Source organism: Eubacteriales bacterium mix99, from assembly GCA_038396605.1.
GTDB lineage: Bacteria > Bacillota > Clostridia > Caldicoprobacterales > DTU083 > UBA4874.
In genome coordinates this window covers 1903160-1960830 of record CP121690.1, presented here as the reverse complement: position 1 = coordinate 1960830, position 57671 = coordinate 1903160, and the positions used below count along the sequence as shown (strand labels likewise).

The window sequence follows — 57671 nt, the reverse complement described above, 5'->3', positions numbered from 1 at the left end:
GCCAATAGATATTATAATTATTATAAGACTAAAAAATATTATATAACAAATATTCTTATATAACTCATCATATATTGCCAAACATATCTCAGTTATTGTCATATTGGATTGTCGCATAGCCAGTTCATATGATACTTATCTTCTGAAAAAATGATTTCTTTTATTAAAGATCCTTCTCTTCCTTTTTCCCCCACCCTTCAGTAGGACACTCAGGACTTTCCCGGCTGATGATTATCGCCCGGCCAGAGAATAAACCATCCGAAAATGCCCGGATGATCGTCCGTCCTTCTGCCCCGATCAGTTGAACGGCTATGCTTGCCTGCCCGTGCAGCAGGTGTGTCTCATGGGAACGATAAGTTTCCAATGACATCAAATCCCCATTATCCACCCCGATAATCCCGCCGTTTCCTTCCACCTGGAACCGAACACCGGCGTTTTCCTGGAAAATTGGATTTCCCTCCCGATCAATAGCCCGTACTGTCATCTGCACCACACAGGGCTTATCTGCGCAGACTTCTTTTTCCGCCTCGTCGAACGTCAGTGCAACAGCAGGCCCCGGTGTTTTCAACTGATGCCGGCATACCTGTTTGCCATGATTCAGGCCAACTGCTGTCACCGCTCCAGGCGTATATGGAAGGTAGCCGGTAATAAGCCGGTTCGGGAATTGCGCCGGTCGCTTGACATAAAACCTTCTGTCGTCCAGATACAGCTCAACTTCTTCACAGTTGCTTGCTATTGCAAAGGGAATCACTGCGCGTGAAAATTGCGGGAACTCCCAATGGGAATAATAGTGTGGAAAGTCCCAGTGTTCCTTTACCCCCTCGTCCGGGACGGAATAATCCAGGACCGCAAAACGAACCATGGGCTTTTCTGTCCAGTAACTTTGATAGAGATAGGATATGAATCTCCTTTCCATATTGGTCCGGAAAAGAGAACCCGACCATCCCCTGGATGGATAGCCCATCGATTCTCCCAGATAATCAATTCCCGTCCAGATCATACCGCCAATCACATATCCGTACTTCTCCACATCCAACCATGGCACTTCTTCCGTATAATTCTGCATCTGATTCAGGCTGCTCTTGAAATAGGGGTATATTTCTGTTCCCAGAATCACCTTGTCCGGCACCGCCTCGTGAATCTTCGGATAGAACGGCTCCTGGTAATTGCAAGCAATGACATCCACATATTCTGAGATCTTTCGAATACGGTCAATTTTTTCATCTGCATCCCATATTTCAGTTTCGTCCGTTTCGTCCACGAATTTCTGAATGTCCCTGATTTCGGACATATTGATATTTGATTCCTTTTTATAATGCGGATTTAAGGCCACAGTGACGGGCCTGGTCGTGTCATACTCCCGAACCTTCCCACACAGTTTCCCCAAAATCTTCAGCATGGATGCCTGTCCTTGCCGTTCTACTTCGTTTCCCACGCCCCAGATAAAAATGCAGGGGTGGTTGCGGTCCCTTTTCACCATGCAGGTAAGGTCTTTTTCCCACTCAGTCGCAAAATATCGGCCATAAGCGCCTCCGGTCCATTTATCGAAACATTCCTCGTACACATAAAATCCCATCTCATCACATAAATCCAAAAATTCCGGCGTATAGATATGATGTGCTGCCCGGATGGCGTTGCAACCGATTTCTTTCAGCTTCAGAAGTTTTTCCCTCCATACTTCCCTGGGCACAGCCGTACCCAGGCAGCCCGCATCCTGGTGAATACACAAGCCCCTTAGCTTCACCGTTTCACCGTTAACAAGCATCCCTTCCCGGGGATCCATTACAATCTGACGGATTCCAATATTTTCGGTGATTTCGTCTATTACTTGCCTTCCGTGATACAATGAAAGCACCACCTTATACAGGTTCGGAGAAGCGGCACTCCAAAGCTTTACATTCGGTATGGCTATTTGAATTTCCCCGGATCCGGATTCCCCGGAATACTCTGTTTCCCCATCCAGGACCCTTGCGCGAATCCGTTCCTTTTTCCCCGTTTGAATCGTCAGGAGTGCATTTTTGCCTTTCACAGAGCTCTTAATAAAAATATCTCCAGCATTCAAATGGTCCTCCGGCACCTCCAGGAGAGAAACCGTGCGATAAATTCCGGCGCCACTGTACCAACGATCTACCGGGCTCGCAGTGTTGTCTACTTTGATGAGAATGTGATTTACTCCTTTCTGTAACAGAGAGGTAATATCAAAGTGAAAGCTGCTGTAACCGTAACGGTTTTGTCCGGCAAGCCGGCCATTGATCCAGACCGTACTGTTCTCAAAGATACCGGCAAAGCAAAGCAGATATATCTTCCCTTCCCTGGGTTTAATTTTGAGTTTTCGGCGATACCATCCGACCCCCCATCGGTCGAAGAAGCCTTGCTGCGGCCCCTGATCCATCCATCGGTTAAATGGTCTCCCAACTGCCCAGTCATGGGGAAGCGTGACCGGATGAAAATCCCGGTTCTCTTTTCGATCAAAAGCAAATTCCCAGCCATCCATCAATTCCCGTATCAATCGTCTCATAAGGACTCCTTTTTAGGTATAAAATCTTTGAAAATGCTGCATCAGTCCGTGTCTGCCGCAGACCGGTTGCATGTATTATCCTATCAACATTGCCAATATAATGCAAGATGTAATGTGGGAATATGCCGAAATTTATAGCGCTGACTTTCTCATTTTATAATATTCTAATAAAAAGCCCGGTTCATAAAAGATGGATAATGAATGGTAATGTTGCCGGACAACGCCGAAATGCGCAAAAAAAGTCCCCGGTATTTCCGGGGACCCGATTCAGGTCACAATTTTATCTGACTTCTGATTTTACCTGCTGAACCTCAGAATCATTTGCCTGAGCCGCAGGCACATAATATCCTTTGGAACTGGCCAGCTGATAAAGCTCATATTGCGAAGTTTCGCAATTATCGCGAATCTGCTGCAGAGTGGATCGAAGATTTGTATTCGAACACTCTGAGATGGCACTGGAGTAAAAGGTCAGTTCGCTTTTCACCCCGGATAAGGCATCATTGACCATTGCTTTTTCCTCTAACATTCATTTCCCTCCTAGTTTAAGAATGACAGCAACTGCTGTTTGGTGCTCTGCGCACTCTGTGCGGATTTTTCAAAATAATCCCGCACCTGCGAATCGGTCGCCTGCTGTGCATAGGTCTGCATTTTGTTGTACGAGGTTTCCTGTGCGCCGATTAAGTGTCGGAGATTTTGGAGCTCCATTTGATTCAGCTGAGACATTAGAATTCTCCTTTCCTTCTTCTTTAAAGTTATTATCTGTTCTATTTCCGGAAATATGCGTCAAGCTATGGGATTGATGCAGCCATTTCATCCACGGCCTTTACATTTTATATAAAAACCACCGGCATGTTGCAATTTCATATTTCAGCTCAAAAACCTTTTCCTGTCCTGCCACAACACTTTGGCATAGAAAAATCAGCATTCGGTTGCCGGCCAGCTTCTCCTCTTTTCGTTCCATCACCCGAATGGAGCCAACCTTGATCACCGAGGCATCGTCTTGTCTCATCAAAAATCGGATCGGCGTAATCCGCCCGTTTTCATCCGTCCAGAATATCATTTTCAATCTTTTCATCCGGATCTTCATAAAAACAGCACCGTCCTTACAGAATACTTGTCATGACCGGAAAGCCTGCATCTCCGCCTGTTCCGCCGGTCAGGGGAGTGAGCCCGCTTTGAACAAAGTTCCCCCGTACAATGGAGAAAGGCCCATACTTCGCCCTTATGGCATCCACCGTCCGGTCCACCTTTTTCTTTTCATCCCAGTCCTTTTCCAATGCAGACAACTGGATATAGCCTGCCGACGACAAATCATTTACCCATACCCCCAGGCCGCGGATGGGCTCACCTTTCCACGCTGCATCAAACAGCCTCCTGCAATATTCATAAATTGCGTCCGTGCAGTCTATGGAGGATTGTATTTTTACCTGATGGCTGTAAGTAACCAGATCGCCGGACTTCCGAATGGATACCCCGATGACCCGGCCGCACAGATTTGCCAGCCGCAGGCGCATGCCGACTGTTTCCGCCAGGGACAGCAGAACAGCATGTGCCGTTTCCTGATCCTCCACGTCGAAATGAACCGTGCAGGAATTGCCGATACTTTTTGCCGGCGGCCCCGAGGTCATGATATCCGAATGCTCCACACCATGGGCATATTCCCACAGCAGCTGCCCATGATCCCTGCTGTAACTCTTAAACAGATAGCCCAGCAGCTTGACATCCGTCCCCGCAAGATCTCCAATGGTATGGATTTCATACCGATGCAGCTTTGCAGCAGCAGCCCTGCCGACACCATATAAATCCTCCACCGGCAGCGGCCACATCTTTTTTTCCACCTCAGGCGGAAACAATGTGGAAACCGCATCCGGTTTTCTGAGCTCCGAGCCCATTTTTGCCAGCAGTTTATTGGTACTGACCCCAACGCTTACCGTAAAGCCAAGCTCCTGCCGGATACGTTCCCGGATCCGATGGGCAAAACGGACGCTTTCCTCTTTTGCCAACGTCCCGGGAACCTCCATAAAGCACTCATCAATGCTGAACACCTGAACCTTGTCGCTGTAATCCTTCAGCAGCTGAACCAAAGCTCTGTGACAGCACATATAAAGAGGATAATCCGGAGGAATCAGCACAATGCCTGGACATTTCCGTTTTGCCTCCCAGCTCGCCTCCCCGGTCTTCACCCCGTATGCCTTTGCAGGGAGACTCTTGGCCAATATGATCCCATGGCGGGTAGCCTGCGATCCGGCCACTGCAGACGGAATCTCCCTTACATCCACAGCGGTCCCGTGCTGAAGCCTGTGAACCGCTTCAAAGCTCAGGTATGCAGAATTCACATCAACATGCAGTATGATTCTTTCTTTTCCATTCAATCCAAAAACCACCCAATCATCTTGTTATGGAACATATGTTCGTATCTCTATTATATGACCGGACAGACGGATTATGCAACTTGTATGTTTTGGATAATTTCAAAAAGAAAATCAGAACGGTTCGACTTTCTGGTTTGCCAAAAAAACAGCAGCGCTCTGTTGTTTTTAAAACAACAGAGCGCTGCTGTTATCGTAAGTGCAGGAAAGTATTATTTACTTCACCGGACCGTATTTGACGACAGCCTGTGCGGCAGCCAGTCTGGCAATCGGCACACGGAAGGGAGAGCAGGAAACATACTGCAGACCGATCCGATAGCAGAACTCAATGGAACTGGGATCTCCGCCGTGCTCTCCGCAGATGCCCAGCTTAATATCGGGGCGGGTCTTCTTTCCAAGCTCCACCGCAATCTTCATCAGCTTGCCGACGCCCACCTGATCCAGCCTGGCAGTCGGATCCGATTCAAAGATCTTGGCATCGTAATACTTGTCCAGAATCTTGCCGGCATCATCCCGGCTCAGGCCATAGGTCATCTGGGTCAGATCATTGGTCCCGAAGGAGAAGAACTCTGCTTCCTCGGCGATCTGATCTGCTGTCAGGGCGGCCCTCGGAATCTCGATCATGGTACCGACCATATATTTCATGTCCATGCCGGATTTTTTGATTACCTGATCCGCGGCTCCCGTAATAATCTTCTTGACGTATTTCAGCTCCTTGATATCACAGATCAGAGGAATCATGATCTCCGGTACAATATCATAGCCTTTTTCCTTTTTGACCTCCAGAGCAGCTTCGATAATGGCGGTTGTCTGCATCTCGGCAATCTCCGGATAGGTAACTGCCAGACGGCATCCACGGTGACCAAGCATGGGATTGATCTCCTTCAGGCTGAGCACAACGGACTTCAGCTCTTCAAAGGTGAGGTCCAGTTTACCGGCCAACTCCCGAATCTCCCCGTCTTCATGAGGCAGGAATTCGTGAAGCGGCGGATCCAGAAGACGGATGACAACCGGCTTCCCTTCCATTGCCTCAAAAATCCCCTTGAAGTCGTCTTTCTGCATCGGCTGAATCCCTGCAAGGGCTTTCCTTCTGTCGGCTTCATTGGTCGCGACAATCATCCTGCGGAATGCGGTAATCCGATCCGGATCAAAGAACATATGCTCGGTACGGCAAAGCCCGTTGCCCTCTGCGCCGAACTTTACGGCCTGGCGTGCATCCTTGGGGGAATCCGCATTGGACATGACCTTCATGGTCCGGATGTCATCGGCCCAATCCATCAGGGTTCCGAAATCGCCGGCCATGGAAGCTGCCTCTGTGGCAATGCTGCCGCTGTATACATAACCGGTACTGCCGTCCAGGGAAATCTCGTCCCCTTCATGATACGTTTTGCCTTTGGCAGTAAAGGTTTTGGCCTTTTCATCCACAACGATCTCCGAACATCCGGCTACACAGCAGGTACCCATTCCACGGGCCACCACTGCTGCGTGGGATGTCATACCGCCCCGGGCCGTCAGAATTCCTTCTGAGGAATACATTCCTTCAATGTCTTCCGGTGAAGTCTCCTCCCGTACCAGGATGACCTTTTCCCCGTTTTCCTCAGCTTTTGTAGCGGCTTCGGCAGTAAAGTACACGGCACCGGCAGCCGCACCGGGGGATGCAGGCAGACCCTTTGCAATGGGCTGTGCTTCTTTCAGTGCCTTTGCCTGGAACGTCGGATGCAGCAGGGCATCCAATTGCTTCGGCTCCACCTTCAGAATGGCTTCCTCCCTGGTCAGCAGGCCTTCGGAAACCAGATCCACGGCGACTTTTACCGCAGCGGTTGCCGTGCGCTTTCCGTTCCGTGTCTGAAGCATATAGAGTTTCCCTTTTTCAATGGTAAACTCCATATCCTGCATATCCTTATAATGCTGTTCCAGGGTCTCCGCAATGCTGACAAATTGCTTGTATACCTTCGGATTGGTCTGCTCCAGATGGGAAATCGGCTGAGGGGTGCGAATGCCGGCGACGACATCCTCTCCCTGGGCATTCATCAGATATTCCCCGTACAGCCGTTTTTCCCCGGTGGCCGGATCACGGGTAAACGCCACGCCTGTCCCGGAATCCTCACCCATATTTCCGAATACCATGGCCTGTACGTTGACGGCGGTACCCCAGTCGCTGGGGATATCGTTCATCCTTCTGTAAACATTCGCTCTGGGATTGTCCCAGGAACGGAAAACAGCCTTGACGGCTTCCAGCAGCTGCACCTTGGGATCCTGCGGGAATTCTTCCTCCTTTTCCTGCTTATAGAGCTCCTTAAACCGGCGGACCACTTCTTTCAGATTTTCTGCCGTCAGTTCCGTATCCATTGTTACATTGTTTTCTTCTTTTACTGCATCCAGTATGGCATCAAACTTTGTCTTGTCGATTTCCATAACAACATCAGAAAACATCTGAATAAATCTGCGGTAGCTGTCATAGGCAAATCTTTCGTTGTTGGTCAGTTTGGCCACACCCTGGACTGCAACGTCATTCAGGCCCAGATTCAGAATGGTATCCATCATTCCGGGCATGGAAGCCCGGGCACCGGAGCGAACGGATACCAGGAAGGGATTCTCAAGATTCCCGAATTTTTTGCCGATAACGTTCTCGGTGGTTTCCAGTGCCTCATAAATCTGATCCATGATATCCTGTGCAATGGTTTTGTTATCCTGATAATAACGGGTACATGCCTCCGTCGTAACGGTGAATCCCTGAGGAACCGGAAGACCAAGATTTGTCATTTCTGCCAGATTGGCTCCTTTTCCTCCCAATAGATTTCTCATGCCCGCGTTGCCCTCTTTAAAGAGGTAAACATACTTGTTGGACATAGACTTTCCTCCTTAGCTTTTCTGTTTCTTCCATATATGTAAGCCAAAAGCTTCCATACAACACAACAGGTTCTGTCTCAGGAACAGGAAACAGGGCTCTCTGTCCCGGATCTGTCCCAGTCGACCAATTTCTTTTATATCATACATATCATACAGAATTTTCGACAAATGGTCAAGACATCAAATGAAAAAGGATTTCAAAAAGTCCCTTGATTTGATTTTCTTTTCCAGCTTTTGTTCGATATAGGCGGGAAGAATCCGGTTCATCTGCTCTTTTTCCCCGGGCAAAACGAAAATACGGAAACATTCGTCAATGTCCGCGTCCAGAATCTTCTGCATCATCCGGGATGTTTCCCGGGAAATCGGAATCCCGGAAGAGTCCGACCCCCTGCAGTTTTCACAAACCAGCCCGCCCTGCTCCGGCCGGAAAGAAAAAGCAGAACCAACGGGACGATTCCCACAGATCACACAGGTGCCCAGAACCGGACGATACCCGATCAAATCCATCAGTTTCAGTTCATAGATCAGCATTCTTCCTGCCAGATCCTTTTCTCCAAATGCGAAATAGCTCAGGCCCGCCAGAAGCAGCCGAAAAAGAGGAAAATTACTTTCCCCTGTGGTTGCTACCTCTTCTGTTAAATTGGCGATATATGTCGCACAGGAAAATCTCTCCATATCACTTCGGATATCAAAGAAAGAGTTCCGGACCTCTGCCTGACTCATAATGTAAATATCCCGGTAAGACTGCAGAATCAGATCACCGTAGCAGAATAACTGAGAACAGGACAGAAACTTGCTTTTCGGCTTTCTGCAACCACGGGCCAGAACAAGGATCCTGCCAAGCTCCGGAGACAGAACCGTCAACAGACGATCCGCCTCATTTCGATCGGCAGTTCGAAGTACCACTCCCTGTGTGTGAACAAACTTCATCCCATACCCTTCCTTACAGCAAATATATTGGCAGCCACAGGCTGCATAATTCAAAAATAATTTGTTACAGCGGATCTTTTATCTGTAACCTCAACCCCATCACCGTATTCCCGCCCGCAACTTCCGGCGCATTTTTCTCCGGTACAGCATCTGCTTCTTCCTCTGTTTCGCCCGATACGCTTTCTTTCTCCAATGCCTTGTAAAACAAATAGACATTGATCCTGCCGGTTTCCCTGAACATATTCCACAATAACTGCAACAATCAAAATGCCTCCTTTTTTTGTGGATCAATTTACTCCTGTTCATAGATTGCCCGGCTCAAAAATACACTATTCCATGTAAATTCATCCGATTTTGAATTTATTTCCATATATATGCATCATTTATGCGGGCTGTAACCAAGGCTTTTCAACGTATTCGAATCATTGCGCCAGTCATTCTTTACTTTTACAAACAGCTTCAGAAAAACCTTTTCGCCCATAAGCGATTCCATATCCTTCCTTGCCATGCTCCCGATCGATTTCAGCATCTGACCGCCTTTGCCGATGACAATTCCCTTATGGGAAGACTTTTCGCAGAGAATGGAAGCATAAACTTCCACCAGGCCCTTGTCTTCCCTTTCCTGTATTTTTTCCATTTCCACGCCAATGCCATGGGGAACCTCCTGCTGCAGCAGCTGCAATGCCTTTTCCCGTATAATTTCAGCCAGAATGGCCCGTTCGGGCTGATCCGTCACCATATCATCCGGATAATACTTCGGACCTTCCGGCAAAAAGGAAACCAGCTTTTGCTCCAGCGAATCCATATTGAAACCCTGCTTCGCAGAAACCTCAACGATTTCCGCAAAAGGACAAACCTCCGCCAAATCCTTTATCCGGGCTCTCGTCTTCTCCGGATTGGCAATATCCATTTTATTGGCAGCCAAAATGACAGGAACACGCAGTTCCTTCAGGCGTCCGGCAATCCGCCGGTCTCCTGCACCGATGCCGTCTGCTGCGTCCACAACGAACAGGATCGCTTCCATATCGGAAAGGGAATCCCGGGCAGCCTGCGCCATATACTCGCCCAGTTTGTTTTTGGGACGGTGAATGCCCGGCGTATCAACAAATATAATCTGATAGTCTTCCCGCGTCAGAATACATTGAATCCGGTTTCGAGTGGTCTGGGGCTTATCGGAAACAATGGCGATTTTCTCCCCAATGAGGGTATTCATCAGGGTAGATTTTCCCACATTAGGCCTGCCGATCAGGGCAAGAAAGCCGGAACGAAACTCCGACAAATGATCACTTCCTTCTTTTATAATATCCATGAAAATCAGGCGTTAAACTCTGTAAATGCATGAGGCAGAAGATCTTCCGTCCGGTAAATCCGATACTTTCCTGCCCTGTTTCCTGCAACAACTATGGGAACCCGGAATTCTGCAAGGACCTGCCTGCAGATCCCGCAGGGAAAAATCGGTTTATCCATGTCGGAAACCACTGCAATCGCCGAAAACTTCCTCTTTCCCTCCGAAACTGCGTGAAAAACCGCACTGCGCTCCGCACAGCAGGTGGCACCATAGCTCACATTTTCCACATTGGCCCCTGTGTGGATTTCCCCGTCTTCACACAGAAGCGCAGCTCCGACATGAAGTCCGGAATATGGCACATAGGCATGACTCCGGGCCTCCAGAGCCTTGTTGATCAGAAGCTGATAATCCGGATTATCCGGCATAATGGATCCCTCCTGTTCCAATCTGATTCAAATACCTGCATGAACGCGCATGCCTCAGACGGATATTCAAACTGCCATCTGAAAGATCAACACCGTCAGGAAGAAGCCCAGCAATGCTCCCACAATAATCTCCCACAGGGTGTGCACTCCTGCCTCCAGACGGCTGTGCATCACCATCACGGTAAGGGCAGCAGCCAGAAAGGGGATGGCCGCACCTTTACTCAGAAAAATAATGGATGTCAGAAGGGACATCGCCAGTGCACTGTGTCCGCTGGGCATGCCGCCCCGGAGAAACGTGCCCTTCCTGCTCCATGCCTTCCCGGCAATTACGGCAATGGTAACAACGATCAGACTGATGATGGTAATATGTATCGGCATATGTTTTACTTTATTGGTCACAGTAAACGTAATATTCCGCAGATCATCATAGAATATAATGCATCCGACCACCGCAGACAGGACAGATGCCACAAGGACCGCTCCGGCTGACACATCCTTTGCAATGGCCGCCAGGGGGTGATAGCTGCTGTGCGCCAGATCCACAGCGGTTTCGATTGCCGTGTTGATCATCTCCGCCATGATGACCGCACCAATGCACAGAAGCAGTACGACGGTCTCCAGGGCCGAAACCTTCGTGAGAATGGCCAGCAGGAGAACCAGAGCTGCAACGACAAAGTGAATCCTCATATTCCGCTGGGTCCTGAGACAATGCAGGAGCCCCCGGATGGCATAATTGAAACTGTCTGTTAATTTCCTGGATTTCATGGTATGGTCCTTCTCTCCTGAAACAATCAGGGTTCTTTCGACTTCCGCTCCCTGGAAAGATCCAATGCCTGAAGAATGGTTTCCTGCAGACGGTTCATGATCTGCTCCATCTCTTTTCCTTTCTCATGGTCATAGCCCAGAAGATGGAGAAGCCCGTGAACCATAAGAAAAGCAAGCTCCCGCTCTATGCCGTGTCCATATTCATCTGCCTGTTCCATCGCTCTTTCCACGGACAGGGCGATGTCCCCGAGAACCGCTTCTCCGGTACCCGGATCCCGGTTCTCCTCCAGGGTTTCCCGATCCGGGAATTCGCCGGAAGGAGACAATTCAATCTGCGGAAAGGAAAGGACATCCGTAGCCGCATCCTTTCCCCGGTACTCCCGGTTCAATTGCCGGATTTGTGCATTGTCCACCAGCACCAGGCTGACTTCCGCCTGAATATCCAGCTTCAGACTTCTCAGAGTCTGCCGCAGAATCCGCTCGAAAAAATCCTGCAGGTCTGCCGTCAGAAATTCCTGTCGGTTGTCTATCCATAACGTCATATCAATGGTTCTCTCTTTCTTCCTTCAAATCTATTTCCGGGTATTTTACCCGGTCGTGGAAAATACCGGTGATGACGCGGGCAAAAGTAATTGCGATGACGTTCATGTCCTTTATGGTCAGGTCACAGTTCTCAAACTGCCCATCATCCAGTTTCTCCCGCATAAGGGTGCGAATCCGCTCCTCCACCTTGTCCGGTGTATGCTCCGTCATGGCCCGCACCGCTGCCTCCGTTGTATCCGCCAGCATGACAATAGCTGTTTCCCTGCTGGTGGGCCTGGGGCCGGGATATCGGAAATCATCCAGCCGGATCTCCGCATCCCCGTTGCTGTTATTCTTTGCCTTATGGTAAAAATATATCACCGGAGTGGTGCCATGATGCTGCAGAATAAAGTCAAACAGCACCGGAGGAACATTATATTCCTTCGCCAGTTTGATGCCATCCGTTACATGGGAGGTGATAATCCGGGTGCTCAGCATGGGATCCAGCCGGTCATGCGGATTATCCTCATATAGTTGATTTTCCCTGAAATAATAGGGGCGTTCCAGCTTACCGATATCATGATAATAGGAGCCGACCCTTGCCAGCAGGCCATTGGCGCCAATGGCATCCGCAGCCCTTTCCGCCAGATTGGCCACAATAACGCTGTGATGGTAGGTGCCCGGGGTCTCCACCAGCAAACGCTTCAATATGGGCTGATTGGGATTGCTGAGTTCCACCAGCTTCATGGGAGTCACAATGCCAAACAGATTCTCCCAGACCGGCAGGGTCCCCGTGGCAAGCACTGCTGCGATCAAACCTCCCAGAGCTCCCCACAGGGAGCTGATAAACAGGCCTGTCCCTCCCCCGGCTGTCAAAAGTCCCGAGGAACCTGCGGCCAGCATATTGCCGGCTGCTATTCCGAGACCAGCCCATACCAGGGAGTTTCTCTGCTGAATGGACCGGAGCAGGCAGATCCCCACCATGCCGCCGAATGCCGTCAGGATAACCGGAGCCAGCTGCATTCCATACATCAGGCCAACCAGCAACGCCGTAATCATGTTGAACACGATCCCGATGCGGGCATTTAGCAGCACCGTAAGCAGCATCCCCGCCATCGCGGCAGGAATCAGATAAAAATTCAGACGGGAAGTAAAATACGTCACCCCCAGGACCAGGCAAAGAATCGTACTGATCATCAGCAGGATCAAAGGCTTTTGAAGCAGTTCCTTCTCAAAATAAATCACATAGAATGCAGACAGAACCAGACAGGAAAAAACAGACAGGGCAATGCCGGCAAAAAGCGGAACATCCACTTTATCGTCCTTCAGCAGTCCCAGTTCCGCCAGCATGGTGATTTGATCCTTCGTGACAGGCTGACCGGCCTGGGCAATAAACTGGCCCCTTTTATAAACCACTTCCTCCACGTTATCTGCCGCCTTCTGCTTTTCCTCCTGCGTTTTCTCCGGATCATAAAGAAGATTTGCCTTCAATTGGGAAATGCCGATGGTAATGCCAAGGGATTTCAATTCATCGGGAATCTCCATTTCCTGAACCGCCTCCCGCAGATCGACTTTAAACCCCGACAGCTGTTCCTGTTTGATGCCGGTTCTCAACATATCCCTCACGGTATTGGTCAGCTCCTGCCTCAATCGGTCCAGATTCTTCGGATCCGCCTTGATAATCATCAGGATATCATCTTTTGCCAGCTGGGCGGGAAACATCTTCTGCACTTCCTGAAAAAACGCCTCATCATAAAGCTGGCTGTCATCCGGTTTCTCCGGTAAAGGAGTTGGCTGCGGCCCAGCCGGCGTCTGCTGGGACTGCAGGTCCTGCCTTTGAGCCTCTTCCCAGGCTTTTATGCTGTTCTCCCTCAGCTCATCCCACTTTTTCGTTCTGCCGGCAGCAGCTTCCCTGGTGGAATCCATACCATGAAACATAGCATCGATTCCGGAAACCACATCCTTTGTAATCATCTGATCCAAAGTATAGATATCATTGACCCGTTCCCTGGCATACTCCCTTCTTTCCCGGGTGGCCTTTTCATCTGCAATATCCCTGGGAGCAGCAATGGGTTCGCCTGGAATATCCCCGGCTTTCAGCTCGTATCGCTCCGGGGTCAGGCAAGCCAGAATGAGCAGAAAAATCAGAAAAAAGGTCAACAGAGCAATCAAAAAATCCCAGAAATAGGGATGGGAAAGAAAATGGAATGTCCCTGCCGGACGCAACGGCTTGTCCCTGCGAAGAGCAGTCGGACTCATTTCTTATTCTCCTCTCCGGTTTGCTTTTTTGTTCTTCCCCCCATTTGCGTTTTCTTTTCATAACGCCCATAGGCTTCGATAATCCGCATCACCAGCTCATGCCGAACAACATCCTTGTGAGTCAGGTAAACAAACTCCAGCCCCTTGATCCCCTGCAGAATATGGGAGGCTTCCACCAGCCCGGATTTCTTCCCTGATGGCAGATCCATCTGCGTAATATCTCCGGTAACGATAGCCCTGGAGCCCTGTCCGAGCCGCGTCAAAAACATCTTCATCTGCTCAGAGGTCGTATTCTGCGCTTCATCCAGAATGATAAAGGAATCATCCAGAGTACGTCCCCTCATATAAGCCAGGGGAGCGATTTCGATGACGCCCCGCTCCATCAGCTTGTTATAGGTCTCCGTTCCCAGCAGGTCATACAGGGCATCGTAAAGCGGCCGCAGATAGGGATCAACCTTGTTCTGCAGATCGCCGGGAAGAAAGCCCAGCTTCTCGCCCGCCTCCACTGCCGGACGGGTCAGCACAATCCGGCGGACTTCCTTGTTCCGGAAAGCGGTAACGGCCATAGCCATGGCCAGATAGGTTTTCCCCGTACCGGCCGGCCCAATCCCGAAAACAATATCATTTTGGGAAATGGCCTGCACATACCGCTTCTGCCCCAGAGTTTTGCATCGGACCTGCTGTCCCCTGTTGTTGACGCAGATCACATCGGTCATCAGCTCATGGATCACATCTTCCTTGCCGGAACGGGCCAGCTGTATGGCATAATCGATCCTGGAAATATTCAGGGTCTCATGATTTTGGATCATATCCAGGAGTTCCTGTATAACGCGGACCGCCAGCTTCACCCGCTCCTCCTCCCCGGTAATCTCGAGCCGGGTTGCCCTGGCGGTGATTTTTACACCAACCTCCTCCTCAATGAATTTTATATTCTGATCAAAATTCCCGAAAAGAGCCATCAGTGCCTCTATGCTGCCAATGTCCATTACCTGCTCATGCAACGAGCTCTTCAAACGCGAAATCCTCCTATTGTATCTCAATTGTCCGCTGCTGCCCGATATCTTCCAGTGCTTCAATATAAACCAGGGCAGTCAGTTTCTCTCCTTCTATCATATCGTATTTGAACTTTTTGTCAATCACTTTCGCTCCCTGCGGTATTTTCTCCCGGATTTTTTCCTCAATAAGCTCTTTCACCTTCTCCTTTGCCAGTTCCCTGTCCTGCTCCCAATGAATCTTTTTTACCTCATAATAGGTCTCGGTAATCAGGATCCCATCTTCCCGGACCTCCACATCATAATCCTCAAAGGGAATTTCCTCCTTGCGATAAGGAACCTTAAACCTGTTCCACCCAATATATTTCATTTGCGCGCTGCGGCCCGTTCTCTGCCGGTATGGCTGCTTCAACGACAGTTCCGCCGTATCCTCATACCAGGTCCTGGCCTTGATCTGACCCATGGAATGAACATACCGTAAACCAATCGAATCCGGATGGTCTATGATGCCGGTTACCAGAAGCTGACCTCTGCGGACGGTCTGCCCTTCCTCCACCACTGCCTGACCGTCCAGAACAATCATATTCTGAATAATGCCGTCCCTGGAAGCAATGATATCCGACGGCGTTTCCTTGTCCACAAAATCCGGCGGCTGCGTCGATTCCCTTACCCGCAGGATGGCCCGGCTTCCCTTGATCTCCAGACTGGCCCAGGATAACTCCGGAATGGTAACGATCAGGGAATTTTCAACGGACATGGTATTAATATTCCTTTTATACACACCCGGGCGGATTCCAAGGGAGTCCAGCTCTTTCCGAACCGTCCGGGGATCCACCTTCTTTGTTCCTTGCACATCGACAGTCCAGATAAAGCAGGAAAAGCCATATAATATGGCCAGGAAAGCAATCATACCAACCGCCAGCATTTTTCTGTGCCGATATCGATGCATGACAAAGGGAAGCCCGCGCTTTTCCTCAATCCGTATCCTGCATCGTGTTTTATGGGATATGGAATGAAGCTGGTGAAAATCACGCATGCCGATATTGGCTGTCAGGGAAGTATAGCTCTCCCGATTGATTCCCCAAAGGCGGATTCCTTTACTGACCGTCAGGTTAATGAACTTTTCCAGGGATAACCCGTCCACCCGGATCTTCACGTAACCAACCAGATAATTCCACAGTATATAAAAGATCATTCCGTTTTCTCTCCTAAATAAATTCGATTGCCTTCATTCCGCCGGTGATCATGATATCGTCCGTGGCAATATTCTTCAGCTTCATATCCTTTCCCTGAACCCGTATCACCCCAATGGAGGAATTGACCCGTATCCTTTCCGGTGTATATTCAATGACGCCTTTATGGTTTTCCACAATCATCTGATTACTGCCGATCATGGTGATCCTGGGCAGATTCAGCATGATTTCCCTGGGAAGGTCAAACATTTCGGATACCGTGGATTTCGCATCTTCCAATCTTTTTCTGCGCATAAATACACCTCCCGTCAATAGATCATATGCGCAAAAAGAAAAAACTAGAATGATCCCCTCATTCCAGTTTTTCAGGATTTCCATATTGTTATGTTGATTCGGCCGGGACCTTTGTCCCTGCAATCACCGGATCCGGTTTCTCCGTGCCATGGGCGGGCCCAGGATTTCCGAAAGAATGATGCCGTTCAGGATTCCGCTTTCCGAAAGGTCCAGCCCGTGGTGCTTCTTTTTTTCCTCATCGAGGGAAACGATCTGAATGGGGATTTCCCCCACATTCTCAGACTCCGATGAAAATGTCCCGCTTCCGGATAAAGGCTCCGAAACTTTCGCCGCAGCGACCTGCCGGCGGAAAGACGAATCCCCGGCATGAGCCTTTGTGGTGTGAGCTTTTGTCTTCATCGGATACCCGGGTGAAACCGCCGACGGGTGCGGTGATTTCCCGGGCGGAAACGCCGACCGGTTCGGAGGCGGAGAGGAGGAACGCGTCCGCTTCACCGAACGCAGGATTATAATTCCAAATATAACAAACATCAGAATGGTCGCCATACATGGTCCCCCTTTGAATGCGGTTTATTTTTTCTTAATGTCCGGCGGAGTTTCCTCCTTGCCCATTCTGGATATGGAATCCCGCATCCCGGTATCCGCCATCACATTTTTCATATTGTAATAGTCCATCACGCCCAGTTTTCCTTCCCGAAGGGCAGAAGCCATCGCTTTGGGTACTTCCGCCTCCGCTTCCACGACCTTGGCCTTCATCTCCTGAACAGCTGCCTTCATCTCCTGCTCCTTGGCAACCGCCATGGCTCTTCTTTCCTCCGCCTTGGCCTGAGCAATCCGTTTATCCGCTTCCGCCTGATCCGTCTGAAGCTGGGCACCGATATTTCTGCCCACGTCCACATCGGCTATGTCAATGGACAGGATTTCAAACGCCGTTCCGGAATGAAGACTCTTATTCAGTACTGTCTGGGAAATGCTGTCCGGATTCTCCAATACCGCTTTATGCGATACCGAGGAACCAACGGTGGTGACAATGCCTTCCCCGACACGGGCCAGGATCGTCTCTTCCCCGGCGCCGCCCACCAGCCGGTCAATATTGGCCCGGACCGTCACTCTTGCCTTGACGATGACCTCGATGCCGTCCTTTGCCATCGCGGAAACCTGAGGCGTCTCCAGGACCCTTGGATTGACGCTCATCTGTACGGCCTCCAGAACATCCCTTCCGGCCAGATCAATGGCGGCTGCCCGCTGAAACTCCAGTGGAATATCAGCTCTTTGTGCTGCAATCAACGCATTGACAACGCGGTCCACATTCCCGCCCGCCAGATAATGCGCTTCCAATTTGTCCACACTGACTGCAATCCCTGCCTTGGTGGCCTTGATCAACGGATTGACAATCCTGGACGGGACCACACGGCGCAGACGCATACCAATGAGATTGAAAATACCGATCCGGACATCGGCTGCACGGGCGGATATCCACAGACCAAGCGGTACAAAAGCCAGAATGAGAGCCACGACAAAGACAACAACAATCACGATAATTGGAATCAATATCTGCATGAATTTTCCCCCTTTTTTTATATGATGCCGGCTCAGCTTTCACAATCCTTCTGCTCTGCCACCGGCTCAACAACAATTTTCGCTCCTTCCACCCGGACAACCCGGATCCGGGTGCCTGTCGGAAGGTACTGGCCATCGGACTGGGCATCCATATTTCTTCCGTCAACCCGGATCGCCCCGGAAGGCCGCAGGGGAGCCAGGACCTCTCCAACTTTGCCTACCAGCCCGGTATCCGGTTCCTTGCTGATATATCCCCTGTCCGCTGTTTCCGCTTCGTGAAGGACAAAACGCCGGGAAAATACAGGCCCTCCCAGAAGCTTGTAAAGAATGGGGATCAGCACAGCTGCAGCAGCAAGAGCAATGCACAGACTGACGATTCCCTGCCTGGGAGTAGGAGCAGCAAACACAACACCGACAAGCAATGCTGCAATGCCGCTGACGCCAAAAATTCCGAACCCCGGTATCACCGTTTCAACCACGAGCAGTATCGCTCCGATAAGAAACAGCAGGACGGGCCACCATTCCGCACTACCGGCAAGAAAGCCTCCGCCAAAATACAGGGCAAAGGCAACAATGCTGATCAGGCCGGGAAGCCCAAAGCCCTGGGCAAATATCTCCGTCACCATGGCGAGAATGGCAAGAATCAGCAGAGCAGTAGATACTTCAGGACGTGTCAAAAACTCAACAGTCCGGGTGGAAGCATCCGGATCCGTCCCGACTTTCAGAAAAACAACGGATCCGGTTTGTCGGCTGTTTGCAGCAAAAGCAGGATTCGGCAGGCTCATCCAAAGCAGCAGTCCCGCCAGAATAAAAACAATCCATGTCCTCTGTTTCATTCCATCACCCCGTTCCCATGTTTGTACCAAAAAAGCCCGGACAAACACCGGGCTTTTATTATTGCAAATGTTTCCTTACAATTCCGTTGATCAGCTTGCCATCCGCCCTGCCTTTCAGCCTGGGCATCAGAGCTCCCATAACCTTTCCCATATCTTTCATGCCTGTGGCGCCGACCTCGGAAATCGTCTGCACGACAATTTTCTCAATTTCCTTCTCTGTCAGCTGTTGAGGAAGGTACTCCATCAATATGTTGATTTCCGTGTTGAGCTTGTCAACCAAATCGGGGCGATTCCCCCTCTCAAACTCCGGAATGGAATCCCTGCGCTGTTTGACTTCCTTCGCAATGATCCCAACCACCCCAGCATCGTCCAGTTTGACTTTTTCGTCCTTTTCCTTTTGAAGGATGGAGGCACGAACCATGGTAATGGTCGACTTTCGGATGGTATCCTTCTCTTTCATGGCAGATTTCATATCTTCCAGCAATCGGTCTTTAAGGGACATTTCCAACACTTCCTAATACTTTCTCTTGCGAGCAGCCTCTGATTTCTTCTTCCTCCGGACACTGGGCTTTTCATAGTGTTCTCTTCTGCGCACTTCCGCCATGACGCCAGCTTTGGAGCATTTTTTCTTAAATCGTTTCAAAGCGCTCTCCAATGATTCGTTTTCCCCTACTCTGATCTCAGACATCTTGCTTTCCCTCCCTCCGCTAGCACAATTACCCCTCAATCGGGCGGTAAACTATGGGAAATATATAGAAACTACAACATAGTATATTATACCTCATTGCAATTTACCATGTCAACCGTTCCTGCCGTAATTTTACGAGCCAAAATTGTTTTTCAGCGCTTTGCCTCCCAGGATGTGATAATGCAGGTGGGGCACTGCCTGTCCGGAATCCTTCCCACAGTTGACAACCACGCGATAACCACTTTCCCGGATGCCCAGTTTCTCCGCCACTTCCGGTATGACACGGGTCAGATGGGCGATCCGATCGTTGTGTTCATCGGTCAGCTCATTCAGAGAGGCTATATGTATTTTCGGGATCAGCAACACATGAACCGGCGCGATTGGCTCAATATCATAAAATCCCAGTACATCCTCATCCTCATACACAATCCGGGACGGAATCTCCCGGTTTACAATTCTGCAAAACAAACAATCCTCCATACAGCTCCTCCTTCTCTTTTTTCTCTTTCCTTTGATACTGTTGGTTTCCCCGGAAGCACGGAACCGTTTCCCATCGGCGATACCGTACCGAATCATTACACCGCAAACCTTCCGAAATGCCGGCCATGATGCCGCCGGAACAATGGCGATCCGCTGTCAGGGCTGTCGGGCATCCGTTCCGGTAACATGACCGGTCAGACAGTCCTTCTCCCTTCCGCCGAAGAGTACCGGCAGCAATTTCCCTTCCAGCTCCGGCCCGCCTGGTACCAGAGCCTTGATATAATGATCCGTATGTCCTTCCATAAGCCCTTCTTTACCGTTATATGCCTTTTCAAACAAAACGATCCCCCTCCGGCCGATAAACTGCTCCATATAGTTCTGTTCCAGCTTCCGGCTCAGAGCCACCATTTTCCGGCTCCGGCATTCCCTGACTTCCGGGGGAACCTGATGTTCAAAGGACGCCGCCGGCGTTCCCTCCCTGGGGGAATAGGGAAATACGTGAATTTTGCTGAATTCCATGGATTCGGCAAATGCACAGGTGGCAGCAAACTCCTCTTCCGTTTCTCCCGGAAAGCCTACCATAATGTCAGTCGTAACAGCGACTTCCGGAATGGCGCATCGCAGGCGCCGGACAATTTCCCGATATTCCGCTGTGGTATATCTCCGGTTCATCCGCTTCAGGGTTGCATCGCATCCGCTCTGCAGGGAGATATGGTAATGCCGGCATATTTTCGGCAGATCCCGGGCTTCATTTACGAATTTATCCGTAAGCAGGGTAGGCTCCAAAGAGCCGAGCCGTATTCTTTCGATGCCCCGAATCGTATGAAGGTCCTTCAGCAAGGCCAGCAAATCGGTACCCCCCGTGTTTTGCCGGTCCCTTCCATAGGAGGCAATATGAATGCCGGTCAGTACAATTTCCCGAAATCCCGCTTCCGACAAGCGCTCTGCTTCCTTCCGGATGCTTTCCGGATTTCTGCTTCGGATTGGCCCCCGTACATAAGGGATAATGCAATACGTGCAAAACTGGCTGCATCCTTCCTGAATTTTCAATGCAGCCCGGGTTTTTCCGGCAAAGGCATGGATAGGCATGTCTTCGAACTCCCGGGCCTCCCGGATATTCTCCACACAACTGACGGGAGCCTTTATGGCCTGTGACCTTTCCACACAGTCCACGATGCAGTTCCGGCTGTTTGTCCCCAACGCCACCCGGACCCCGGGTATGGCAAGGACCTCCTCTGCCGCCTGCTGGGCATAGCATCCCACAACGGCAATGACTGCATCGGGATTCCTCCGATGTGCCCTGTGAATCATCTGTCGGGATTTCCTTTCGCCCAGATTCGTTACGGTACAGGTATTCACCACATAAACGTCGGAATCTTCCCGGAAATCCACAACACGATAGCCTCTTTCCAGAAACCGCTCCTTCATGGCCTCCGAATCATATTGATTTGTCTTACATCCCAGAGTATAAAACGCAACCCTCTTCAAGGATGTTGCTTCCATTCCTTGTCCTCCATCCTATCCGTCCGTTACTGGAAACGGCAATGCCGTACCGGCAGCACCTTCCGGCAGCAGGAAAGTCCGGTCCGAAACAGCGGACATTCTGCCACGGGGCCGTCACTTAGGCACTGCGCCTGCATGCCACCGCGACCCAGTCACCCATGGCGTCTTTTCCAATAACATCCAATCCAGCTGTCTGCATCGCATCGGTTACCTCCTGCAGATTATCCAACAGCAAACCCGAAGCAAGAAAAATGCCTCCCGGCTTCAGGACTCCCCTTATGGATGTGGTAAGCTTCCGGATGGTCTCTGCGAGGATGTTGGAAACCGCAAGATCAAACTGTCCCCGAACCCCGTCCAGCAGATTGCTTTTCCGGACTTCCACCCGATCCTCCACCCGGTTGCGCTTTATATTTTCCTTCGCTGCCCGGACCGCATTTTCATCCAGATCCACGGCAACTGCCCGGGCCGCACCCAGAAGGACAGACGAAATGGCCAGCACCCCCGTACCGCATCCGATATCCACCACAGTATTGCCGGGCTGCAGATACCGCTCGATCATCCGGATACAAAGCCTGGTTGTCTCATGGGTACCGGTGCCAAAAGCCATCCCCGGATCCATTTCCAGGACCCTCTCCCCCGGTTTCTTCTCATACTGCTCCCAGCTGGGTTTGATGACAATCCGATCACTGACTTTGATTGGTTTAAAGTACTTTTTCCAGTTATTTGTCCAGTCTTCTGCGCGGACATTTTCAAGGGACATCCGAAGTGTTCCCGGATCCAGTCCAAAATCCTGTTCCCGGAGCTGCCTGAGACGCTCCTTTACAAATTGCAGCTTGTCATGCAGAGCGGCATCGCTTTTGATATAAGCCTTCACCTGTATCACATCTTCCGTTCCAGTATCTTCCATATCGGAAAGGGAATGGTCCGCATCACCCCGGGCGCCCGACTCCTGCTCCGCCCGGCGAACTGCCTCCGGGCCCTCGATGACAACTCCCGGAACCTGAATTTCATAAAATATCTGAGCCACAATATCTGCACCGATCGCCGTGGTTTCCACTGTCGCTTCCACCCAGTTCATTCCAACGCCTCCCCGCTGAACAAGCCTTTTCCAGGTTTATTTCCTTCAACCATTTTTCTTTGGCTGATATACACAAATATATCGATTGTTATACACCAAATACATCCTTCATTTTATCAAAAAAGGATTTCCTTTGATCCATTTCTCCTGTCAGCTCTTCAAATTCCTTCAGCAGTTCCTTTTGCTTTTCCGTCAGCCGTTTCGGGACTTCAATCGTCACCTTTACATATAAATCTCCGCGGGTGTTTCCCTTCAGATGCTGTATGCCCTGATTACGGAGCCGGAAGGATGTGCCCGTCTGGGTTCCCGGCGGCACCGTATATTTCAGCCGGCCGCCCAGGGTGGGTATTTCAATCTCTGCGCCCAGGGCTGCCTGACCAAACGTTATGGGAATCTCGCAGTACAGGTTGTAACCTTCCCTTTTAAAGAGCTTGTGGGGCTTTACGGTGATATATACATAAAGATCTCCGGCCGGGCCGCCCCGTTCTCCCTTTTCGCCTTCTCCCCGCAGGGTAATGGCCTGATCGTTGTCAATGCCGGCAGGGATCGTAACATTGATTTTCCGTACCCGGCGGATCTGTTTTCGCCCATGACATCTGGGACACGGATTGGAAATGATGGTACCTTCCCCATTGCACCGATCACAGGCCCGGACATTCACGAACCGGCCAAAGGCCGTATTCTGTGCCTCGGAGACTTCGCCGCTGCCATGACACTTCGGACAGGTCCGGACGTCCCCGGGCCTTTTGGCTCCGGTTCCCCTGCATTCCGGACAGTCCTCCATCCGTACCACTTCAATTCCCTTTTTTGTACCAAATGCCGCTTCCTCAAAAGTAATCTTCAAATCATATCTTACATCAGAACCTCTGGCCGGACCCTTTCTGCCGCTGCTGCGTCTCCCGGTACTGCTGCCAAAACCGCTTCCACCGAAAAACATGTCGAAAATATCCCCAAAACCGCCTTCTCCGAACCCGCCGAAGTCAAAGCCCTCAAATCCATGTCCTGCCGGACCTTCATGGCCGAATTGATCATACTGTGCCCTGGCTTTTGGATTGCTCAGTACCTGATACGCCTCGTTGACCTCTTTAAAGGCCGCCTCTGCTTCCTTGTTGCCCGGATTCAGATCTGGGTGGTATTTTTTGGCCAGTTTGCGGTAAGCTTTTTTGATCTCATCCTCAGACGCCCCTTTACTCAAGCCCAGGACTTCATAATAATCACGTTTTGCCAAATCATTCGCCACCTATATCCGTAAAAATATCCGATTCTTTGCATTTTTCAAATAATCTCTGAAAAAGCCAAAGCATTTTGGCCTTGGCTTTCTCATTATAACCCAATTGTTTTCTATCGTCCATAATACCGTCCATAATTTATCGCTTTAAATTACCGGACTTATTTTTTCCCCTTCTTGTCCTTTTTCTCATCGTCGTCAACGACCTCATAGTCGGCATCCACAACATTATCGTCTCCGCCCTGATTTCCTCCGGTGCTGCCGCTGTTGCCGGCGTCTTCGCCCGGTCCGCTCTGTCCGCCGGCAGCTCCGCCAGCCTGGGACTGCTGCTGCTGGGCCTGCTGTTGATAAACCTTGCCAAAGACATCATAGGAAACCTGTGTCAGCTTTTCTGTTGCTGCCTTGATGGTATCGGCGTCATTGGATTCCAGCGCTTTTTTGGTCGCGGCGACCTCCGCTTCGACCTTTTCCTTTTCTGCGGAATCGATCTTGTCTCCCATATCCTTGAGGGATTTCTCGGTGTTGTAAACCAGGGAATCCGCATTGTTTTTGGCCTCAATTTCTTCCTTGTGCTTCTTGTCTTCTTCCGAGAAGCGCTCCGCTTCCTTGACTGCATTGTCAATCTCGCTATCGGAGAGGTTGGAAGAGGCCGTAATGGTTACCTTTTGTTCATTGCCGGTGCCTTTGTCCTTTGCCGAAACGTTGACAATCCCGTTGGCGTCGATATCAAAGGTAACCTCAATCTGAGGAACTCCCCTGGGTGCTGCAGGAATCCCGGAAAGAACGAACCGGCCCAATGTTTTGTTATCCGCAGCCATTTCCCGTTCACCCTGAAGTACGTGGATTTCCACACTGGACTGTCCGTCTGCGGCTGTGGAAAATACCTGGCTCTTTTTGGTGGGAATGGTGGTGTTCCGGTCAATCAGTCTGGTGCATACCCCGCCAAGGGTTTCGATGCCCAGAGACAACGGGGTGACATCCAGAAGCAGAACATCCTTGACTTCTCCGCCCAGGACACCGGCCTGAATAGCCGCGCCGATGGCAACGCACTCATCCGGATTGATCCCCTTGTGTGGATCCTTTTCGGTGATTTTCCTGACGGCTTCCTGAACGGCCGGGATACGGGTGGATCCGCCAACCAGAATAATCTTGTCCACTTCGTCCGCCGTAAGCCCTGCATCCTTCAACGCTTTCTGAATCGGGCCAATGGTCCGATCCACCAGATCGGAAGTCAGATCATTGAATTTTGCCCTGCTCAGGGTCATATCCAGATGCTTGGGGCCGGAAGCATCCGCTGTGATAAACGGAAGATTGATATTGCTGGTCATAACACCGGACAGCTCGATCTTGGCCTTCTCCGCCGCTTCCTTCAGGCGCTGCATGGCCATTTTATCCTTTGTCAGATCCACGCCGTTCTCCTTCTTGAATTCCTCTGCCAGATAATCAATGATTCTCTGGTCAAAGTCGTCTCCTCCAAGCTTGGTATCTCCATTGGTAGCCAGCACTTCAAATACGCCGTCCCCGATTTCCAGGATGGAAACATCAAAGGTTCCGCCGCCCAGATCATAAACCAGAATCTTCTGATTGCCTTCCTTGTCCAGGCCGTAAGCCAGGGAAGCAGCTGTTGGCTCGTTGATGATCCGCAGAACCTCCAGGCCTGCTATCTTTCCGGCATCCTTGGTCGCCTGTCTCTGACTGTCGCTGAAGTATGCAGGGACTGTGATAACAGCCTGTGTGACTTTTTCACCCAGATAGGCCTCCGCATCCTCTTTCAGCTTCATCAGGATCATGGCGGATATTTCCGGGGGAGTATAATCCTTATCATCTATTTTTTTCTTGTAATTGGAGCCCATTTCCCTTTTTATGGACGATATGGTACGGTCCGGATTGGTAATGGCCTGACGCTTTGCAACCTGACCGACCAGCCTCTCCCCGTTTTTGGCAAAAGCCACGACCGATGGGGTGGTTCTTGCGCCTTCCGCATTGGCAATGACGGTCGGTTCCCCGCCTTCCATCACGGCCACACATGAATTGGTTGTCCCCAAATCAATACCAACTATTTTTCCCATATAATTTTCCTCCTCATTTTCGATAACAACTTATTATATAATAATATTCTTTCCTGCTTACCAAATAAGAATATCCTGTTTATATTCCATACCACATCAGGGCATTCCATTAACGCACAACATGTACCATGCTATAGCGAATTACCTTATCTCCCATTTTATATCCCTTCTGCAGGACTTCGGCGACCGTGTTCTCTTCCTGGCCTTCCTCTCCGTCCACCTGTCCCACTGCATTGTGAAATGTCGGATCAAAGGGCTTGCCCAATGCTTCAATCTCCTCCACACCCAGCCTGGACAAGGTATCCAGGAACTGCTTTTTCACCATCTCAACGCCCTTTCGCACGGATACCTCAGTGTCAGAATCGGGAACCGAATCCATCGCTCGTTCCAGGTTGTCCAGCACTGGGAGAAAAGCTTCCACAACATCCGCTGTGGCAGAATGATAGGAATCCGCTATCGCATTTTTGTTGCGGCGTTTGTAATTGTCAAAATCCGCCTGAACCCGCTGTGCCAAAGACAAATATTCATCCCGCTTTCCCTCTGTTTCCTCCAGCTTTTTCTGAAGCTCCGGAACCAAAGAGCTCTTGCCGGCATTCTCCCGGGCCTTCTTTTCCCCATCGTTGGCGGCCGGGCTGCTTTGGCCCGATTTTCCGCCCATGGGCTGTCCTGCTTGTTCTTCCTTTTCCGGATGGTCCGTTGATTTTCCATCTCCGGGGGCCTGTGTCCCCTCAGACTGTGTATCCGAACCGGATGGGCTGCCGGTATCCCCGGAAAATTTCAAATCCTCAATTTTTCCCTTGTCAATGGAGCCTTTTTTTTCTCTTTTCTCTTTTTTTGCTTTATCCTTCGTCATACCATCACCTCATTATACGTACTGATCAAAACGATCCTGTAAAGACCGCTCTTGTCTGCCTGCCACAGGGCAGCCTTACCTGCCATACAGCCTTGTCAGATATCGGCTCAGGGCCTTGCCCATATAGTCCATTACCGATATTGCCTTGGAATACTCCATCCTTGTCGGCCCGATTAATCCGATTGTACCCAGCACCCTGTCTTCCAGACTGTAGGTAGCGGTTACAATACTGCAATCGTGAAGCTCATTATAGGAATTCTCCGAACCGATGGATACCCATACCCCATCCTCTGTGGAATTCGAAAGGATATCATACAACAGATCCTTTTCCTCCATGAGATTCAAAAAGGACTGGGCGCGGATAATATCCTGGTATTCCGGAAAATTGAAGATATTGGTCGTCCCGCCCAGATAAACCTCTCTCTTCTCCGACTCCCGGAATCGTTGTATCAGGATATCCAGCAAACTGCTGAAAAACTTCCTGTTCTTCAGAAATTTATCCCGTATATTGGCAAGATCTTCGGTATCGATCTGATCAATGGTCTTCCCGCGGAACTGTTCGTTCAGTATGTTGGAAACCCTGGACAGATAATCATTGTTGATTCCCTCAGGAATCCGGATCAACGTGTCCCGGAGGATACCGGAGCTCGTTACAATCACCAGCAGTGCAAACTCCCCGTCCACCTGCACCAGCTGGATATGCCGGATCGTAACCTTGCTCAGCCGGGGAGCCATGGCCAGGGAAGTATAGTTGGTCACCTCAGATAATGTTTCAGCCGTATGAAAAATAATCTGCTCAATCTGATCAATCGTGCTTTCATAGGTTTCCCTGATATACTCCGCTTCCTTCTGATCCAGACTCCGGACCTTCATGAGCTTATCAACATAAAACCGGTAGGCTTTGTCGGAGGGGACTCTTCCCGCAGATGTATGAGGCTGTTCCAAAAACCCCATCTCTTCCAGGTCGGACATCTCATTCCGAATGGTGGCAGAACTGATGCCCAGCCCATATTTTTTGGCCAGTGTCCGGGATCCGACCGGTTCGGCTGTCCGGATATAGTCATCAATGATTGCCTGCAAAATCTTCAGCTTTCTTGCGCCCAACTTCATCTCGCCCACCTCCTTTTGTTAGCACTCTCCTTTATTGAGTGCTAAACCATTTTAAAATTACCACGATCCACTCCTTTTGTCAATAGCCTTTTCGAAATTCGTTGTTATACTTTGTAATCATTTCCAGATTAAATTATTTTAGAAAGGCCAATGCAATCACATTTTCAAAATCAAGGCCCAAAGAAGTAGGCCGGAACGCTTCCTCATCCTCTTCCAACAATCCCCTGTCCTTCAGCGACTTCAGTTCTTCCGGGTACCTGGAGCGCAGGGAGAAACCATATCGGCTCCGAAAATCGTTTTTCCGGATTCCTTCTGTCAGCCGGAATCCCAGCATCAGCGTTTCAAACAGCTCAGTGGAATCATCAATGTCTTCCCTGAAATCAACCGCCGATTCTCCCTGACTCATCCGGCGAATATAGGTATCCACATTTCTTCCGTTCCCATAGCGCATGGAATGCAGGTGACTGTGCGCCCCGCATCCGCATCCGATGTATTCCCCGTTTCTCCAGTAATTCAGGTTGTGCCGGCATGCAAAGCCCTGTTGCGCAAAATTGGAAATCTCGTATTGCACCAGGCCCAGCTGCTTCAGCAGTGCAATCCCCCGGTGATACAGTTCCCTTTCCCGGTCATCATCCATTTCCCGGAGGTTCCCGCTGCGTTTCCAGTCACCGAAAACGGTTCCCTCCTCAATGGACAGACTGTAGGCAGACAGATGGGTCAAACCGCAGGCGACGGCCTGTTCCAGTGTCTCCGTCCATTCCTCCCGGGTTTGTCCGGGGATACCGAATATCACATCTGCGCTCAGATTGGCAAAACCGGCTTCCTGTGCCGAGCGGACGGTATCGATGAAGCTCTGTCGTGTGTGTATTCTCCCCAGAAACTTCAACAAGTGGTCCTGCCATGCCTGCAGCCCGATGCTGAGCCGGTTGAAGCCCCCCTTTGCAAGGGTCCGCAGCTTTTCCCGGTCTGCCGTTCCGGGATTGCACTCCACCGTGATTTCCGCATCCTTCCGCACCGGAAAACAAGCCCTGCATTGGTCCAGTACCCGCACCAGGGAATCTCCGTCACAGAGAGTAGGAGTCCCTCCGCCCATAAAAATTGTTCCAATCTCATAGTCCTGCCCGAGATTGCCATAGGATTGCATTTCCCGGAACAAAGCCCTTAAATAGGGAACCATCCGGCTTTCCCGGCCGGCATAGGACGGGAAATCACAATACCGGCATTTCCGGATACAAAAAGGGAAATGGAGATACAGACCAATCGTTTTCATCTGCGCATTCCCCCATTTCTCACATGATCTTCCTCATCATAACGTTTCGTCAATCCAGCTTCAGGACAGCCATAAACGCTTCCCTGGGTACTTCCACAGAACCAATCTGCCGCATTCGCTTCTTGCCTTCCTTTTGCTTTTCCAACAGCTTTTTCTTTCTGCTGATATCCCCGCCATAGCACTTGGCCAATACGTCCTTGCGGAGGGCCTTGACGGTTTCCCTTGCAATGATCTTATTGCCTATGGTCGCCTGAATCGGGATTTCAAACATCTGTCTCGGAATGACTTCCTTCAGCTTTTCCGCAATGGATCGGCCTCTTTGGTAGGCCTTTTCCCTGTGAACGATAATGGAAAAGGCATCCACCATTTCCCCGTTCAGGAGAATATCCAGCCGGATCAGATCCGACGCCTGATAGCCGGTCAGTTCATAATCCAGGGAAGCGTATCCGCGGGTCCTGGATTTCAGGGTGTCAAAGAAATCATAGATGATTTCATTGAGAGGAAGGTCATAGGTCAGAATCACTCTGGTTTTCTCGATATATTCCATGCGCTTGTACATACCGCGGCGTTCCTGACAGAGCTCCATGATGGTACCCACATATTCCGAAGGGGACATAATCTGCGCCTCAACCACCGGTTCCTCTATGGATTCGATCTGGTCTGCCGGCGGAAGATTGGTGGGGTTGGAAATTTCCAGCCTGTTTCCATTGGCTTTCTGTACCTTGTAAATGACACTGGGAGCCGTTGCAATCAAATCCAGATCATATTCCCTTTCCAGACGCTCCTGGACAATCTCCATATGCAGCAGGCCGAGAAATCCGCAGCGGAATCCAAAACCCAGTGCCGCCGAGGTTTCCGGCTCAAACAGCAAGGAACTGTCATTGAGCTGCAGCTTTTCCAGCGCTTCCTTCAGATCGTTGTACTTTGCACCGTCTGCCGGATAAATACCGCTGTATACCATGGGAGTGATCTTCTGATAACCGGGAAGCGGCGCCTTTGCCGGCCGGTCTGCAAGCGTCACCGTATCCCCGACTCTGGTATCCCGCACATCCTTCATGGCAGCCGTGATATATCCCACATCCCCTGCCTGCAAAACCTCCGCCGATGCCGGATTGGGACGGAAAATGCCGACATCCGTCACGTTGAATTCCCTGCCCGTTGCCATCATGCGAATCCGGTCCCCGGTGCGGACCGCTCCCTCCATGACCCGTACATGGGCAATCACGCCGCGGTAACTGTCATAAAAGGAATCAAAGATCAAAGCCCGCAAAGGAGCGTCCTGGTCTCCTTCAGGAGGAGAAATCTGCCGGACAATGCTGTTCAGCACATCTGTAATTCCTGTCCCGTTTTTGGCCGATATCAGGGGAGCATGCCCGGCATCCAGGCCCAGAACATCCTCAATTTCCTTTCGAACCAGCTCCGGCCGGGCACTGGGCAAATCAATCTTGTTTATGACAGGGACGATGTCCAGATCATGCTCCATGGCCAGATAAACATTGGCCAGGGTCTGCGCCTGGATCCCCTGTGTGGCATCCACCACCAGAATGGCTCCCTCACAGGCAGCAAGGCTTCTGGAAACCTCATAGGAAAAGTCCACATGCCCGGGGGTATCAATCAGGTTCAGAATATACTCCTCCCCGATCGGGTCCCTGTAAACCAGACGTACCGCCTGGGCCTTGATGGTAATGCCCCGTTCCTTCTCCAGATCCATGGTGTCCAGCACCTGTTCATCCATTTCCCTCTCTGTCAGTACACCGGTCTCCTCCATCAGTCGGTCAGCAAGGGTGGACTTCCCATGGTCAATATGTGCGATAATACAAAAATTACGAATCCTGTTCTGCCTGTTCCCGGGCATATATGGAAATGCCTCCCCCTCTTAACTTCATTTTCTCTTCTGCATCATACTATATCATAAAGAATTGTGAAGAAAAATGCAATACTCGAATCCTTCTGCTTTTCAGTTTTTTACGATTGTCCGGAGAACATCCAGAATCTTTCCCAAAACCTTTTCCGCAAACATACAAACGGGGTCCACGATTCCGGCAGGCGACGGAGCCGGCATATCTTTTACAACATCCTGCAGAGCCTGTCCCATGCTCCGGAAAGAAAACAGGCTGCCTGCATTCGGCAACCCCAGGATCTTCCGCATGGTATCATATGTAATCCCGATTCCTGTCAGAAAGAGGATCATGCAGCCCAGAAGGGACAAACCCATCCTTCTTTTTCTCCTGCGCCTGAGCCGGCTCCTTTCCATACGGGTCAAAATATTCCACCTCATTCTATAATTTGGCTGATGGCCTCCGCCAGATATTTGCTGGACCGGTCCGCTTCCGCCAATGTCGTAAGGTTGCTCCCCACTTCAATCAGAATGCTGTTGGTGGAAATATGCTGATTGTACCGGCCCCTCTTATAAAGGACTTCCTTGGCGAGCCCCGGATGCAGCTCATTGATCTTGTTGGTTAGCTTGATCCCCAGCTTGGCATTTTCCTCCCACTTCGGCTTTTCGCTGAAGCCTCCCACAATCCCTTCCCCGGTTCCGATGACAACCATCACCTTTGCCACACGTTCTCCGTTGATCATGGCGACTTCCTGATCCGCTTTTGCCTTGCTTTTGGTATCGTAGCCGTTGCGGTGAAGATCAATGAACATCTGCAGGGAATCATGCGCTGCCTTCTGACTCTTCAGGGTTTTCAGGGACTGGGCATAGGAAGAGTTGTACCCGGCTGCTTCATGGTTGGTCGTATCGTGCAGAACCGCGATTCCCCTTTCTGTCAGTCGTCGTGCCAACGCCTCCCCGACCTTCACCACTGAATGGTTGAGATCATCCGTCCGGAACGCCTCAGAAGACGCTTCCCTGTATGGATCCCTGGGATCCTGCTGATAGGATTCCCTGGTATGGGAATGATAGATCATAATTTTGGGTCCCTGTCCGGATAACACAAGCGGCTGCTGATCCACCTTGATCTGATCAATCTTGATCCTGGCTCCTTCGGATACATCGGAACTGCCGCCTTCCTCCGAATCTGCGTCGCCCGTCTTTGTGCTTTTGTCCGCATTCCCATCGGGCAAAGCCGAAGAAACTTCCACTGCATTATCCGGAGTATCCGGCGTATAGGAGGTGTTGTCGGGAAGATTCGACTCGTTCCCGAGATAGGGCATGGAATAATTGAGAATCGTCCTCGGATCCCGGATGCCCCCCCTGCTGATCCGGTGCCAAAGAGCGGAAAAGAAATTATCGGAACCCCGATTCTCCGCAGCCAGTGCGGAAAACCCTCCGTTCAGCATGGCTTTGTAAATGGAATCTCCTTTGTTCTCCCCGCTTTCGGCCGGGGGGCTCTCCTCCTCTTCCTCCGCTGCAGAATGAAATCGGACCGGATTTCCGGAAAGCAGCCTCCAGGACAGGAAACAGACCGCCACCACAAGAACCGTGATAACCACAAAGTAAATTAAACCGGATATTCGCATGACCTTGATCCGAACCATGCTTCCACCTCATCTTCCCGTTTTTCAAAACAAAAAACAATCTTCCCCGTTTCTCTATTTTATTCACGGAAGGAGGGATTATGACTGTCAATGCAGATAGCGGTTCACATCTTCCAGTGTCATGCCCTTGTTGACCGCCAGATTGATCCCGTCTGCAATAATGTCCGCCACATCGTCAATCAGAACGTCCACTTCCTTGGGCGTTACCACCAGATCCCCCATACCCTGGGTCACCACTTCGCTGACCAGACTGTCCAGATGCTGTTCGTCCATGGACTTCAGCATTCTGGAAAATCCACTCTCCGGTGATGTGTTGTCAGACAGCTCCTGAATCAGCATTCCCAGCGCGTCCCGCCCGATGGTATGTGCATACACCACGGTCGGGATGCCGATGGCAAGGGTCGGTACCCCCAGGGTCTGCTGCGTGAGTCCCATTCTTTTATTTCCGATCCCCGATCCGGGATTGATGCCGGTATCCGCCACCTGAATCGTGGTGGCAATCCGATCTGTCTTGCGGGATGCCAGGGCATCGATGGCGATCACTAGGTCCGGATGAACTTTATCCACAATTCCCTTTAGAATCTCGCCGGTCTCGATTCCTGTAATTCCAAGAACCCCGGGAGCTACGGCACAGATAGAGCGCATGCGGTCATCCACTTCGTCGGGAACGTACTCAAAAATATGCCGGGTGACCAGAATGCGGTTCACCACCTTCGGGCCCACCGCATCGGGTGTGACATTCCAGTTTCCAAGCCCTGCCACCAGTATGACACTGTTATCGTTTAAATGCACCAACCTGCGTATTTCGGCAGCCAGCTGCCCTTTGACCCTTTCCCCGTATTGTGGATCCCCGTCCCGGATCCCGGGAACATCCAGGGTAATATAGTTTCCCATGGGTTTGCCGATACTTTCTTCCCCCAGTTTGGAAACCACCTCCACCCTTGTTACGTTGATATCTTTTTGCCCGGCATTTTCCACCCGCACACCCGGAATTTCATATTGGTTATCTTCCTGGGCCATTTCCCTGGCTTCCACCGCCAGGTCGGTCCGAATGGTTCTCTTCATTAGCCTTCATCCTTTCTGCTCTCCATGGATATCGTTAGATATCGCTTTTATCCATGAATCTGTATTATCTTTATTTTCACCCCTGCAGTGGGTTTTATTCCTGAATTTCATGGAGTCGGAATGAAAGAAAGAATGAAAAAGCCAAATAAATGCAAATGCATATGGGCAAGGTTCCCTATGAAATGTTTCTGCCGGAAAACTTCCTATTGAAAAATGGCGCGGACAGCAAAGATTTGCCTGCCGTCAAAACAGCCTTTTACAAAAAGCAGGCGATCCTCTAAAAGCCAATGGATCGTCACCGTCTGACCGGTTTGCACCTCCGAGACAAAATTGATCTGCAGACTGCGGATGATATGGCAGCGATGAAACGCAACATCCAGCAAATCATCCATCCAGTCTAGATAACAGCTGTTGTTCATATGCCCGTTGAGATCGGTTTCGCTGTACTGAACCGTCCGTTCGGCCGTCTCCGGAAACACAGAAGGGAACACCAGACTTTCGGGCATGGCCGCAGGCTCGTTCAGGAGGATATGAAGGGATTCGGAGTGGAAATCAAGGAAATCGTCAATGAAAAAAGCTGGTATTACTTCCCGCATGTAAGCCCCTCTGATTACGCGGCAGGCTGGTACGAAAATGTGGAAAACATGCAGGGCAGGCGAAATACCTATTATGCAGGGGAAGTCATGAGCTTCGGCGATATGGATGAAACTGCAGAGTACTCCAAAGGAATTGTGGAACGGTTTTTTTAATATCTTAAAAGGAGACAAAAGCCTTGAAGTTTTTTAAGGATCAATACGATGTGATAATTATCGGCGGCGCACTGGCAGGCCTGGCCAGTGCCCTGACCCTCTCCGGAAAGGGCATGGATGTGCTTGTGCTGGAGCAGCATAACCTTCCGGGCGGGCTGGCCACCAGCTATGTCCGAAACGGATTCGAGATAGAAGCGACCCTGCACGAAATGATGAGCATCGGGCCAAAGGAGCATCCCTTTAAAATACGGAAGTTCCTTGATGAAATGGGCGTGGACATCACCTGGCTCCGGGTGCCGGAGGCGTATCGCGTTATACTCCCAAACAGCGGGATAGACGTTACGGTCCCGGCGGGATTTGAGAAGGTGGCCCGGGCCGTGGAAGCACGCTGCCCCGGACAGGGGGAGAAAGTGATGAAACTGCTGCGTCTCTGCCAATCCGTGACGGACAGCGTAAATATCGTATCGGTAACGCCGATGAGCAAGCCCATGATGCTGCTGAAACATCCGGATCTGGTCCGGACAGCCGGGTACTCCGCCATGGAGGTTCTCGATACCTTCGGCTTTTCCAGGGAAGCCATTGAAATCCTGTCCCCGTATTGGATCTATGTGGGAAATCCGCTGTCCACCCTCCCCTTCACCGTGTTTGCCGTCCTTCTGGCGGATTATTTCGGCGGCGGCAGCTATATTTGCAGAGGCTTTTCCCATGAAATGTCACTTGCAATGGCGGAACGTGCAGAGGAGCTGGGAGTCCAGATCGAATACCGCCAGCGGGTGGAAAAGATACTGGTAAAGGACAACAGGGTATACGGCGTCCGTACTCGGCGCGGGGATGAAATCCATGCGGATTACGTAATCAGCGGCGCTTATCCCCACACGGTCTATTCCTCCATGATCGAGCCACGCAGTGAAGTGCCGGAGGGCGCTGCCAGGATGCTGAATGGCAGAAAAATGTCCCTGACCTGCTTTTCGGTTGCCATGATCCTGGATGATACGCCGGAAAATTTCAACATTCATTCCTACAGTGTGTTTACCGGCCCGACAATGGATACCGAAAAGATCTGGAAGCAGCTTCAGACCCTCGGTCCTTATGAATATCTGGCAGTCATATGCCTGAACATGGCGAACCCCAAAGCGGTGCCGGAGGGCTATACCCAGCTCTCCATCACTTCCCTGCCCAGGGCAGAGCCATGGTTTGAGGTAAAAGCCGAAGACTATTATGACGTAAAGCGGAAAGTGGCAAAGCAGATGATTGAAGAATACAGCAAGATCCTTGGAGTGAATCTGTTGGATCATATCGTGGAGATCGAGACAGAAACGCCGATGACGGTTGCCCGCTATACCGGAGCATGGAACGGCGGGATTTACGGTTTTGCACACAACCAGGATGACAATATTGTCGCCCGGCTCGCCATGCAGGAGGAAGACAGATTCATTTCCGGCCTTGAGTTTGCCGGTGCCCATGCCATTTCCGGCAACGGCATGTCTCCTTCCATTACCAACGGAAGAAAGGCGGCAAAAAATATTCTGGATGACGTGGCAGCAGGGGAGGCGGGCAAATGAAGGTACATGGATTTCTGAAAGATATTGGAGGCGCCGGACGGGTGACCCGGCGCAGGCGCACCATTATTCAGCATGCCGGCAGTCAGATGATGACGCGGGATCCGATCAATGAGACCGCAGCGAAGCTGCATCCCCGGACCATTGCACTCCGGGTCACCAGAATCCGCCAGATATCCCCCACCGCCCGGGCCTTCCGCTTCGTGCCGCAAGACACACCGCTGCCGGTATTCCAGGCAGGGCAGTATCTGAGCATGGATTTTCAGATCGGAAAGACCATCACAACAAGGCCTTATTCAATTTCTTCCGCTCCGTTTGAAGCGCGAGGCCCGAATCCTTTTGTGGAGATCACGGTCCGGAAAAAGGGAAGCACTTTTGTGCCGGATTATCTGTTCGGTCATGTAGAAGCCGGGGATGTCCTGACCGGTTCCATGCCCCATGGCCAGTTTTATTACGAGCCCCTGCGGGACGCTGAAAACGTCGTGGCTCTGGCAGGCGGCAGCGGCATTACGCCTTTTTACTCAATGGCACGGGAAATTGCTTACGGCAAGCTGGATTTCCACCTTACCATACTTTATGGCAGCGCCAAAGCAGATGACATTATTTTCAGAAATGAGCTGAATGCCCTGGAGGGTCCGAAAATCCATACAGTGCATGTCCTCAGTGAGGACCCTGCCTGGAAAGGGAACAAGGGCTTTCTCACTGCAGAACTCATCAGAAAATACGCAGAAGGGGACACCACCTATTTGATCTGCGGGCCACAGGCAATGTATCAATTTGTTGAAAAGGAACTGAAAACGCTGCAAATCCCACGCAGGCGGATCCGCCGTGAAGTGTTCGGAACCCCGAAGGAAATTGCAAAATATCCCGGATTTCCGGATGCTGCCATCGGCAAAACATTTCAACTGACCGTCCGGCGGGGAATTCACGAGGATACACTCCCTGCAAAAGCCGAAGAGCCGGTGGCAATTTCCCTGGAACGTGCAGGAATCCCCATCGGAACGCACTGCCGAAGCGGGGAATGCGGATTTTGCAGAAGTCAGATTATTTCAGGAAACCTGTTTGTATGCCCGGACGGAGACGGAAGACGAAAAATGGACCGGGAGCGGGGATGGTTTCATCCCTGCGCTTCATACCCGGTCAGCGATCTGACCATCAAAATACCCATTCTGTGAAGATCATGAGTATCATGGTGCGGTAAGGTGATGATAGGATAAGATGATGATAATGAGATGATAATACAAGGACAAAGGAGCTCTTCATGCCACGGAAACAGACAACCCAACAGGAAAAAGAGGATCGCCGCCGCACCCTGCTAAAAACCGCCCGCCCGATTTTTGCAGCTCATGGCTATCGCAGCACAACCATTCATGCCATAGCCAAAGCCGCAAACTTCAGTGTAGGCACCGTTTATCTTACCTTTCCCCACGGGAAACAGGAGCTTTTCAAAACACTGTACGAAGAAAGCCTGGACCTTCTGGCGGACAGCTTTGATGAAGCACTCCATATCCCCGCAACGGATTTCCGGGGGCGTATCTGTATTCTCCTTTACAGCTACATCAACTTTTACCGGCATCAGCACCCGAACTATCTGATCCTGTCCGAAGGGCTACGGGGCAATAATACTGTCATTGCCGGGGATCGCCGGCTGAAAGAAAAAGGCATCTGCATCCTGCATCAGCTGGAGCAGCCCATAGCGAAAGGAATTCAGCAGGGGATCGTCCCTGCCGGCAACATATTCCAGACCGTGGTAACGCTTTGGGCGATGTTTGACGGCATCCTGATGCTGGCGGAAAAAGTGCGTATCAACGAACTGGATCTGGGGCTCCGGGACTGCTATGTCCAGGGCATCAACATCATACTGGACGGATTGCTGACAGATGAGAAGGACTGAGAAACGCAACAGGAATAAGAGGCAAAGAAACAAAAAGTGATTTCAGAAGTTCAGAAATAAGAAAAAGGGGTGGAATAACTTGGAGGATGGTACCATGGTAAAAAAGAAAGTGCTTCGGCTTGCCAACAAAATCACCGTGGAATCAAAAACCGGTTTGCGAATCAAGCCGACGGATCCGGAATATCGGATTCTGGAACCTGTGGTGACAGAAGAAATGGCGGAAGTGGGCCTTGCCCTGAAGGTCCGTAAAAGTCTGCCTCTGGAAGAAGTCGCCGGGAGATGCGGCAAATCCCCGGAACGGACCAGCCAGCTCCTGTGGGATCTGGCAGACGCCGGCGTTGTCATGATCAAAACAGTCGACGGAACCGATGGCTACTGGCTGCCGATCTGGGTTCCGGGAATCATGGAAATGATGGTGGGCAATAAGAAAAACGTAGAGAAATATCCGGTTATCGCAGAATGTTTTGAGGAATATACCCGACAGAGAACGGCAATTATGGCGCCGAACCTTCCCACCGGCAAAGGCGTCATGCGTGTCATTCCCGTGGAACAGGCCATAATGAGCGAATCCAGAGCGGCGTCCTATGAAGAAGTCTCCCGCCTGATCAATGAAAACGATATGATCTCAGTAACGGATTGCTCCTGCCGCAGATCCAGAAGGCTCATGGGAGAAGGATGCGGCCATCTGGAAAAGGATATGTGCATCCAGCTGGGGCAGGGAGCCGAAATCTATGTCCGAACGGGGAAAGCCCGGAGAATCACAAAAGAAGAAGCCTTCGACATTCTCAGACGAGCAGAGGAAAACGGCCTGGTTCATGAGATCACCAATGTGGACGGCGACGGGAATGCGCACGCCATATGCAATTGCTGTTCCTGTTCCTGCTTTTCCCTGCGCATTGCCAAACTGTACAATACACCGGATATGGTACGTTCCAATTACGTATCCCATGTGGATCCGGAGAAGTGTGTGGCATGCGGGCAATGTGTTGAAAACTGTCAGATGAATGCTTTGAAGCTGGGGCAAAAGCTCTGTGCGAAAACACCGCTTCCGGAAAAGAAACGGGATCTGCCGTATGATTCGGTATGGGGAGAAGACAAGTGGGATCCGGACTATCGCAACGACAGGGAAGACGTTGCCGAAAGCGGTACCAGTCCCTGCAAGACAGAATGCCCTGCCCATATCGGCATTCAGGGGTATATCAAGCTGGCAGCCCAGGGCAAATACCGGGACGCACTGGAACTGATCAAAAGGGAAAACCCCTTCCCGGCGGTATGCGGACGCATCTGTCCGAGAAAATGCGAATCGGCCTGTACCAGGGGAGATGTGGATGATCCGGTGGCCATTGATGAAATCAAGAAATTCATCGCGGAACAGGATATGAAGCAAGAGCATCGCTTTGTACCGGAATTACGACACCACTATGGGAAAAAGATTGCCGTGATCGGTGCCGGTCCGGCAGGCCTGTCCTGTGCCTACTTTCTGGCAATCGACGGTTATCGTGTGACCGTATTTGAAAAGCAGCCGGTACCCGGCGGGATGCTGACACTGGGGATCCCCTCCTTCCGGCTGGAAAAGGATGTGGTTCATTCAGAGATTGATATTCTAGAGGAACTGGGGGTTACCTTCCGGATGGAAACGGAAGTGGGAAAGGATATCAGCCTGGAGGAACTTCGCAGCCAGGGCTATGAAGCATTTTATCTGGCCATCGGCGCACAGACGGGACGAAGCCTGGGAGTCGAAGGAGAAGAGGCGCAAGGGATCGTTTCCGGCATCGCATTCCTGCGCAATGTCAATCTGGGCAGGCCCTCCGGGCTGAAGGGCAGGACCCTGGTCATCGGCGGCGGAAATGTAGCCGTCGACGTTGCAAGGACTGCCGTTCGCGCCGGAGCCGATACGGTTGACATGTTCTGCCTGGAAAGCCAGGAGGAAATGCCTGCCCTGGAAGAAGAAACCGAAGAAGCCGCGGCAGAAGGCATCACCATCCATAATTCCTGGGGACCGAAACGCATGATCACGGAAAACGGACGGGTAACCGCAGTGGAATTTATGAAATGCGTTTCCGTATTTGATGAAGCCCATCGTTTCCGCCCGAAATACGATGAGAACAATACGGTTCTGGCAGATGCGGACAACGTATTGCTTTCCATCGGACAGTCCATGGACTGGGGAGACCTCGCAAAAAACAGCCGGCTGGTCATCAACCGGAATGGCACCGTCCAGGCAGACCCGTTTACCTGGCAGACCGAGGAGCCCGATGTGTTTGCTGGCGGAGATGTGGTGACCGGGCCGAAATTTGCCATAGATGCCATAGCTGCAGGCAAGGAAGGCGCCATTTCCATCCACCGCTTTGTCCAGCCCGGGCAGAGCCTGACCATCGGCCGCGACCGGAAAAGGTATCATGCGCTGGACAAGGATAATATCGAGCTGGGGGATTATGACTCCACCCGCCGGCAAAGACCTGCATCCGTCGACCACAGCAAATCCAGAACAACTTTCCGGGATCTGCGTGGTGCGTTTACAGAGGAACAGGTCAAAAGGGAAACGGAACGCTGCCTTGGATGCGGCGCCACGGTCGTTGACGAATATATGTGCGTGGGATGCGGAATCTGCACAACGAAATGCAAATTTGACGCCGTTTCCCTGGTGAAACGATACGATGCTGCCGGACAGCCTTTTGAGAAGCTTCTGCCGACCCTTGCCTCGGGCATGGTAAAACGCGGTGCCAGAATTGCCGTCAAAAGTGCAAAGAATGTAATAAGAAGGGATCCGAAACGGGAAAGCCGCCCTATGACAGCAAACAGGAAGGATACATTTAGAGGGAACACCGGTGCATGAAATGGGCATCGTACTGAATATGATCGAAACTGTGGAGCAAATCGCAGCGGAAAACCATGCGGAAAAAATCGGAAGCCTGGTCCTGCAGATCGGGGAGCTGTCCACTGCCATTCCGGTCTATATGAAGGAATGTTTTGATATGGCAAAGGAGCAGACGATTCTGGAGGATGCGGAGCTGATCATCGAAATCATTCCCGGCAACGGAGTTTGTCAGGACTGCGGCAAGGTATACAACATTGTGAAAAGCAACGCAAAATGTCCCCGCTGCGGAAGCCGCATATGGGAATGCATTTCCGGCAGGGAGCTGCTGATCAAGGAAATCGGAGTATATGAAGCATAAACCAGAGGAGGATTCAGATGGAAAATAAAAAGCTGAAAGTCATTGAAGTAAAGGAAAGTGTACTGAAAAACAACGATATGCAGGCGGAGAAGCTGAGAAAGCAGCTGAAAGGCGAAAAAACCTTTCTGCTCAATCTGATGTCTTCTCCGGGTTCCGGAAAGACCTGCACGGTCCTGCGCACCATTGAAAAGCTAAAGAATGAAATGACTATTGGAGTCATGGAAGCAGATATTGATTCTGCCGTAGATGCCGAGAAAGTATCGGAAACGGGAGTCCGTACCATCCAGATCCATACCGGCGGAGCCTGTCATCTGGATGCAGAAATGACGGGACAGGGTCTCCTCGCAATTAATTCCGGAAATCTTGATTTTCTGATCCTGGAAAACGTGGGCAATCTCGTCTGCCCTGCTGAGTTTGACACAGGCGCATCGAAAAATGCCATGATTCTCAGTGTGCCGGAAGGAGACGACAAGCCACTGAAATATCCTTTGATGTTTTCGGAAGTGGATGCGTTGCTTATCAATAAAATTGACTGCATGGACTATTTTGATTTCGACGTGGAAGCGGTAAAGGAAAGAGTCCGCAAATTAAACCCGAACGCTGCCATATTTGAAATCTCGGCAAAAACAGGCGAAGGCTTCGACAAATGGGCGGACTGGCTGCGCAGGGAAGTTAGTGCCTGGAATGGGGAAACGCAGGATTTTTCCCTTGCGTAACAATTCTTTACATGGTACAATATGTTTTGTTGATTTTTTATCGGGGAGGTGAAGAATTTGCCAAATATCAAGTCCGCCAAGAAGCGGGCAAAAACATCCCAGGCCAGGACCTTGAAGAATCAGATGGTCAAGTCGGAGTTAAAGACAACGATCCGGAAGTTCAATACGACTTTGCAGGACAAGGGCTTCGAGGATGCACAGGCTCTCTGTCCCAATGTTGTTAAGACAATTGATATGGCTGCCGCAAAGGGTGTCATTCATAAGAATGCAGCCAATCGCAAAAAGGCAAAACTGGCTCTTCGATTGAATACAGCCACTGCTGCTGCCCAGAAATGACGACAGCCAAAGAGCGGCAACAAAAATTACAAAAGAGAAAAAGCAAAAAGAACATTTGCAGAATAGAACGGTCAGGAAAAAAGCTTCCAATATCAGGAAGCTTTTTTGTTTCTGCCCCGGAAGGACTCTTATTATACACTCTATCTTGTTATACACCCTATTCTGATACGCACATTTTGATAACCAGCATTTCCACACCCAGCCGTTCCTTTACTCTGCCATTCTTGATCCCGTAGTCCGCTTCCAGGCAGATATCCAGATCCCTGCGGAGCTGAACCATGGTAAAATTTTGTGACTGATCCATGCCTTTTTTCACGGAATACGGGTGCAGTTTGAAAGGATTGGCCCGAAGTTCCTTCTGAACCGCACGCAGGGAATATCCCTTTTCCGTATAATCCTTACACAGCAGCATGATTTTTATTTGTCTGGCGATCAGGGAGATCAGGCCAAAGACGGATTGTCCGCTGTCCAGCAGGACTTCCAGCAGCTTCAGGGCCTTTGCCCTTTGCCGGGAAGAAATCGCATCCACCAGCTGAAAAACCGTATACTCCGGCGATGGCGTGACAAGTTTGTCAATCTCCTCCATTGTGATACAATCCGAACTGCCGGTATAGGAAGCCAGCTTCCGGATCTCATTGCTGATATCCTCCAGATTATTGCCAACCTGGGTCAGAAAATAGTTTAATTCTCTCCCGGAAATCTCCTTGCCATATTTTCGAAAAGTTTTCGCTGTCCATCTGGACAGCTCAGGATTTTTCAATCTCACAAATTCAACTGTTTCTCCGTTCTTTTTGATTGCCTTGTAGATTTTACGGGTCTTATCCGCTGCACCCCGGTGATAAAAGACCAGGCAGGTATCATCCGCAATCCGATCCAGATACTTTTTCAGGGTTTCCTCATCCCCGCTCTTCTGCCCGCCCAGGCCAACATAATCCTTCACCACGATCAGTCTCCGATCCGACAGAAAGGGAAGCGTCTCACAGGCAGCAATAATGGCATCCGCCGAAGTCTCGGTCCCGTCGATCATCTGATAATTCAGATCCCGAAGCTTCGGGGGAATAAGCCGGTCCGTAAGCTGGGACAAAGCCTGCTCCTTGGTAAACTCCTCCGGGCCGTGGAACAGATACAGTTTTCCCGGCTTTCCGCTGCGGATGGACTTGAAAAGTTGCATATATTCCATAATCAACCGCCTCTCCTTTCCTTTGATTTTCCGATATCCGGCGGCCAGAGCCATTTGGATCAAATCAGACTCCGGTGGAACCGAACCCCTTCTTCCCTCTTTGGCTGCCGGACAAATCCCCGCATTCCTCCACTTCTGCCTGAAGCACATGCTGGAGGACCATCTGGGCAATTTTCATTCCAATCGTTACATGAAAGGTCTTTTTTCCGTGATTGATCAGGATCACACAGACTTCCCCGCGATATCCTTCATCAATGGTACCGGGCGAATTCAAAAGCGTGATCTGATTCCGGAGAGCCAGGCCGCTCCTCGGACGAACCTGTGCTTCCGTGCCTTTGGGAAGCTCCATGGCGATCCCTGTATGGAGCAGCCTGGAGCAGCCCGGCTCAATATTCACTTGCTCTACGGAAAAGAGATCCAGTCCGGCGTCTCCCGGATGGGCATATTCCGGAAGCTTTGCATTCGGGTTGAGCCGTTTGATTTTCAGTTTCATACCATACTCCTTCAACAAATATACACTGTCCCGCCATCAAGGGGTGACAGGCAGCATTTCCACCCATCCCCGATACAGGTGCGCACGGTCCGCACCCAGAGAGTGGACAGCCAGGACATTGGAATACAGACTAACGAAGAATATCCTTCAAAAAGTCCACTGCCAGCCTGATATCCTTTTCCGGCTGTTTACCCACTTCCCTCTCTATGGTGAGAAATCCGTGAAAACCAGCCTCCTCCAGTGCTTTCAAATATTTCGGAAAATCCACATCGCCTTGTCCCAGAGGAGTTTCCAGGAAATAATCTTCCAGGCGGAGATCCTCAATGCCGCCCTCCGCAAAGAAATTGTAGATTCGCTCCGGGTCCGTTTTCTGCTTCATGACGCCATCCTTGGCATGGGTATGAACAATATCGTCCTTCAGGATATGAACCGCTTCCACAGGATCCTCATCCGTTATCATCACCAGATTGGCAGGATCCAGGTTGACCCGGACTCCGCCGGAAGAAAGACTGTCCAGAAATCCCTTCAGCACGGTGGCCTTCTCCGGACCGGTTTCGATGGCAAAATGGGCTCCCACTTCATCCCCATACTCCCCCATGGCACCGAGGGCATCCTGCAGGATCCTGTACTGGTCCTGACCGGGGTCTGAAGGAATGACTCCGATATGAGTGGTAACCACGTCGGTTTCCAGATCCTTTGCCAGATCCATGATCCTTTTGGACTGCTCCACCCGGGCAGGATTGTCCTTTGCTACGGCAAACCCATGTCCTCCCATATCCCCGCAAAGTGCCGACACAACCAGTCCGCTGGATTTGATCCGGTCCAGAATTTCCCTCCGCCTGGCGGCATTCAGGTTCTGAGGAGCCATTTCCCCATTGGTGGCATAAATCTGAATCCCCTCTGCGCCGATTTCCGCTGCCTTTTTGATTCCTTCCGTAATGCCCACGCGGAACGAATCCACCATCACACCGATTTTAAACTGTTCCGTTTGCTTCATTCCTTGCTGCTCCTTCCTCTTACGATTTGTTGGTGCCTTTTCTGCTCCGGAGGTTTACACAAAGTGCTTCCATACGAATCCCCTTTATACAAAAACCCTTCTTTTTTCCTTTCCGGATTGGTATATAGCACAGATCAGCTCCTGCGTCTTTCTTGCTTCCTCTCCGCTCAGGAAAGGCTTCTCCCCTTTTGCAAGGGATTCGTAATAGTCATTGATCTGTTTGGAGTGGCTGATCCCCCAGTAATCCTTTACCGACCCATCTGCCTGAACGGTATCGGCAGGATTCCGATCGGCAGACCATTCCCTTCCATCCTGAAAGCTTATGGTTGCTTTATCGGAAACCATCTTTGCCAGTCCCTTTTCACAGTGAAGCTCCAGTTCAATGGGCGCATCATAGGTATAATAATTCAGGGCGTGAAAAATCGTAAATGCCCCGCTCCGATACTTCACCATTCCTTCGGCACAATCTTCGACCTGCACTCCCGCATGGGCGCGATTGCTGATGTTGGCATCCACATATTCAATGGGGGAATCCATAAACCATCCCATCAGGTCCATGGTATGAATGGCCTGGTTGATGAGAACGCCTCCGCCCTCCTTGTCCCAGGTACCTTTCCAGTCGCTGCTGCTGTAGTAGGTATCCGGACGATACCAGTTGACCCGGAGCCTTCCGGAAAGAATCTTCCCCAACTCCCCGGATTCCAATGTCTTTTTGATCAGAACAGATCCTGCATTGTAACGGTTCTGAAAAATAACGCCAAGTGTGACATGATTCCGTCTGCATGCATCTATCATCCTGTCTGCATCCGCCAGGGCAATGGACATTGGTTTCTCCGTCAGAACATGAACCCCGTGGTTTGCCGCATAAACCGTAATGATCGGGTGCAGATAATGGGGTGTGCAGATATGCACGGCATCCAGGTCTTCCCTGTCCAGCATTTCCTTATAATCCGTGTAGTATCGGCATCCATAACGCTCAGCGGCATGCTTCGCACGATCCTCCCGGATATCACATACCGCAGTCAGCTCTGCAAGTCCGGCTGTTTTCAGGGATGCCAGATGAACGGAGGAAATGGCACCACAGCCAATGAGCCCGACCCTGAATTGTTTCATGTAATGATCACCTTCGAATCCTTTAAAATCAGCAGACCTGCCGATGTATACGGCCATCTGCTGTATAAATGATGCACGGTCCATCAAGGAATATTATATAGAATACACGAATTATTGCAAGGGGAACTTCCATGCTGCGTCAGGCAGCTTTGTTTTCCTTTTGCAGCGCCAGGACCAGCTTGATCTCCCCGTAGTTATAATCGGAAGGCCAGTTGTTCCCTGATACTTGAAACCGGCATCCATTTCCATTCCGCCTTTCTGCAAGCTTATATTTAATCATACCAGAACATATGTTCTATGTCAATACTTTCCTATTGTCCTTCCGCTTTCTTTCTACAGTAAAATCCAGTCCGAAAGAATATTTTTTTGCAAATCAAACAAAATAAGAACGGAGGTGTGTGTAATGAATATGACCCTAACACAGAAAGAACAAGCTCTTTTAAAGGATCAGCAGACTCATGAGAAGATTTGCATCAAGAAATACAACAATTATGCAGATCATGCTCAGGATCCCGAACTGAAGCAAATGTTCCGAACCTATGCCGGCCAGGAACAGCAGCATCTGAACACCCTGGATCAGATGATGAATGGACAGGTGCCCAACATGCAGCAAAACCAACAGGGACAGCAGAACCAGCAAGCCCAACAGAGCCAGCAAAGTCAGCAGAACCAGCTGCAGTCCCAGTCACAGCAGCAGGCAGGGAAAAATCCCATGGACAACGCCATGCAGAACCAAAGTGATGCCGATCTCTGCAACGATATGCTGATGACAGAAAAGTACGTCTCGGATGCATACAACACTGCCGTGTTCGAGTTTGTCAACACCGATGCCCGTCAGGCACTGAATCATATTCAAAAAGAGGAACAGCAGCACGGGGAAGGGATCTTCAACTATATGAACAAGAACGGCATGTATCAGGTTCAATAATAACAAGGTTCGTCGGTCTGTCTGACCAAAATAAAACCGGTTTCTTTCCGGTTTTATTTTTTCTTCTCCATAACGTGATTCTCCTCTTATCCCCTTCCCTTTGTTTCTTCCTGTTTCCCCAGAGCATTTTTCGTCTCCGGCAGTTCTCTTTTTATGCTGCCTGTTTGTATCTTTCCCTGTTCTGTTATATAATGAATCACAGAAAAATGGCATTTATTTTCCTTTCCGGAAGATAAACAGCAAGCACAGAATTATGCGATACGCAAGGAACGGAGGCACATAATATGAACCAGCAGGAAGCAATTGAAACAGCAAAGAATCACCTGGAAAAGGTCCTGAGAGAGCAGTTCGCCCGAATTGAAAGGATGAAAGCCACACAGGATTTCACAGATTACAGTAAGCTGAGCCCCATCGTTATTGGCATCGTGGGCGGGGACGGCATCGGCCCATTTATTACAGCGAAAGCCCAGAAGATATTGGAATTTCTCCTGAAAGAGGAAATTGACAAGGGCAAAATCATCTTTCGGATCATTGACGGTCTGACCATTGAAAACCGTGCCGGACACAATAAAGCCATCCCGGATGATGTACTGGATGAGCTGAAGCAATGTCATGTCATCCTGAAAGGCCCCACCACTACTCCCAGGGCAGGAGATCCCTGGCCCAACATTGAAAGCGCCAATGTGGCCATGCGTAAGGAACTGGATCTGTTTGCCAACATGAGACCGGTGAAGGTACCGGAACAGGGAATCGACTGGACCTTCTTCCGGGAAAACACGGAAGGATCCTACGCCCTCGGCAGTGACGGCATCCACGTCAACAATGATCTGGCGCTGGACTTTACCGTAACAACACAGGAAGGATCCTATCGGATCATCAAATCCGCCTTCGACTATGCCGCAAGGAACGGGATCAATAAAGTCACAGTGGTCACAAAAGCCAATGTGGTGAAAACCACCGACGGCAAATTCCTGGATGTTGCCAGGCAGGTCGCCAAGGAATATCCCCAGGTCGAATGGGACGACTGGTATATCGACATTATGACAGCCAAGCTGGTGGATCCCAAGCGCCGGACCCAGTTCCGGGTCGTGGTGCTGCCCAACCTGTACGGCGACATTCTGACGGACGAAGCGGCTGAATTTCAGGGCGGTGTCGGAACGGCCGGCAGTGCGAACATCGGAACACGCTATGCCATGTTTGAGGCGATACACGGTTGCGCTCCCAGGATGGTGAAAGAAGGCCGCGCCCAATATGCAGATCCCAGCAGTATCATACGGGCTGCCGGAATGCTTTTGGATCATATCGGTTATCAGAAAAAAGCAGAAAAACTCCGGATGGCATTGGATATCTGTAGTCAGTATGAAAAGAAAATGTCCGTCACCGGGCGGGAAAACGGTGCAACCGGGGAAGAATTTTCGGAATATATCATGGCAACCCTGTCCGACCCACAACTGAAACAGAAATGGTCCGCTGCCAGGGATTCCGCAAAAATGTAACGCCGGCAGCGTTGTCCGGTGTCACTCTTCTTGAAAAATGACAGGATGCGGTATAAAATGAATGGAGAAGAACACGTTTGTAATAAAATTGGAGGTTCGGAAAAATCATGAAACACTTCGGTTACATGCATCCTGCCGACCAGCTGGTCATCTTTATGCAAAGGATTTATCAGCGCGGCCTCACCACCACCTCCGGCGGAAATTTATCCGTACTGGATGATGACAGAGATGTCTGGATCACCCCAAGCGGGATTGACAAGGGATCCCTTACCAGAAGGGATATCATGCGGGTTCTGCCCGACGGGAAGACAGAAGGCATACATACACCTTCCGTAGAGCTACCCTTTCATAAAAAAATCTATGAAAAGCGCCCCGACATCAAAGCCATCATCCACGCCCATTCCCCGGCATTGATTGCATTCAGTCTCGTCCGGAAGATCCCGGGTACCCGGTTCACACCCGACATTCATTTTACCTGCGGGAAAGTCGGAATAGCGGCATATGCCGTTCCGGGCAGCAGGGAACTGGGTGACAACATCGCGGAAAAGTTCAGTGAAGGCTGTGACATGGTCATATTGGAAAACCATGGCGTGGTGGTGGGAAGTACCGATCTTTCCCATGCATACGCGATGTTTGAAGCTCTGGAATTTGCCGCCCGTACGGAAATTGAAGCAGGAAAAATGTCCGGCCCGGTGGAGCTGACAAAGGAACAGCTGGAAATGGCAAAATGCGAACAAACTGAACGGTACGCGGAACCTCAGAAGACCTTTTCCAGCGAAGAACGGGATGCCCGCCGGAATATATGCGCATTTACGCACAGAGCCTATGACCAATTCCTGTTTACCTGCACGCAGGGGATCTTCTCACAGCGTCTTACGGATGGAACTTTTCTGACTGCGCCTCGTTCTGCCGATCGAAAATATATGGAGGAAGCGGATATCCTGCATATAGGAAGGAATCCAAAAGAATCCGGAAGCGGACAGAATTGTTTCATAGGATTGATTCAGGCCATCTATCAAAAACATCCGGATATTCATTCGGTGGTGATTGCCCGCTCGCCCAACATCATGGCTTTTGCCATAACACACAATGAACTGGAGACCAAAACCATACCGGAAAGCTATCTTCAGCTGAGGAATATAAAGAAGATTCCTTTCGAATCCATTTTCAGGCATCCGGAGGAAACGGCAGCAATGTTTTCCGTCAAAATTCCCATTCTTCTCGCGGAAAACAACTGCATCCTCGTAACCGGCAATTCCCTGCTGAATACCTATGACCGTCTGGAGGTGGCAGAATACAGTGCCAGGGCAATCCTGTCTGCCAAAACCCTTGGAGATCTGGTACCCATCAATGATCAGCAAGTCCGCGACATTGAAGTGGCCTTCCATATGAAATAGCATAAACAGCCCCGGAAGATAAGAAAGCCGCCCAGTGCAAAGGCCGCCGCCAACACCCGATACGGGTACTTGACAGCGGCCTTTTTATAACACCTGCCAACATCTGATTTTTCACCAGAAAGCCAGCAGGATATCCTGAAACCCCTTGCATCCACCTGACTCAGGCTCCTCCGATTTCCACTCATAATTGATGCCGGGAGAGGAAAAACAAACCATGTCCCGTACACCGTCGTTATTGATGTCATCGTTGATCTGGAACCCAATGCCAATGGAAACATCGTTGCCCTTCCAGATCCGTTCCCTGAGAGACTCGCTTAATCCGACACGCAGCTCAATATTATACCCTTTGTCCGTTTTCACTGCAGCATAGGCATGGGGCATGCCTGCCTCACGTTCTTTCGGCTCGATCGTTTCATCGGTCAGAGACGCAAATCCGACGCGCAGGCCGCCCTGCTCCCCGTCTACCGGATATCGTTCATCGGTTTCCGGTGTGTTCAGATAATCAAAGAAAAAACAAACCCCTTCGCTGACATCATCCTGTACCTCATTCAAAGCGACCTTGTCACAGGGGGTGGTATCGGCGACCTCGGCAAAGCAATAAAGATATTTGTCATCATAAACCGTGCTCACTGTCCCGTGGGCCTGTGCATCAGCCACTGCTGAACCGCTCACACCCACATTCACCCGGGCAGCTGTGCTGTTGTCATATGCGCTGTCTTTCTTGCCGTCCACCTCTGCGCTGCCGTATGCTGCTTTCAGATCTTTGGTGCCAGCTGGTTCCCCTTCCGGCACAGGACGAATTGTCTCACATTTGCGTCCCGGGACAAATTTCATATAAATCCCGTAATGGTCCGACAGACAGCCTTCGCCGCTTCCATCACCTGCATCCACTGCAGAAGTCAGGATCTCATAATGTGTCACACAGGCATTGTCTGATGTGATAAAGGCAATATCAATCGGAAGGCCAAACGCACTGGGAATCTTTCCGAAATCGTGATACGACGCGCCCCAGTTTACCAGCTTCTCTTCCGGCAGGCAATAAGCGCCGTCTGTGATCTTCACCGGTTCATTGGAAACCATTCCGTCCGGTATTCCTCACAGCATCAAACAAATCGAGCGCCTTTCTCCTTCATGAGGTTTCGCACCCTGACACCGTCCAGTTCGTGGATTCCAACATTTTCATTTAAGGAGATGGCCGCTGCAATCCCACAGGCTTCTCCCATGGCTCTGCAGGTAGGCATGATGCGGAGCGAACTCTGAGCAATAAAGTCCGAACCGATACATCTTCCCGCCACCAGCAGATTGGCAATCCCTTTGACTGCCAGACAGCGGTAAGGAATTTCATAAAAGGGCCGGGTATCTTCATTATTTTGCCGGATCTTTATATTGCGAAGCTTTCTTCCATGAATATCCACCGGATAGTTGGACTGCGCAATGGCATCTTCGAATTTGCGGTGAGAAAGCACATCCTCCGCTGTCAGATTATAATCTGCAACGATCCTGCGGGATTCCCGAATACCTACCATGGCAGAAATATCGGAGATATACGCATCGTCAAACCCTTCGAAATATTTCCTGTAAAAGCGCAGCTGGCGAAGAATTGCTTTCTTCCCGTGCAGCTGAACATACGTGAGATCCCTATTGTCCGTTCCGTTTGTATTTTCAAAAAACTCCGGGCAATTGAATGCCAGGCAGTCCTTCCGGCCGGGTACGCTGAATACCTGCCAATAAGTCGCATCTTCCCGGGTAATGTCCCCTTTTTCCACCGCATCCAGAAATACAGGCTCAAGAGGCCATTTCCCTGTATTGGGTATGGTCATGGCGGTACTGATCCCCCGGTTCGGATCGTACTCCTCCGGCTGATCCCGATTCTCATATTGCTGCAGAAAGTCCCGGAATTTTGGGATATCAATCCCTCCGATCATATACCGAAGGGAAACCGGCTGGTTCTTTACCGTCTCTTCCTCTCCGGCAGCAAAACCGGCCTTTGCCAGGCAGGAAACATCCCCGTCTCCCGTCGCATCGATATAAACCTTTCCGGTGATCCGGCCTCTTCCGGATTTGTTATGGACGACGATCCCCCGGATCACATTGCCTTCTCTTTTTACATCGGTAATCAACGTATGATAAAGAATTCTGACGTTTGCCTTTACCAACAAATCTTCCAGAACAATGGAGATCACTAGCGGATCAAACGAAGATCCATCTCCGCTGGCAGCCCCCAGCTCCAACAATCTTTCATTGATCTCCTGACTCAAACAGGAATTCATGGGATTCCCCCTGATATGGGTGTGCATCATCGGCGTTACCAGGGACAAAGGTGCACTTCCCCCTGCAATACCAAACTGCTCGATCAGAGCAACGGTTTTCCCTTCTCTTGCCGCTGCAATGGCCGCTATGGAACCAGCCGTTCCGGCACCGCATACCACAACATCTGCCGTATCGGTAAACTGATATTCTGAATTCATATCGTTCAGGCCTCCTCTGAAGTGTAATTATTCTATGCAAAGCAAAAAAGACAAAAGCCTGAAAACCCGGAAATTTGTTTTCACGGCTATCAGGCTTTGCCTTTCCCAAATAAACTTATCTGCTCGCTCCAACCCACATCTTAAGAGGTGGGCTTTCATTTGTAACCCGAGGTACTTCTTATTTCATCGTATCCCTGTTCTCTTCGTGCCATTTCTGCATAGCGGCTTCATATTCCTTTCCGCCGGTCTTATCCCATTCCGCAATGATTTTATCAATGGCCTTTTGTGGATCTTCCCCATTGGCAATGGCCTGAATCATCTTGTCATCTGTCATGGTGTTCAGGGCTGTGGAGTTATCCCTCACTTCCGGCAGAGAGGATGCATAGGACTCATAATAGTTCCGGACATCATAATCCCCCACTCTGGAGTTGATATTATCATAGAGTTCCGCAGCCGCATCAGTTTTCCTTGCCCTGGCCTGCCACATTTTAAACACATCATCGGTTGGAACTACACCAACAAGTTTATCCGAATTGGTGAAGTCATCGAATGCAGGAAATATGGGATAATACTTGTCATCCTTTATCTCATAGGATTCCCCTTCTTCTCCGATATAGATCTTCCTGAAGTTCTCCTTGTCGGATATAATATTGAACCAGTTGATGGCATGCTCCGGGTTTTTCGCGGTTTTCGGAACGCAGACCGCTCCTTTGATACCTTGATTTACGAAAATGGGCGGTTTGGCATCGGCATCTTTCGCCACAGGAGTGGCAATCTTAACTTTGGTATCACTGCCTGTCGCTTGAAACGCATCGTAGATTCCATCAATATCAAAAAACTTTACCGGATAAGCCAATGTGGTTCCGTTGGTGAATTTTTCCTTCGCTGTATCGCCGGTATTGATTGGCATGTCATTGTCCAGCAAACCTTCCTTGTACAGCTTCTGCATAAAGCCAAGATAGTCCACTGTTGCAGAAACCTTGATCCGGGGCAGATATTCGCCGTCCACCTCATACCAGCCTGCTTCGCCCATCCCAAATCCGGACATAATGTAAGGGAGCCAGCCTGTGGCAGCTGTTGTAAACGCCGGCTTGCCGGTTTTATCCGTATATGCCTTCAAAACATCATATAATTCATCCAGATTGGTGGGTACATCCTTTCCCAATTCCTCCAGATATTTTGCGTTGAAACCAATCCCGCCTTTTAAAATACCATAGGGATCCCCGCCCGGCTGCGGCCCATCAAATGCCTCCAATGGAATCGCATAGACTACCCCATCTTCAGTTGTCATGGACTGAATTGCCATATTAGAAACGCCTGCAAGAATATTTTCCCCATACTTATCCAGCAGCGGCTTCAAATCCTGCACGGCATTCTTTTCAAACAACTGACTTGCTTCGCTGGCACCGATCCTTAAAAGAAGATCATAGGATTCCCCTCCTGAAATCTCAAGGAACAGCTTTTCATCCGCATTTTCCTGCGGCAAACCAAACCATTTCACCTGATAGCCGGTCATCTCTTCCTCAAGCTTGGTTCCTGGCTGCTCATTAAAGTTATATGGCTGATAAGCCGTCAGGATTTTCAGTTCCGGCTTTTCACCGGACAGGACAGAATCTTCTGATTTTGCCGGCTGTTTCGATGCAGCGGGATTTTCATTGTTGCCCTTCCCGTCCTTGTTGGCGCCCCCGCATGCAGCCATGGAAAACATAAGAGCTGCCGATACAAAAACGCTTAACAATTTTTTCATAAATAAAGTCCTCGCTATTCTATAAGTTTTATTTATATCAAATCAAACACTGTGAGAATCACTTATCACAACCTTCAATTCAATAACATTGCTGAAGTTTTCCATCCCCTTAGAGTCTGTACAATGACCTGTCACTTTGGCCCTTTTTTTCAGCTGCAGGGCGGTTTGCAAAGTGCGATCAGATCTTCCAAGCCGGCTGTTGCCAGACACTCCACGGTATCCGAAGCTCCATAGTAAATTTTTACCTCGCCGTCGTCTTCCACAATCATTCCACCCGGAAAAATCACGTTGGTACGGAACCCCTTCTCCGTTTCCCACTCGGTTTCCGGTGCGATCAGGGGGAATTTGGACAAACCAATCACCTTTTCAGGATCTTCCGGATCCAACAGCATAATGCCGGCGCAATAGCATTTGGTCCACTTATCGTCCCAGCCATTTTTGCCCCGGCTATCGTCACGCTGGACTGCATGAAACAATGTGAGCCAACCATATTTTGTTTTGACCGGCGGCGCCCCGGGTCCTGTTTTGTCATTGGCAAACGGTACATCTTCCACGGTCAGGACCAGTTTGGAATCCCCCCAATAGCGCAGGTCCGGCGAAAAGGACATCCAGATATCAAACCGATCCTTACCGCCCCGGGAGTAAACAGGAAATGGCCGCTCCAGCCGTACATATCTGTCATGGATCTTTTCCGGGAACAGCACCATGTTGCGATTATCCGGGACTGTCATGGAAAGCACTTCGATTTTTTCAAAGTCCTCTGTTACAGCGATCCCGCCCCGTAAGCCATGTTTGGTATCCACTGCAAAACACAGATACGCCCGTCCGTCGAGAATCGTCAGTCTGGGATCATACACTCTTGTAATCTCCGGATCTCCCATATCCCCGGCAGTCAGAAAAGGCTTTTTCCTCACAGACCACTTCTTTCCGTCTTCACTGAATGCAATGCCAAGATTGCACCCGCGAAAACCACGTCCGGGTATAGAACCATAATCGTTTCGGAAAACCATGACATATTTCCCCTCGTATTTGGCGACACCTGCATTGAAGACACAGTCAGCCTGATAGGGGATATCTTTGGCGGAAAGTACCGGAGCACCATCGTTGTACCGCTGAATAACCGGGCTTGTTTTATATTCCGGCATCATTTGTGGCATAAATAAGTCTTCCTCTCCTAAATTTTGTTATCCTTTTACGGATCCTATAGTCATGCCCTTCACAAAATACTTCTGCAGGAAGGGATAAAGGATCAGGATGGGCAGCGTGGATACCACAATGGTAGCGGAACGGACACTCTCTCCCGTCAGATTCATGGCAGAGTCAATGTCCGCAATGTTCCCGGTTTCATCAATGGTGTTCATCGCCTCGGTAATCAGGTCATACAGATACTGCTGCAGGGGCTTCAGCGAAGCATCCGTGATATACAGAACCCCGGACATGTAATTGTTCCAGAAACCCACCCCATAAAACAGGGTCACTGTTGCCAATACCGGCAGCGACATGGGAAGCACAATCCGGATCAAGGTACACATATTGGATGCCCCGTCTATCTTTGCCGCTTCCTCTATGGTCTCCGGCAGGGATTCAAAGTAATTCTTTACGATGAACATATTGAACACCGAAAAGGCACCGGAAAACACCAGGGCCCATATGGTATTGGTCAGTTTCAGGGACCGGTACATCAGATAATTGGGAACCATGCCGGCATTGAACAGCATCACAAACACAAAGATGTACAAAAAGAACTTCCGTCCCCTCAGCTTTGGCTTGGAGAGCGGGTACGCCACAGAAACCGTCAGCAGCATGGCAATCAAAGTGCCCAGTATGGTAACGATGACCGAAACCCGGAAGGAGCTGCCGAACTCCGGCTTCTTTAAAACATAGAGCACCGTATCAATCTGCGGATCAATGGGCCAGAAGGATACCAGACCTGCAATCACCGGTCCCTCCGAGCTGAAGGCCTTGGCCACCACCTGCAGCACAGGAAGCAGGGTTACCACTCCAAACAGACACATGACCGTGATATTGATCACATCAAATGCCGTAACTTTCCTTTTCTTTTTCTCTTTCATGCAGCAATTCCTTTCTATGATGGTGTCCGCTACCAGATACTTTTCCCGGTGGCCTTTTTGGCAAATCGATTGGAAGACAGGACCAGGATCAGTCCAATGACGGAGTTGAACAGCCCAACCGCCGTGCCGGTGCTGAAATCCATCTTGCCAAGGCCCATCCGATATACATAAGTTCCAATGATATCTGCCGAATCATAAACCGTCGGGTTATACATGGCAAAAATCTGTCCAAACCCGGCATCCATAATACTTCCCATCCGCATGATCAGCATCATGACCACAGTGGGAAGCAGTCCCGGCAGTGTAATATACCATATCTGCTGGAAACGGGAGGCACCGTCCACCACAGCGGCCTCATAGCATTCCTGATCCAGTCCGGCTATGGCGGCGAAGTAGATAATCGAACTCCATCCGATTTCCTTCCACCCATCGGAAAAAATCAGAACCTTTCGGAAAACGCTGTTGTCCATCATAAACTTCACTTTCTCAAATCCCAGATCCACCAACATCTTATTGACAGGCCCCGTAGAACTCAGCAAGGTAACGAACAGGCCGGCAACAACCGCCCAGGAAAGAAAATGCGGCAGATAGACAACCAACTGCAGTCCTTTCTGAAACTTCACACTTCGGACCTCATTCAGGAAAATCGCAAACAAAATGGGGATCGGAAAGATAAAGATGATCTTGTAGAAGCTGATGAGCAGTGTATTGGTCAGTGCCCGTTTGAAATCCGAACGGGCAAATACATTGATAAAATACTTGAATCCCACCCACGGACTGGCACCGATGGACTTCCAGGGGGTGTCCGCTGCAAAAAGATTATAGTCCTTGAATGCAAGAGTAATCCCATACATGGGTATGATATGAAACAGTATTACAAACACCAATGCCGGGACCATCAAAAGATACATGTCATAATTCTTAAGAAAATATCTTCCGAAGAATTCCTTTTTTTCGAGCCGTGGCCTTCCCACAGCCGATACATTTTTCATCATTTTCGTTTCTCTGCTCATTCTTTCCCCTCTGTTCCATATTTGATTTCAGGAGCCACTTCCAATATAACTATTTTATCTAACATATTGTTAAACATATATATATTTAACCGCTAAAAGTTAGCATAAAATTTAAAGAATGAAGATAAGCCGGGCAGTACATTGATGCTTTCTTTTGATTATTTACACTATCCTGCTTTTTCAGGCCTTCGGTCAAGTTGATAAAAAATGTGGCTTATATTATAATAACTATGGTGAATTTATGCCGTTTCGACAAGTTTTCTTATGCACAACAAAAAAGGCCCTTACTTTTTCGGGATGGCTGGGGATTGTTTGGGTTTGTGTTCATGGAGGTCGGTTGATATATGTACAAAATGCTGGTGATAGAAGATGAGCCTGCGACCATATATGGAATTAAAACTGCTGTGAACTGGGAACGGCTTGACGTCATGATTTGCGGCGAGGCTTCCGACGGTTTAGAGGCTTATCCGCTCATCGAGGATATCCGGCCGGATATCATCCTGTGCGATATCCGTATGCCGAAAATGGACGGCATTACATTGATCAGCGAAATCCAGCCCCGTTATCCCGGAATCAAGGTAATCTTTATAAGCGGTTATTCCGATAAGGAATACCTGAAAAAGGCAATCAAGCTGAATGTAGTGGACTATTTGTACAAGCCTCTGGAATTATCGGAATTGATACAGGCTGTGGAAAAGGCAAAAAAAGC

At 50.2% G+C, this 57671-nt stretch carries 56 protein-coding genes (1 of these 56 cut by a window edge); 12 read left to right on the top strand and 44 right to left on the bottom strand.

Annotated features, from left to right (window positions below; genetic code table 11):
• Positions 1–163: 163 nt before the first annotated feature.
• The 34 genes from QBE55_08640 to QBE55_08475 form a co-directional block, all read right to left on the bottom strand.
• The gene (locus tag QBE55_08640) at positions 164–2518 is read right to left on the bottom strand and encodes a glycoside hydrolase family 2 TIM barrel-domain containing protein (GenBank protein WZL77632.1); all 2355 of its coding nucleotides are present in this window, start codon (positions 2516–2518) and stop codon (positions 164–166) included.
• Positions 2519–2798: 280 nt separating this feature from the next.
• The gene (locus QBE55_08635; protein ID WZL77631.1) at positions 2799–3044 is read right to left on the bottom strand and encodes a spore coat protein; all 246 of its coding nucleotides are present in this window, start codon (positions 3042–3044) and stop codon (positions 2799–2801) included.
• 11 nt (positions 3045–3055) lie between these two features.
• On the bottom strand, positions 3056–3241 hold the full coding sequence (locus tag QBE55_08630) for a hypothetical protein (protein WZL77630.1): 186 nt from the start codon (positions 3239–3241) through the stop codon (positions 3056–3058).
• A gap of 100 nt (positions 3242–3341) precedes the next feature.
• Entirely contained in the window at positions 3342–3593 is a 252-nt protein-coding gene (locus QBE55_08625; GenBank protein WZL77629.1) for a hypothetical protein, read from the bottom strand.
• A 28-nt stretch (positions 3594–3621) separates the two neighbouring features.
• Positions 3622–4890 (bottom strand): DNA polymerase IV, encoded by a 1269-nt coding sequence (locus tag QBE55_08620; GenBank protein ID WZL77628.1) that lies wholly within the window; start codon positions 4888–4890, stop codon positions 3622–3624.
• A 213-nt stretch (positions 4891–5103) separates the two neighbouring features.
• The gene (ppdK, locus tag QBE55_08615; protein ID WZL77627.1) at positions 5104–7737 is read right to left on the bottom strand and encodes a pyruvate, phosphate dikinase; all 2634 of its coding nucleotides are present in this window, start codon (positions 7735–7737) and stop codon (positions 5104–5106) included.
• Between the two features lie 180 nt (positions 7738–7917).
• Positions 7918–8667, bottom strand: coding sequence for a DNA repair protein RecO (gene recO / locus QBE55_08610; GenBank protein WZL77626.1), 750 nt, complete (start codon positions 8665–8667; stop codon positions 7918–7920).
• A 64-nt stretch (positions 8668–8731) separates the two neighbouring features.
• The gene (locus QBE55_08605) at positions 8732–8929 is read right to left on the bottom strand and encodes a YqzL family protein (protein WZL77625.1); all 198 of its coding nucleotides are present in this window, start codon (positions 8927–8929) and stop codon (positions 8732–8734) included.
• Between the two features lie 117 nt (positions 8930–9046).
• Complete coding sequence (era, locus tag QBE55_08600) at positions 9047–9880, bottom strand: GTPase Era (GenBank protein WZL79903.1); 834 nt, start codon at positions 9878–9880, stop codon at positions 9047–9049.
• 101 nt (positions 9881–9981) lie between these two features.
• The gene (locus tag QBE55_08595) at positions 9982–10380 is read right to left on the bottom strand and encodes a cytidine deaminase (GenBank protein ID WZL77624.1); all 399 of its coding nucleotides are present in this window, start codon (positions 10378–10380) and stop codon (positions 9982–9984) included.
• A gap of 66 nt (positions 10381–10446) precedes the next feature.
• Entirely contained in the window at positions 10447–11145 is a 699-nt protein-coding gene (locus QBE55_08590) for a diacylglycerol kinase (protein WZL77623.1), read from the bottom strand.
• A 26-nt stretch (positions 11146–11171) separates the two neighbouring features.
• Positions 11172–11687, bottom strand: a complete 516-nt coding sequence (gene ybeY, locus QBE55_08585) for an rRNA maturation RNase YbeY (GenBank protein WZL77622.1) — start codon at positions 11685–11687, stop codon at positions 11172–11174.
• A gap of 1 nt (position 11688) precedes the next feature.
• Positions 11689–13926, bottom strand: a complete 2238-nt coding sequence (locus QBE55_08580) for an HDIG domain-containing protein (GenBank protein WZL77621.1) — start codon at positions 13924–13926, stop codon at positions 11689–11691.
• Positions 13923–14912: a PhoH family protein gene (locus tag QBE55_08575; protein WZL79902.1), complete on the bottom strand. Its 990-nt coding sequence runs from the start codon at positions 14910–14912 to the stop codon at positions 13923–13925. The genes QBE55_08580 and QBE55_08575 overlap by 4 nt, the downstream gene beginning before the upstream one ends.
• A gap of 40 nt (positions 14913–14952) precedes the next feature.
• Positions 14953–16113: a sporulation protein YqfD gene (gene yqfD, locus QBE55_08570; GenBank protein ID WZL77620.1), complete on the bottom strand. Its 1161-nt coding sequence runs from the start codon at positions 16111–16113 to the stop codon at positions 14953–14955.
• A 13-nt stretch (positions 16114–16126) separates the two neighbouring features.
• Complete coding sequence (gene yqfC, locus QBE55_08565; GenBank protein ID WZL77619.1) at positions 16127–16405, bottom strand: sporulation protein YqfC; 279 nt, start codon at positions 16403–16405, stop codon at positions 16127–16129.
• Positions 16406–16528: 123 nt separating this feature from the next.
• Positions 16529–16951, bottom strand: coding sequence for a hypothetical protein (locus QBE55_08560; GenBank protein ID WZL77618.1), 423 nt, complete (start codon positions 16949–16951; stop codon positions 16529–16531).
• Positions 16952–16975: 24 nt separating this feature from the next.
• On the bottom strand, positions 16976–17965 hold the full coding sequence (gene floA / locus QBE55_08555; protein WZL77617.1) for a flotillin-like protein FloA: 990 nt from the start codon (positions 17963–17965) through the stop codon (positions 16976–16978).
• 32 nt (positions 17966–17997) lie between these two features.
• A complete protein-coding gene (locus tag QBE55_08550) occupies positions 17998–18801 on the bottom strand; it encodes an NfeD family protein (protein ID WZL77616.1) in 804 nt (267 codons plus the stop codon).
• A 58-nt stretch (positions 18802–18859) separates the two neighbouring features.
• Positions 18860–19303, bottom strand: coding sequence for a GatB/YqeY domain-containing protein (locus QBE55_08545; GenBank protein ID WZL77615.1), 444 nt, complete (start codon positions 19301–19303; stop codon positions 18860–18862).
• A gap of 12 nt (positions 19304–19315) precedes the next feature.
• Positions 19316–19489: a 30S ribosomal protein S21 gene (rpsU, locus tag QBE55_08540; GenBank protein WZL77614.1), complete on the bottom strand. Its 174-nt coding sequence runs from the start codon at positions 19487–19489 to the stop codon at positions 19316–19318.
• A 132-nt stretch (positions 19490–19621) separates the two neighbouring features.
• A complete protein-coding gene (locus tag QBE55_08535) occupies positions 19622–19969 on the bottom strand; it encodes a histidine triad nucleotide-binding protein (protein ID WZL79901.1) in 348 nt (115 codons plus the stop codon).
• 156 nt (positions 19970–20125) lie between these two features.
• The gene (gene mtaB, locus QBE55_08530; GenBank protein ID WZL79900.1) at positions 20126–21457 is read right to left on the bottom strand and encodes a tRNA (N(6)-L-threonylcarbamoyladenosine(37)-C(2))-methylthiotransferase MtaB; all 1332 of its coding nucleotides are present in this window, start codon (positions 21455–21457) and stop codon (positions 20126–20128) included.
• A 133-nt stretch (positions 21458–21590) separates the two neighbouring features.
• The gene (gene prmA / locus QBE55_08525) at positions 21591–22550 is read right to left on the bottom strand and encodes a 50S ribosomal protein L11 methyltransferase (protein ID WZL77613.1); all 960 of its coding nucleotides are present in this window, start codon (positions 22548–22550) and stop codon (positions 21591–21593) included.
• Positions 22551–22638: 88 nt separating this feature from the next.
• Entirely contained in the window at positions 22639–23778 is a 1140-nt protein-coding gene (gene dnaJ / locus QBE55_08520) for a molecular chaperone DnaJ (GenBank protein ID WZL77612.1), read from the bottom strand.
• A gap of 161 nt (positions 23779–23939) precedes the next feature.
• Positions 23940–25847 (bottom strand): molecular chaperone DnaK, encoded by a 1908-nt coding sequence (gene dnaK / locus QBE55_08515; GenBank protein ID WZL77611.1) that lies wholly within the window; start codon positions 25845–25847, stop codon positions 23940–23942.
• Positions 25848–25956: 109 nt separating this feature from the next.
• Positions 25957–26700 (bottom strand): nucleotide exchange factor GrpE, encoded by a 744-nt coding sequence (gene grpE / locus QBE55_08510; protein ID WZL77610.1) that lies wholly within the window; start codon positions 26698–26700, stop codon positions 25957–25959.
• A 75-nt stretch (positions 26701–26775) separates the two neighbouring features.
• Positions 26776–27810: a heat-inducible transcriptional repressor HrcA gene (gene hrcA / locus QBE55_08505; protein WZL77609.1), complete on the bottom strand. Its 1035-nt coding sequence runs from the start codon at positions 27808–27810 to the stop codon at positions 26776–26778.
• A gap of 133 nt (positions 27811–27943) precedes the next feature.
• A complete protein-coding gene (gene hemW, locus QBE55_08500; GenBank protein WZL77608.1) occupies positions 27944–29080 on the bottom strand; it encodes a radical SAM family heme chaperone HemW in 1137 nt (378 codons plus the stop codon).
• A 49-nt stretch (positions 29081–29129) separates the two neighbouring features.
• Positions 29130–30935, bottom strand: coding sequence for a translation elongation factor 4 (gene lepA / locus QBE55_08495; protein ID WZL77607.1), 1806 nt, complete (start codon positions 30933–30935; stop codon positions 29130–29132).
• Positions 30936–31037: 102 nt separating this feature from the next.
• Positions 31038–31343 carry a hypothetical protein gene (locus QBE55_08490; GenBank protein WZL77606.1) on the bottom strand — a complete coding sequence of 102 codons (306 nt, stop codon included), beginning with the start codon at positions 31341–31343 and terminating at the stop codon, positions 31038–31040.
• Between the two features lie 11 nt (positions 31344–31354).
• The gene (locus QBE55_08485; protein ID WZL77605.1) at positions 31355–32563 is read right to left on the bottom strand and encodes a stage II sporulation protein P; all 1209 of its coding nucleotides are present in this window, start codon (positions 32561–32563) and stop codon (positions 31355–31357) included.
• Positions 32564–32650: 87 nt separating this feature from the next.
• Entirely contained in the window at positions 32651–33628 is a 978-nt protein-coding gene (gene gpr, locus QBE55_08480; GenBank protein ID WZL77604.1) for a GPR endopeptidase, read from the bottom strand.
• A gap of 203 nt (positions 33629–33831) precedes the next feature.
• Complete coding sequence (locus tag QBE55_08475) at positions 33832–34134, bottom strand: thioesterase (GenBank protein ID WZL77603.1); 303 nt, start codon at positions 34132–34134, stop codon at positions 33832–33834.
• Positions 34135–34158: 24 nt separating this feature from the next.
• Between QBE55_08475 and QBE55_08470 the strand changes: the two genes are divergently transcribed.
• The 8 genes from QBE55_08470 (at position 34159) to rpsT (ending at position 42058) form a co-directional block, all read left to right on the top strand.
• Positions 34159–34377, top strand: coding sequence for a hypothetical protein (locus QBE55_08470; GenBank protein WZL77602.1), 219 nt, complete (start codon positions 34159–34161; stop codon positions 34375–34377).
• Between the two features lie 23 nt (positions 34378–34400).
• Positions 34401–35939 (top strand): NAD(P)/FAD-dependent oxidoreductase, encoded by a 1539-nt coding sequence (locus QBE55_08465; protein WZL77601.1) that lies wholly within the window; start codon positions 34401–34403, stop codon positions 35937–35939.
• On the top strand, positions 35936–37111 hold the full coding sequence (locus QBE55_08460; GenBank protein WZL77600.1) for an iron-sulfur cluster-binding domain-containing protein: 1176 nt from the start codon (positions 35936–35938) through the stop codon (positions 37109–37111). The genes QBE55_08465 and QBE55_08460 overlap by 4 nt, the downstream gene beginning before the upstream one ends.
• A gap of 86 nt (positions 37112–37197) precedes the next feature.
• Positions 37198–37830 carry a TetR/AcrR family transcriptional regulator gene (locus QBE55_08455; GenBank protein ID WZL77599.1) on the top strand — a complete coding sequence of 211 codons (633 nt, stop codon included), beginning with the start codon at positions 37198–37200 and terminating at the stop codon, positions 37828–37830.
• A 94-nt stretch (positions 37831–37924) separates the two neighbouring features.
• Positions 37925–40666, top strand: a complete 2742-nt coding sequence (locus tag QBE55_08450) for an FAD-dependent oxidoreductase (protein ID WZL77598.1) — start codon at positions 37925–37927, stop codon at positions 40664–40666.
• Complete coding sequence (locus QBE55_08445; GenBank protein ID WZL77597.1) at positions 40659–41006, top strand: hydrogenase maturation nickel metallochaperone HypA; 348 nt, start codon at positions 40659–40661, stop codon at positions 41004–41006. Before QBE55_08450 ends, QBE55_08445 begins: the two co-directional genes overlap by 8 nt.
• A gap of 17 nt (positions 41007–41023) precedes the next feature.
• Positions 41024–41722 carry a hydrogenase nickel incorporation protein HypB gene (hypB, locus tag QBE55_08440; GenBank protein ID WZL77596.1) on the top strand — a complete coding sequence of 233 codons (699 nt, stop codon included), beginning with the start codon at positions 41024–41026 and terminating at the stop codon, positions 41720–41722.
• A gap of 57 nt (positions 41723–41779) precedes the next feature.
• Complete coding sequence (gene rpsT, locus QBE55_08435) at positions 41780–42058, top strand: 30S ribosomal protein S20 (protein WZL77595.1); 279 nt, start codon at positions 41780–41782, stop codon at positions 42056–42058.
• A gap of 157 nt (positions 42059–42215) precedes the next feature.
• On the opposite strand, the gene holA is transcribed toward rpsT, so the two are convergent.
• The 4 genes from holA to QBE55_08415 form a co-directional block, all read right to left on the bottom strand.
• The gene (gene holA, locus QBE55_08430; GenBank protein ID WZL77594.1) at positions 42216–43238 is read right to left on the bottom strand and encodes a DNA polymerase III subunit delta; all 1023 of its coding nucleotides are present in this window, start codon (positions 43236–43238) and stop codon (positions 42216–42218) included.
• A 64-nt stretch (positions 43239–43302) separates the two neighbouring features.
• A complete protein-coding gene (gene dut / locus QBE55_08425; GenBank protein WZL77593.1) occupies positions 43303–43731 on the bottom strand; it encodes a dUTP diphosphatase in 429 nt (142 codons plus the stop codon).
• A gap of 130 nt (positions 43732–43861) precedes the next feature.
• The gene (locus QBE55_08420; GenBank protein ID WZL77592.1) at positions 43862–44728 is read right to left on the bottom strand and encodes a sugar phosphate isomerase/epimerase; all 867 of its coding nucleotides are present in this window, start codon (positions 44726–44728) and stop codon (positions 43862–43864) included.
• Between the two features lie 84 nt (positions 44729–44812).
• Positions 44813–45841 (bottom strand): Gfo/Idh/MocA family oxidoreductase, encoded by a 1029-nt coding sequence (locus QBE55_08415; GenBank protein WZL77591.1) that lies wholly within the window; start codon positions 45839–45841, stop codon positions 44813–44815.
• A 403-nt stretch (positions 45842–46244) separates the two neighbouring features.
• On the opposite strand from QBE55_08415, the gene QBE55_08410 reads away from it, so the two are divergent.
• The 3 genes from QBE55_08410 (at position 46245) to QBE55_08400 (ending at position 49662) form a co-directional block, all read left to right on the top strand.
• Positions 46245–46769 (top strand): spore coat protein, encoded by a 525-nt coding sequence (locus QBE55_08410; protein ID WZL77590.1) that lies wholly within the window; start codon positions 46245–46247, stop codon positions 46767–46769.
• A gap of 284 nt (positions 46770–47053) precedes the next feature.
• Positions 47054–48265, top strand: a complete 1212-nt coding sequence (locus tag QBE55_08405; protein WZL77589.1) for an isocitrate/isopropylmalate family dehydrogenase — start codon at positions 47054–47056, stop codon at positions 48263–48265.
• Between the two features lie 107 nt (positions 48266–48372).
• A complete protein-coding gene (locus QBE55_08400; GenBank protein ID WZL77588.1) occupies positions 48373–49662 on the top strand; it encodes a class II aldolase/adducin family protein in 1290 nt (429 codons plus the stop codon).
• 111 nt (positions 49663–49773) lie between these two features.
• On the opposite strand, the gene QBE55_08395 is transcribed toward QBE55_08400, so the two are convergent.
• The 6 genes from QBE55_08395 to QBE55_08370 form a co-directional block, all read right to left on the bottom strand.
• Complete coding sequence (locus QBE55_08395; protein WZL77587.1) at positions 49774–50742, bottom strand: sugar-binding protein; 969 nt, start codon at positions 50740–50742, stop codon at positions 49774–49776.
• Between the two features lie 23 nt (positions 50743–50765).
• Positions 50766–52130 (bottom strand): FAD-dependent oxidoreductase, encoded by a 1365-nt coding sequence (locus QBE55_08390; protein ID WZL77586.1) that lies wholly within the window; start codon positions 52128–52130, stop codon positions 50766–50768.
• 178 nt (positions 52131–52308) lie between these two features.
• Entirely contained in the window at positions 52309–53877 is a 1569-nt protein-coding gene (locus tag QBE55_08385) for a hypothetical protein (protein ID WZL77585.1), read from the bottom strand.
• Between the two features lie 149 nt (positions 53878–54026).
• Positions 54027–55034, bottom strand: coding sequence for a glycoside hydrolase family 130 protein (locus QBE55_08380; GenBank protein ID WZL77584.1), 1008 nt, complete (start codon positions 55032–55034; stop codon positions 54027–54029).
• Between the two features lie 27 nt (positions 55035–55061).
• A complete protein-coding gene (locus tag QBE55_08375; protein WZL77583.1) occupies positions 55062–55949 on the bottom strand; it encodes a carbohydrate ABC transporter permease in 888 nt (295 codons plus the stop codon).
• 29 nt (positions 55950–55978) lie between these two features.
• Positions 55979–56962: a sugar ABC transporter permease gene (locus QBE55_08370; GenBank protein WZL77582.1), complete on the bottom strand. Its 984-nt coding sequence runs from the start codon at positions 56960–56962 to the stop codon at positions 55979–55981.
• Between the two features lie 344 nt (positions 56963–57306).
• Here QBE55_08370 and QBE55_08365 point away from each other — a divergent pair, with 344 nt between their 5' ends.
• Positions 57307–57671: the start of a response regulator gene (locus QBE55_08365; protein WZL77581.1), read on the top strand. 1147 nt of this gene lie beyond the right edge of the window; only the first 365 of its 1512 coding nucleotides appear in the window; it begins with the start codon at positions 57307–57309; its stop codon lies off the right edge, out of view.

Coding starts and splice junctions, on each gene's coding strand:
- QBE55_08640 (WZL77632.1), bottom strand. CDS start 2,518: ATGAGACGATTGATACGGGAATTGATGGATGGCTGGGAATTTGCTTTT.
- QBE55_08635 (WZL77631.1), bottom strand. CDS start 3,044: ATGTTAGAGGAAAAAGCAATGGTCAATGATGCCTTATCCGGGGTGAAA.
- QBE55_08630 (WZL77630.1), bottom strand. CDS start 3,241: ATGTCTCAGCTGAATCAAATGGAGCTCCAAAATCTCCGACACTTAATC.
- QBE55_08625 (WZL77629.1), bottom strand. CDS start 3,593: ATGAAAAGATTGAAAATGATATTCTGGACGGATGAAAACGGGCGGATT.
- ppdK (WZL77627.1), bottom strand. CDS start 7,737: ATGTCCAACAAGTATGTTTACCTCTTTAAAGAGGGCAACGCGGGCATG.
- recO (WZL77626.1), bottom strand. CDS start 8,667: ATGAAGTTTGTTCACACACAGGGAGTGGTACTTCGAACTGCCGATCGA.
- era (WZL79903.1), bottom strand. CDS start 9,880: ATGAATACCCTCATTGGGGAGAAAATCGCCATTGTTTCCGATAAGCCC.
- QBE55_08595 (WZL77624.1), bottom strand. CDS start 10,380: ATGCCGGATAATCCGGATTATCAGCTTCTGATCAACAAGGCTCTGGAG.
- QBE55_08590 (WZL77623.1), bottom strand. CDS start 11,145: ATGAAATCCAGGAAATTAACAGACAGTTTCAATTATGCCATCCGGGGG.
- ybeY (WZL77622.1), bottom strand. CDS start 11,687: ATGACGTTATGGATAGACAACCGACAGGAATTTCTGACGGCAGACCTG.
- QBE55_08580 (WZL77621.1), bottom strand. CDS start 13,926: ATGAGTCCGACTGCTCTTCGCAGGGACAAGCCGTTGCGTCCGGCAGGG.
- QBE55_08575 (WZL79902.1), bottom strand. CDS start 14,912: ATGGACATTGGCAGCATAGAGGCACTGATGGCTCTTTTCGGGAATTTT.
- yqfD (WZL77620.1), bottom strand. CDS start 16,113: ATGATCTTTTATATACTGTGGAATTATCTGGTTGGTTACGTGAAGATC.
- yqfC (WZL77619.1), bottom strand. CDS start 16,405: ATGCGCAGAAAAAGATTGGAAGATGCGAAATCCACGGTATCCGAAATG.
- QBE55_08560 (WZL77618.1), bottom strand. CDS start 16,951: ATGGCGACCATTCTGATGTTTGTTATATTTGGAATTATAATCCTGCGT.
- floA (WZL77617.1), bottom strand. CDS start 17,965: ATGCAGATATTGATTCCAATTATCGTGATTGTTGTTGTCTTTGTCGTG.
- QBE55_08550 (WZL77616.1), bottom strand. CDS start 18,801: ATGAAACAGAGGACATGGATTGTTTTTATTCTGGCGGGACTGCTGCTT.
- QBE55_08545 (WZL77615.1), bottom strand. CDS start 19,303: ATGTCCCTTAAAGACCGATTGCTGGAAGATATGAAATCTGCCATGAAA.
- rpsU (WZL77614.1), bottom strand. CDS start 19,489: ATGTCTGAGATCAGAGTAGGGGAAAACGAATCATTGGAGAGCGCTTTG.
- QBE55_08535 (WZL79901.1), bottom strand. CDS start 19,969: ATGGAGGATTGTTTGTTTTGCAGAATTGTAAACCGGGAGATTCCGTCC.
- prmA (WZL77613.1), bottom strand. CDS start 22,550: ATGAACTGGGTGGAAGCGACAGTGGAAACCACGGCGATCGGTGCAGAT.
- dnaK (WZL77611.1), bottom strand. CDS start 25,847: ATGGGAAAAATAGTTGGTATTGATTTGGGGACAACCAATTCATGTGTG.
- grpE (WZL77610.1), bottom strand. CDS start 26,700: ATGACGAAGGATAAAGCAAAAAAAGAGAAAAGAGAAAAAAAAGGCTCC.
- hrcA (WZL77609.1), bottom strand. CDS start 27,810: ATGAAGTTGGGCGCAAGAAAGCTGAAGATTTTGCAGGCAATCATTGAT.
- hemW (WZL77608.1), bottom strand. CDS start 29,080: ATGAAAACGATTGGTCTGTATCTCCATTTCCCTTTTTGTATCCGGAAA.
- lepA (WZL77607.1), bottom strand. CDS start 30,935: ATGCCCGGGAACAGGCAGAACAGGATTCGTAATTTTTGTATTATCGCA.
- QBE55_08485 (WZL77605.1), bottom strand. CDS start 32,563: ATGGTTCGGATCAAGGTCATGCGAATATCCGGTTTAATTTACTTTGTG.
- gpr (WZL77604.1), bottom strand. CDS start 33,628: ATGAAGAGAACCATTCGGACCGACCTGGCGGTGGAAGCCAGGGAAATG.
- QBE55_08475 (WZL77603.1), bottom strand. CDS start 34,134: ATGCCCGAAAGTCTGGTGTTCCCTTCTGTGTTTCCGGAGACGGCCGAA.
- QBE55_08470 (WZL77602.1), top strand. CDS start 34,159: ATGAAGGGATTCGGAGTGGAAATCAAGGAAATCGTCAATGAAAAAAGC.
- QBE55_08460 (WZL77600.1), top strand. CDS start 35,936: ATGAAGGTACATGGATTTCTGAAAGATATTGGAGGCGCCGGACGGGTG.
- QBE55_08455 (WZL77599.1), top strand. CDS start 37,198: ATGCCACGGAAACAGACAACCCAACAGGAAAAAGAGGATCGCCGCCGC.
- QBE55_08450 (WZL77598.1), top strand. CDS start 37,925: ATGGTAAAAAAGAAAGTGCTTCGGCTTGCCAACAAAATCACCGTGGAA.
- hypB (WZL77596.1), top strand. CDS start 41,024: ATGGAAAATAAAAAGCTGAAAGTCATTGAAGTAAAGGAAAGTGTACTG.
- holA (WZL77594.1), bottom strand. CDS start 43,238: ATGGAATATATGCAACTTTTCAAGTCCATCCGCAGCGGAAAGCCGGGA.
- dut (WZL77593.1), bottom strand. CDS start 43,731: ATGAAACTGAAAATCAAACGGCTCAACCCGAATGCAAAGCTTCCGGAA.
- QBE55_08420 (WZL77592.1), bottom strand. CDS start 44,728: ATGAAGCAAACGGAACAGTTTAAAATCGGTGTGATGGTGGATTCGTTC.
- QBE55_08415 (WZL77591.1), bottom strand. CDS start 45,841: ATGAAACAATTCAGGGTCGGGCTCATTGGCTGTGGTGCCATTTCCTCC.
- QBE55_08410 (WZL77590.1), top strand. CDS start 46,245: ATGAATATGACCCTAACACAGAAAGAACAAGCTCTTTTAAAGGATCAG.
- QBE55_08405 (WZL77589.1), top strand. CDS start 47,054: ATGAACCAGCAGGAAGCAATTGAAACAGCAAAGAATCACCTGGAAAAG.
- QBE55_08400 (WZL77588.1), top strand. CDS start 48,373: ATGAAACACTTCGGTTACATGCATCCTGCCGACCAGCTGGTCATCTTT.
- QBE55_08395 (WZL77587.1), bottom strand. CDS start 50,742: ATGGTTTCCAATGAACCGGTGAAGATCACAGACGGCGCTTATTGCCTG.
- QBE55_08390 (WZL77586.1), bottom strand. CDS start 52,130: ATGAATTCAGAATATCAGTTTACCGATACGGCAGATGTTGTGGTATGC.
- QBE55_08385 (WZL77585.1), bottom strand. CDS start 53,877: ATGAAAAAATTGTTAAGCGTTTTTGTATCGGCAGCTCTTATGTTTTCC.
- QBE55_08380 (WZL77584.1), bottom strand. CDS start 55,034: ATGCCACAAATGATGCCGGAATATAAAACAAGCCCGGTTATTCAGCGG.
- QBE55_08375 (WZL77583.1), bottom strand. CDS start 55,949: ATGAAAGAGAAAAAGAAAAGGAAAGTTACGGCATTTGATGTGATCAAT.
- QBE55_08370 (WZL77582.1), bottom strand. CDS start 56,962: ATGAGCAGAGAAACGAAAATGATGAAAAATGTATCGGCTGTGGGAAGG.